General features: G+C 40.8%; 47 protein-coding genes and 3 pseudogenes. 20 read left to right on the forward strand and 30 right to left on the reverse strand.

The window, feature by feature from the left end:
* Together A4S05_RS11105 and A4S05_RS38800 are read right to left on the reverse strand one after the other, a co-directional pair.
* A pseudogene (locus tag A4S05_RS11105) lies at positions 1-132 on the reverse strand (cytochrome); the annotation flags it as partial.
* 124 nt (positions 133-256) lie between these two features.
* Positions 257-532: a UBP-type zinc finger domain-containing protein gene (locus tag A4S05_RS38800; RefSeq protein ID WP_084227073.1), complete on the reverse strand. Its 276-nt coding sequence runs from the start codon at positions 530-532 to the stop codon at positions 257-259.
* 352 nt (positions 533-884) lie between these two features.
* Here A4S05_RS38800 and A4S05_RS11110 point away from each other — a divergent pair, with 352 nt between their 5' ends.
* Complete coding sequence (locus A4S05_RS11110; RefSeq protein WP_256090930.1) at positions 885-1,133, forward strand: hypothetical protein; 249 nt, start codon at positions 885-887, stop codon at positions 1,131-1,133.
* 15 nt (positions 1,134-1,148) lie between these two features.
* Here A4S05_RS11110 and A4S05_RS11115 read toward each other — a convergent pair whose 3' ends face one another.
* From A4S05_RS11115 to A4S05_RS11155, 12 genes and pseudogenes are all read right to left on the reverse strand, one after another.
* Positions 1,149-1,481, reverse strand: coding sequence for a hypothetical protein (locus tag A4S05_RS11115; protein WP_069069892.1), 333 nt, complete (start codon positions 1,479-1,481; stop codon positions 1,149-1,151).
* A gap of 203 nt (positions 1,482-1,684) precedes the next feature.
* Positions 1,685-1,789 (reverse strand): annotated as a pseudogene (locus A4S05_RS38805) (HU family DNA-binding protein); the annotation flags it as partial.
* A 63-nt stretch (positions 1,790-1,852) separates the two neighbouring features.
* Positions 1,853-2,350, reverse strand: coding sequence for a GNAT family N-acetyltransferase (locus tag A4S05_RS11120; protein ID WP_069069893.1), 498 nt, complete (start codon positions 2,348-2,350; stop codon positions 1,853-1,855).
* A 156-nt stretch (positions 2,351-2,506) separates the two neighbouring features.
* Positions 2,507-7,921 (reverse strand): trifunctional serine/threonine-protein kinase/ATP-binding protein/sensor histidine kinase, encoded by a 5,415-nt coding sequence (locus A4S05_RS11125; protein ID WP_069069894.1) that lies wholly within the window; start codon positions 7,919-7,921, stop codon positions 2,507-2,509.
* Between the two features lie 216 nt (positions 7,922-8,137).
* Positions 8,138-8,317: a hypothetical protein gene (locus A4S05_RS11130; protein WP_069069895.1), complete on the reverse strand. Its 180-nt coding sequence runs from the start codon at positions 8,315-8,317 to the stop codon at positions 8,138-8,140.
* 163 nt (positions 8,318-8,480) lie between these two features.
* Entirely contained in the window at positions 8,481-8,756 is a 276-nt protein-coding gene (locus A4S05_RS38810) for a UBP-type zinc finger domain-containing protein (RefSeq protein WP_084227073.1), read from the reverse strand.
* Positions 8,757-9,090: 334 nt separating this feature from the next.
* Positions 9,091-9,555, reverse strand: a complete 465-nt coding sequence (locus A4S05_RS11135) for a lipocalin-like domain-containing protein (RefSeq protein ID WP_069069896.1) — start codon at positions 9,553-9,555, stop codon at positions 9,091-9,093.
* Between the two features lie 17 nt (positions 9,556-9,572).
* Entirely contained in the window at positions 9,573-9,806 is a 234-nt protein-coding gene (locus A4S05_RS11140; RefSeq protein WP_069069897.1) for a hypothetical protein, read from the reverse strand.
* Positions 9,807-10,163: 357 nt separating this feature from the next.
* Complete coding sequence (locus A4S05_RS11145; protein ID WP_069069898.1) at positions 10,164-11,630, reverse strand: hypothetical protein; 1,467 nt, start codon at positions 11,628-11,630, stop codon at positions 10,164-10,166.
* A 418-nt stretch (positions 11,631-12,048) separates the two neighbouring features.
* Positions 12,049-12,807 carry a hypothetical protein gene (locus tag A4S05_RS43175; RefSeq protein ID WP_256090931.1) on the reverse strand — a complete coding sequence of 253 codons (759 nt, stop codon included), beginning with the start codon at positions 12,805-12,807 and terminating at the stop codon, positions 12,049-12,051.
* On the reverse strand, positions 12,777-13,370 hold the full coding sequence (locus A4S05_RS43180) for a hypothetical protein (protein ID WP_256090932.1): 594 nt from the start codon (positions 13,368-13,370) through the stop codon (positions 12,777-12,779). Before A4S05_RS43180 ends, A4S05_RS43175 begins: the two co-directional genes overlap by 31 nt.
* A gap of 1 nt (position 13,371) precedes the next feature.
* Positions 13,372-13,617, reverse strand: a complete 246-nt coding sequence (locus A4S05_RS11155) for a hypothetical protein (protein WP_069069899.1) — start codon at positions 13,615-13,617, stop codon at positions 13,372-13,374.
* 190 nt (positions 13,618-13,807) lie between these two features.
* Here A4S05_RS11155 and A4S05_RS38815 point away from each other — a divergent pair.
* Together A4S05_RS38815 and A4S05_RS43185 are read left to right on the forward strand one after the other, a co-directional pair.
* A pseudogene (locus A4S05_RS38815) lies at positions 13,808-13,921 on the forward strand (anthranilate phosphoribosyltransferase); the annotation flags it as partial.
* Between the two features lie 142 nt (positions 13,922-14,063).
* Positions 14,064-14,558, forward strand: a complete 495-nt coding sequence (locus A4S05_RS43185) for a hypothetical protein (RefSeq protein WP_223270135.1) — start codon at positions 14,064-14,066, stop codon at positions 14,556-14,558.
* Here the strand turns inward: A4S05_RS43185 and A4S05_RS41500 are convergent.
* A complete protein-coding gene (locus A4S05_RS41500; protein WP_176726976.1) occupies positions 14,538-14,717 on the reverse strand; it encodes a hypothetical protein in 180 nt (59 codons plus the stop codon). The two genes, A4S05_RS43185 and A4S05_RS41500, sit on opposite strands and share 21 nt — an antisense overlap.
* A gap of 85 nt (positions 14,718-14,802) precedes the next feature.
* Between A4S05_RS41500 and A4S05_RS11170 the strand changes: the two genes are divergently transcribed.
* A complete protein-coding gene (locus A4S05_RS11170) occupies positions 14,803-16,074 on the forward strand; it encodes an IS1096 element passenger TnpR family protein (protein ID WP_069069901.1) in 1,272 nt (423 codons plus the stop codon).
* Between the two features lie 107 nt (positions 16,075-16,181).
* On the opposite strand, the gene A4S05_RS11175 is transcribed toward A4S05_RS11170, so the two are convergent.
* From A4S05_RS11175 to A4S05_RS11185, 4 genes are all read right to left on the reverse strand, one after another.
* The gene (locus A4S05_RS11175) at positions 16,182-20,636 is read right to left on the reverse strand and encodes a WD40 domain-containing protein (protein WP_069069902.1); all 4,455 of its coding nucleotides are present in this window, start codon (positions 20,634-20,636) and stop codon (positions 16,182-16,184) included.
* A 178-nt stretch (positions 20,637-20,814) separates the two neighbouring features.
* On the reverse strand, positions 20,815-20,985 hold the full coding sequence (locus A4S05_RS43190) for a hypothetical protein (protein WP_256090933.1): 171 nt from the start codon (positions 20,983-20,985) through the stop codon (positions 20,815-20,817).
* 123 nt (positions 20,986-21,108) lie between these two features.
* Positions 21,109-21,312: a hypothetical protein gene (locus A4S05_RS11180; protein WP_084227074.1), complete on the reverse strand. Its 204-nt coding sequence runs from the start codon at positions 21,310-21,312 to the stop codon at positions 21,109-21,111.
* 17 nt (positions 21,313-21,329) lie between these two features.
* Positions 21,330-22,001, reverse strand: coding sequence for a Coq4 family protein (locus tag A4S05_RS11185; protein WP_069069904.1), 672 nt, complete (start codon positions 21,999-22,001; stop codon positions 21,330-21,332).
* Positions 22,002-22,099: 98 nt separating this feature from the next.
* Here A4S05_RS11185 and A4S05_RS11190 point away from each other — a divergent pair, with 98 nt between their 5' ends.
* On the forward strand, positions 22,100-22,732 hold the full coding sequence (locus A4S05_RS11190; RefSeq protein WP_069069905.1) for a TetR/AcrR family transcriptional regulator: 633 nt from the start codon (positions 22,100-22,102) through the stop codon (positions 22,730-22,732).
* On the opposite strand, the gene A4S05_RS43195 is transcribed toward A4S05_RS11190, so the two are convergent.
* From A4S05_RS43195 to A4S05_RS44225, 3 genes are all read right to left on the reverse strand, one after another.
* On the reverse strand, positions 22,729-22,860 hold the full coding sequence (locus tag A4S05_RS43195; RefSeq protein ID WP_256090934.1) for a hypothetical protein: 132 nt from the start codon (positions 22,858-22,860) through the stop codon (positions 22,729-22,731). The two genes, A4S05_RS11190 and A4S05_RS43195, sit on opposite strands and share 4 nt — an antisense overlap.
* Before the next feature lie 123 nt (positions 22,861-22,983).
* Positions 22,984-23,922, reverse strand: a complete 939-nt coding sequence (locus tag A4S05_RS11200) for a hypothetical protein (protein ID WP_069069906.1) — start codon at positions 23,920-23,922, stop codon at positions 22,984-22,986.
* A 171-nt stretch (positions 23,923-24,093) separates the two neighbouring features.
* Positions 24,094-24,297, reverse strand: coding sequence for a hypothetical protein (locus tag A4S05_RS44225; protein WP_370684425.1), 204 nt, complete (start codon positions 24,295-24,297; stop codon positions 24,094-24,096).
* On the opposite strand from A4S05_RS44225, the gene A4S05_RS43200 reads away from it, so the two are divergent.
* The 10 genes from A4S05_RS43200 to A4S05_RS11245 all read left to right on the forward strand — a co-directional run bounded on the left by A4S05_RS43200 (position 24,197) and on the right by A4S05_RS11245 (position 31,776).
* Positions 24,197-24,427, forward strand: coding sequence for a hypothetical protein (locus tag A4S05_RS43200; protein ID WP_256090935.1), 231 nt, complete (start codon positions 24,197-24,199; stop codon positions 24,425-24,427). The genes A4S05_RS44225 and A4S05_RS43200 overlap by 101 nt on opposite strands.
* A gap of 99 nt (positions 24,428-24,526) precedes the next feature.
* The gene (locus A4S05_RS11210; protein WP_069069908.1) at positions 24,527-24,853 is read left to right on the forward strand and encodes a hypothetical protein; all 327 of its coding nucleotides are present in this window, start codon (positions 24,527-24,529) and stop codon (positions 24,851-24,853) included.
* Positions 24,854-25,218: 365 nt separating this feature from the next.
* A complete protein-coding gene (locus A4S05_RS11215; protein WP_069069909.1) occupies positions 25,219-26,148 on the forward strand; it encodes a hypothetical protein in 930 nt (309 codons plus the stop codon).
* Positions 26,148-26,501: a hypothetical protein gene (locus A4S05_RS11220; protein WP_069069910.1), complete on the forward strand. Its 354-nt coding sequence runs from the start codon at positions 26,148-26,150 to the stop codon at positions 26,499-26,501. The genes A4S05_RS11215 and A4S05_RS11220 overlap by 1 nt, the downstream gene beginning before the upstream one ends.
* 63 nt (positions 26,502-26,564) lie before the next feature.
* Positions 26,565-27,026, forward strand: coding sequence for a hypothetical protein (locus A4S05_RS11225; RefSeq protein ID WP_069069911.1), 462 nt, complete (start codon positions 26,565-26,567; stop codon positions 27,024-27,026).
* Positions 27,023-27,145 carry a hypothetical protein gene (locus A4S05_RS43205; RefSeq protein WP_256090936.1) on the forward strand — a complete coding sequence of 41 codons (123 nt, stop codon included), beginning with the start codon at positions 27,023-27,025 and terminating at the stop codon, positions 27,143-27,145. Before A4S05_RS11225 ends, A4S05_RS43205 begins: the two co-directional genes overlap by 4 nt.
* A 189-nt stretch (positions 27,146-27,334) precedes the next feature.
* On the forward strand, positions 27,335-28,021 hold the full coding sequence (locus A4S05_RS42575) for an HNH endonuclease (RefSeq protein ID WP_069069912.1): 687 nt from the start codon (positions 27,335-27,337) through the stop codon (positions 28,019-28,021).
* Positions 28,014-28,820, forward strand: coding sequence for a DUF5131 family protein (locus A4S05_RS11235; protein ID WP_069069913.1), 807 nt, complete (start codon positions 28,014-28,016; stop codon positions 28,818-28,820). The genes A4S05_RS42575 and A4S05_RS11235 overlap by 8 nt, the downstream gene beginning before the upstream one ends.
* 119 nt (positions 28,821-28,939) lie before the next feature.
* Entirely contained in the window at positions 28,940-30,424 is a 1,485-nt protein-coding gene (locus A4S05_RS43210; protein ID WP_069069914.1) for a hypothetical protein, read from the forward strand.
* 2 nt (positions 30,425-30,426) lie between these two features.
* Positions 30,427-31,776 carry a replicative DNA helicase gene (locus tag A4S05_RS11245; protein WP_069069915.1) on the forward strand — a complete coding sequence of 450 codons (1,350 nt, stop codon included), beginning with the start codon at positions 30,427-30,429 and terminating at the stop codon, positions 31,774-31,776.
* Between the two features lie 15 nt (positions 31,777-31,791).
* On the opposite strand, the gene A4S05_RS11250 is transcribed toward A4S05_RS11245, so the two are convergent.
* Positions 31,792-32,112, reverse strand: coding sequence for a hypothetical protein (locus A4S05_RS11250; RefSeq protein WP_069069916.1), 321 nt, complete (start codon positions 32,110-32,112; stop codon positions 31,792-31,794).
* Between the two features lie 67 nt (positions 32,113-32,179).
* On the opposite strand from A4S05_RS11250, the gene A4S05_RS11255 reads away from it, so the two are divergent.
* The 3 genes from A4S05_RS11255 to A4S05_RS11265 all read left to right on the forward strand — a co-directional run bounded on the left by A4S05_RS11255 (position 32,180) and on the right by A4S05_RS11265 (position 38,679).
* Entirely contained in the window at positions 32,180-32,572 is a 393-nt protein-coding gene (locus A4S05_RS11255) for an ASCH domain-containing protein (RefSeq protein WP_069069917.1), read from the forward strand.
* Positions 32,569-33,051 carry a DNA cytosine methyltransferase gene (locus tag A4S05_RS11260; protein ID WP_069069918.1) on the forward strand — a complete coding sequence of 161 codons (483 nt, stop codon included), beginning with the start codon at positions 32,569-32,571 and terminating at the stop codon, positions 33,049-33,051. Before A4S05_RS11255 ends, A4S05_RS11260 begins: the two co-directional genes overlap by 4 nt.
* 186 nt (positions 33,052-33,237) lie before the next feature.
* Positions 33,238-38,679, forward strand: coding sequence for a trifunctional serine/threonine-protein kinase/ATP-binding protein/sensor histidine kinase (locus A4S05_RS11265; protein ID WP_084227077.1), 5,442 nt, complete (start codon positions 33,238-33,240; stop codon positions 38,677-38,679).
* On the opposite strand, the gene A4S05_RS43215 is transcribed toward A4S05_RS11265, so the two are convergent.
* From A4S05_RS43215 to A4S05_RS40205, 6 genes are all read right to left on the reverse strand, one after another.
* On the reverse strand, positions 38,651-39,034 hold the full coding sequence (locus A4S05_RS43215) for a DinB/UmuC family translesion DNA polymerase (protein ID WP_069069919.1): 384 nt from the start codon (positions 39,032-39,034) through the stop codon (positions 38,651-38,653). The two genes, A4S05_RS11265 and A4S05_RS43215, sit on opposite strands and share 29 nt — an antisense overlap.
* 205 nt (positions 39,035-39,239) lie before the next feature.
* Positions 39,240-41,453 carry a DUF4114 domain-containing protein gene (locus tag A4S05_RS11275; protein WP_069069920.1) on the reverse strand — a complete coding sequence of 738 codons (2,214 nt, stop codon included), beginning with the start codon at positions 41,451-41,453 and terminating at the stop codon, positions 39,240-39,242.
* 122 nt (positions 41,454-41,575) lie between these two features.
* The gene (locus A4S05_RS11280) at positions 41,576-43,441 is read right to left on the reverse strand and encodes an alkaline phosphatase (RefSeq protein WP_069069921.1); all 1,866 of its coding nucleotides are present in this window, start codon (positions 43,439-43,441) and stop codon (positions 41,576-41,578) included.
* A gap of 89 nt (positions 43,442-43,530) precedes the next feature.
* Positions 43,531-43,719, reverse strand: a complete 189-nt coding sequence (locus tag A4S05_RS11285; RefSeq protein WP_069069922.1) for a hypothetical protein — start codon at positions 43,717-43,719, stop codon at positions 43,531-43,533.
* A 73-nt stretch (positions 43,720-43,792) separates the two neighbouring features.
* Complete coding sequence (locus tag A4S05_RS11290) at positions 43,793-44,782, reverse strand: cation diffusion facilitator family transporter (protein ID WP_069069923.1); 990 nt, start codon at positions 44,780-44,782, stop codon at positions 43,793-43,795.
* A 331-nt stretch (positions 44,783-45,113) separates the two neighbouring features.
* Positions 45,114-45,284, reverse strand: a complete 171-nt coding sequence (locus A4S05_RS40205; protein ID WP_176726975.1) for a hypothetical protein — start codon at positions 45,282-45,284, stop codon at positions 45,114-45,116.
* 406 nt (positions 45,285-45,690) lie between these two features.
* Here A4S05_RS40205 and A4S05_RS11295 point away from each other — a divergent pair, with 406 nt between their 5' ends.
* The gene (locus tag A4S05_RS11295; RefSeq protein WP_069069927.1) at positions 45,691-45,978 is read left to right on the forward strand and encodes a hypothetical protein; all 288 of its coding nucleotides are present in this window, start codon (positions 45,691-45,693) and stop codon (positions 45,976-45,978) included.
* Between the two features lie 909 nt (positions 45,979-46,887).
* The gene (locus tag A4S05_RS11300; protein WP_069069924.1) at positions 46,888-47,103 is read left to right on the forward strand and encodes a hypothetical protein; all 216 of its coding nucleotides are present in this window, start codon (positions 46,888-46,890) and stop codon (positions 47,101-47,103) included.
* A gap of 53 nt (positions 47,104-47,156) precedes the next feature.
* Here the strand turns inward: A4S05_RS11300 and A4S05_RS11305 are convergent.
* Positions 47,157-47,551: SDR family NAD(P)-dependent oxidoreductase (locus tag A4S05_RS11305; RefSeq protein ID WP_141699694.1), on the reverse strand; the 395-nt coding region annotated here is incomplete at its 5' end.

Below are 47,551 nucleotides of genomic sequence, written 5' to 3' on the forward strand. Positions count from 1 at the left end.
TCTGCCACCTGAATCCTTACGTAAAACCCATCCTTGTTTGGCAATAAGTTGACCTAATATATAAGCATTTTGTAAATCATTTGCTGTCGCATTTTCTCCATGACCCATAACACCAATAATAATTCTTCGCATAAAATTTCAGATGATACTGGTTTTGGGCGACAAGTCAAAGCTTTCTCCATAAAAGGGCAATTGGCTGAGGCGTTAGGAAGATAGCAATCGCCCTCTTTTGGCAGTGAAGGGCGTTTGCCTCGCTTTAATAATTCTTTGCCTGCTCATCCAAAAAACACCATAACCACTGTTCTCCTAATTCAGCCGAGCTAATTACTGAATGTCCAGTTTCCTCGTAATGCCGTCGGGCATGTTGATGAACAGAAGAATCACAGCACAGCATCTTGCCGCAACTTTGACAAATACGGAGATGCACCCAACGACTGTTTATTAGGATACACTCTTCACAACGAAATACTGGGTAGTTTGCTTTAGAAATCAGAGTTTCCGTGGTCAGATTGTCTAAATGTTCGCAGCTCATAAGGATTTGAATTACATGTTAATCAAAGTATAGATTAGTGCAGGAAAACTTCTATTTAATACAGCGATAGCTGCGCCACCGCCTGCCGCAGGATACCCGAATGCGAACAGTGCCTCAATTCTAGAGAAGGGCTGTAAGGCTTCTGCAAAGCTTTGCAATACAACCAAAATTTTAATTAGATATCAATATTTATACAACCATACAGAGTTGAACCAACAAGCGATCGCTTGGAACAGGCAATATACTGGTACTATGCCGAAACTAAAGAGAGTGCGATTGCTGTCTATTATACTCGCATAATCCTCACCTTGTCTGTACCGTTCACTCTAATGGATCAGTTGCTGACAGATGCTTGGACTTTCGAGAAAACCCCAACGCCGAACCAGTAGAACTATGGGAACCAGAAGGAGCCACTTATTACAACGGCGAGTTAATTGTGCAACCACAACAGCGGTGGACGCAACAGCAAAAGCTGGAGTTACTTGATTGGCATCCAATGTTTACTGGTAAGTGTCCCCAGTGCGGTGCATCAAATGACCGAGACTACACCTCAAGAGTGCATTGGGATTGTGAATGCGGTTGGATGGATGATTCAATTTAAGATGTTCGTATTTTCTTACTTCTTTGCGCTTAATGCCTGCTTGCTCAGTTGCATCACAATATTTTGGGGTAATGGGTCTATGACTGCATCAGTCGGCAGAGATTTAATAAAAGCTGTTACCTCTTCCCCAGTTTTGTATTTCCCCTCACTCCAAGCCGAAGCCATCTGTTTCGCTACCCGGTCAGCATCATCAGGGTTCGCATGGGCGGTAATACATTGAATATCATTACCTGTAAATGATATCCATGTCTGCCAAAGTCCAGTAACTGGATGCTGAACAATCCCTGTGGTCAGTTCATTGTCCTCAAGTACCGATTTTTTCTGACGGCGACCAAATCCTTTAAACATGATTTTCTTCAGTAAACGTTATCTTTTCAGAATGCCCAAAATAAATGCAGCGATCGCAAGAAGGCGGGCGGTTACGCCATCCCGCTTGTGTAACATCTGCAATTCAACACTCACGTTCCCTCTAACGTTGCCCCACCCTGTCTTGAGAAAAGCGAGAGTTACAGCTTTACAGTGATTGGATAGCTAGTGGCAAAGCAATTCATCTATGGCGCTACTTTTTCTCTAAACTGTTTCCCAGCAGAAAACGCAGGCACTTTGGTCGCTGGAATAGTCATTGGCTCATTGGTTTAGGGATTACGCTCTTCGCGTTAGTAGCGATGCCGAAGGCGGCAAGCTACGCATCGCTCGAATCACCCACACCCATTAAGTAGTTAGCCATTATAGGCGAATACCAAAAATTCAGTGCCTTCATAGATGAACTCTGCCATCTTGCACATACCCATCTTTTGATGTGCCTGAAGTGATGCTTTGTTGTTTGCCTTGATGAACAGTATTCCCTCCCGGTTTGGTAAAAAATCTTTCAATTTAGCAAACATTTTCGCAGCAATACCTTGCCCACGCATAGTTTCATCAACACAGATGGGGCCATATAAGTAAGCATCTTTTGTACCAGCATAGGCTTGTAACATCACCTTTATTATTGGTAAATTAGCAGTTGCCTTTGACCAACTGAGTAAGAATCCTACAACTTGCCCATCTTTGTGGGCTACAACGCTCGGCATTTTAGATATGGTCATCATCACTGCCTCTGGCTCAAGATGACCTAACAACATACCACCATGTTCTGGGTCATTGGCTTGGGATAACTTGACAATTCCAGCAACATCGCTGAGGCTGGCACGAGCAATCACGACATCATTGAGACACATACTTGATTGAAATAAGTTAGTTGGAGAAACCTCACAACCAAAGAATTTTCTTTAATTTTATAACCTCATCATTTCAATTTTTATTTTCCTGACTCACCCTGATTTCTATCTTTCCTCTGCCTAAAGTGACAAAACAGGGTTAATTTGAATTAAATATTACACTTTAATTGGCAGTGTAATTACGAACTCCGTTTTCTCGTGCGGAATGACATCTACTTCAATTATGCCGCCATGAGCTTCCACTACAATTTGACGGGCAATAGCCAATCCTAATCCCGTTCCTTTGCCCACAGCCTTGGTAGTGAACAAATGGTCAAAGATTTTCTGTTTAACTTTTTGAGGCATTCCTACACCATTGTCAGCAATCCGAATCACAACATGCTGATCTGATTGGGCTACACAGGTTTGGATAGTAATACAATTAGGTTTAGCAGCGATCTCTGCCATACTTTTCCCTAAATTAGATTCGTCTAGAGCATCAATTGCATTTGCTAACAAATTCATAAAGACTTGATTGAGTTGTCCAGCGAAGCACTCCACTAAAGGTAGTACACCATAATTTTTTTTCACTTCAATTGCTGGACGCAATTCATTAGCTTTCAAACGGTGTCTGAGAATTAAAATTGTGCTTTCAATGCCTTCATGAATGTTGAAAGGTACTTTGTAATCTCGATCGGTTCTGGAAAAAGTTCGCAAACTGTTGCTGATACTACGAATACGATTAGCACCCAAGTTCATGGAGTCGAGCAACTGCGGTAAATCTTCGCGCAGGTATTTTAAGTCAATCGCTTCAATTTCATCTTCTATTTCTGGACCAGGATCGGGAAACTTTTCTTGGTAGAGGTTGATTAACCCGAATAAATCTTGAACATAATCTTTTGCTGGTTCAATATTGCCAGCAATAAAGCCAACGGGATTGTTGATTTCATGTGCAACACCAGCCACGAGATTCCCCAAAGCTGACATTTTTTCACTTTGCACTAATTGCAACTGCATCTGCTGTAAGTCTTGCAGCGATCGCTGTAATTGTTGACTATTTTGCAATGATTTTTGATACAAACGGGCATTTTCTAGAGAAATAGCCGCTTGAGTACAAAGAAGGTTTAATATATCAACACGATCGTCAGTAAATGCACCACTAGAGTGATTATTTTCTAGATATAAAATGCCCAATAACTTCCCTTGATGCAAAATTGGACTACACAAAATACTCCTTGGCTGGTGCTGCTGAATATATGGATCATGCGTAAATCTAGGATGCACAGTTGCATCAACAATCACTAATGGTTGCAAACTCCGCTTCACAATATTGATTAAGCTCAAGGGTACTTCTTGGCTTTCTTCTATTGCTTGTGGATGGAGTAGTGTTAGAGAATTATCTATATTGGCGATCGCTTGCACTATCAAACTACCGTTTTCAGATAGTAGTAATGCACACTTATCAGCTCCAGCATTTTCTAAAGTAACGTGTAGTAAGCTAGAGACAAGTTTTTCTAATTTAATTTCACTCGAAAGAGTTTGAGAGGCTTTGAGAATTAATGCTAAATCTAAAGCAACAGAGGCACTAATATTATCTGAAGAAGAGGAATTGTGAGAACTTCCCCGACCAGAGACAATGATTGTTTCATTCCTAGAGATAGGGCAAGATCCTTTTTCGAGGATAGGGGATAAAAGTTGAGGATAACGAGTTTCTAAATCAGTAACTTTGGCTTTAGCTCCCCAACGGGTATAGCAGTAATAAGCTTCAATCATGTAGTTTTGTGCGAGTTGGTGTTTGCCCCAGTTAAGATAGAATTTGGCGGCGAGTTCATTCGCGATCGCTTCTGGTTGAATGTAGCCCTGCTGTTTAGCATTTTCTATAGCTTGGTCATACAATTCGATGGCAGAAGCTTTGTTACCTAGCACCCGGTTTCTTTCTGCTTCCACCAAATACCACAGATGTTGATAATTCATTGGCGCATGAGTTGCCCAATACTGCATCTGTGCTTGATTTTCAGCTACCTGTTGCAGATATTGCTGCTGTTCGCTGGCTGATACATCTGAGTAATGCGCCAAGAGTGATAGAGACGAATACAGGTTGAATTCTACAAAATGAACTGTATTTCTAGTACCATTTTGATGTGGTTGGGCTAGTCGCAGATTTTCTATCGCATCAGTATAAGCTCCAAAGAAATAGGCAAGAATTAATTTGTATAAATATACAAAAAACAAGATGAAGCCTACCTGATATTTAATCCAGATTGGCAACATTTCTGTTTCATTGCAACTCTCACCCACCAAACGCAACTTATCAATTGCACGACCACTTAAATTTAAGAGAAATTGTCTACTGATTTGACTTTGAATTTGCTGATACTCTTGTTTTAAATTTTGAATAATTTCAGTATACAGAGTTTGCTTGCCAAGGACTGTTTCTAGCTCTAACTCAGCATGAAAAGAAAAATCGCAATATGTCGTAGCATTGTAGCAAGCAAATTCTAAATCTCCAGTTTCCAACCCAAGCTGAAATCCTTCCTGTAAAGGTTCCAATGTGGCTTGAAAATGTTCTTTCCAGTGGCGAATGCTGCTATTAAACATCATGTAAACTTTAGATTTTAGCTTCCTGCTATCAAAGCGATCTAACAACTTGATTGCCATCTGACCAAATTTGTAACCAGACTCAATATCCCCGCCACTACAGAGTAATAATCCATAGGTGACATAGGCATAAGCAGCAAGGGTAGAATTACCATATCTGATGCACAGATTGACCATCGTAAAGACAATTGATGGGTACGTCTGAGGATTAGCTAGAAACACCGCAGGAGCAACGGTCATCAATATTCGCTGTGCAGCTAGTTTATCCAGAACTGTCATTTCTGGCAGGTCGATTAATGCTTCAATATCTAAGGTAGCGATCGCTTCTTGCTCTAAACTGATACCTAACATCTGCAAAACTTCTAATGCTATGTCTACTGCTGACTGCATCTGAGATTGCGAAATTAAAGATTGAATTTTGATTTCGTAAACTCTGGCTTTTTGTAGTGCATCCTTGACATTTTTGAGAAGTGTTTGTATCAACAGATTGGCTTGTTCATAGTTCGTATTTAGGTATTCTGCTTCTGCTGCTACTGAATATAAAGAGAGCGTTAAATTGTACTGAGTCTGCCATCTCTGCGGTTCTAGGTACATCATACCTGTATTAAAATATCTCAGTGCTGCTTCGTAGGCTGTTGCGGCCTTTGCCTGATGACCCGCTATGAGATTCAGATTCGCTAATTTTTCTCGTTCGCCAGGATGATCAATTAGTTCAGCAGCTAAGTTGAGATGGTTCAAAATATTAAAAATCTTTTCATGCTGGTCTGCTGCTGATGTATTGTCTAACAACCGTCGCCCAATTTTGAGGTGAGTTGCTTGCTTGTGGTCTAAAGGAATCAATGAATAAGCTGCTTGCTGGACGCGATCGTGCAAAAATTTATAGTTGGTGGTTATTTTTTCTGGTTGACTGTTTGCCAATGACTCGCGATCGCTCAAAAATACTTCTTGTTGGAAAAACTTATAAACATCATTCTGCGGTAAAATTAACCCGTCTTTTAGCGCTAGCCACAAATCTTTGGCGGTTTGGGTTGGGGATTGTTCGTAAACGATAGCTAGTGTTTCTAAATCAAAAGTGTTACCAATGCAAGCCGCTAACTGCAACACCTCTTGAGTAGCTTGGGGGAACTTCTGGAGTTGAACTGCCATGAACTCTACTACATTATCGGTAAGAGTAAGCGATCGCACCTGTGCAATGTCACATTCCCAGTAACCGCCGTGAAAATTGAATGCAATCAGTCCATCTTCATATAATGCTTTGAGAAACTGAATTGTGAAGAAGGGATTACCTTGAGTTTTGCTAAATATCAACTCTGTCAATGGCAAAGCTAACTCTAGGGAACAACTGAATGTATCAGCTACCAACTGATTCACTGCCGAAATATCTAACGGGGCGAGAGTAATAGTATTAACTGTAGCCTGTGACTTCTCAATTTCTTGCAGAGTCAGCATCAGTGGATGAGTTGTAGAGACTTCGTTATCTCGGTAAGCCCCAATTAGCAACAGATATCGGCTATCTATCTCGCTCGTTAACAGTTGTATAAACTTGAGAGAAGCAGAATCCGCCCACTGCAAGTCATCGATAAAGATTACCAGAGGATGATCTTTTGTCGCAAACACCTGGATAAATTTTTGGAATAGGATATTGAAGCGGTGTTGAGCAGCACTTCCAGAGAGTTCGGGGACAACAGGTTGTTTGCCAATAATCTGCTCTAGTTCTGGAATGACTTCAATAATAACTTGAGCGTTTTCTCCTAAAGCAGCGAGAATTTTGTTCTTCCATCGATCTAATTGCGTATCATTTTCACTGAGCAGTTGCCCAATCAAATCACGAAATGATTGTAAAAAAGCAGACAGGGGAATGTTACGCTGAAACTGGTCAAATTTACCTTTAATAAAATAGCCCCGTTGCCGGACAATTGGTTTGTGGACTTCGTTGACCACAGCAGTTTTGCCGATACCAGAGAAACCAGCCACTAGCATGAGTTCGCTACGTGCTTGAGAAATTCGCTCAAAAGCTGCTAGTAAACTTGCTACTTCGTTATAGCGACCATAAAGCTTTTCTGAGATGATAAAGCGATCGCACACATCTCGTTGTCCAATCTCAAATAGCTCGATCTGTCCCGTTGTTTGCAGTTGCTTGAGACACCTTTCTAAATCATGTTTCAGCCCTAACGCACTCTGATAGCGGTCTTCAGCATTTTTCGCCATCAGTTTCATCACTATATTTGCAATCACCTGCGGAATCTGTTCCCTGTTCCCTAAAATTGGCGGTTGTTTAGCGATATGGCAGTGAACTACTTCCATCGGGTCGTGAGATTGAAAAGGTAATTTTCCGGTAAGTAGTTCAAAGAAAGTTACCCCTAAAGAGTAGAAATCACTACGATAATCAATACCTCGGTTCATCCGTCCAGTTTGTTCTGGGGATATGTAGGCGAGTGTACCTTCCAAAATATTCGGACTATAAATTTCCTGAGTTTCTCTAGACAGTAGGGAAGCAAGGCTGAAATCAATCAACTTCAACTGCTGGCTATCTGGATTAATTAATATATTGGCAGGTTTAATGTCTTTGTGGATGACCCGGTGGCGATAAAGTTCATCAAGAATTGCTGCTAGAGCGATCGCAATTTCTAAAAAAGCTTTCAGGCGATGCGGCCAAAAGGAGTCGCTATTGCTGTTAATTTCTTTATATATCCACTCTCGTAAAGAAATACCACCAAAATCCTCCATTACCAATGCATAGCTGTTGTGGTAATGTTCCAAGCTGTAAAGACGGACAATACCCCCAAAGTCAAGATTTTTAGCAATGGCGTACTGATTGCGAAATTGCAACAATTCATTAAATGATGGATACTCTTGTTTAAGTATTTTGATGACTACTGGCAGTTGATCCTCCGTGCGACTTGCTCGGTAAACTAGGGTTCTAGAGCCTTCATAAAGTCGCTCACTAATTCGATAACCCGGAATCTTGTTAAGTGGCTCAACTACTGTAGTCATTTTGAGTAATTTTGGCAAAGAAACTAATTGATTTACAGTATTTTTCCCAAATCATAGTGATTTCTAACTCACTTGTTAGAAACGCTATAATCTCTCAAAGCCTAAAAGACCATTTATAAAGTAAATCTTTAGAGCTGATTCGTAAACAAAATCTTAGTGCTAATTTCGTAATGTACTCCAAACGTGGTTTTCGCCCACGCTTCTGATAAGCATGAATCAACGCAACGCATTCACTTCGTTGAGTGTTGGAGTAGCGTTGTTATTAGGAATAGCATAATTAAGAAAGGGGTTGACCTTCCACCAACGATTGAACGTTGCAAGAAACGAACCGATCTGCTCGGTTTCACGTTGCCCAGAAGCTGCCAAGCGCAAGTATGATTGAATGCGAGAATCCATGAATGGTTAGCTCGATTTTGTACAGTTGCTCAGATAGAAAACTCAACACAATCCTATGCTTTGGGTTATTGCATTCTCTCAATGGCAAAACAAAGTGAGTTGGTTAGTTGGTTAGTTGTAACCAAAAATAATTTAGATGCATTTGCCATGAAATCGCCTCACTTTAATAGTTTTTTGCCTGCTCATCCAAAAAACACCATAACCACTGTTCTCCTAACTCAGCCGAGCTAATTACTGAATGTCCAGTTTCCTCATAATGCCGTCGGGCATGTTGATGGACAGAAGAATCACAGCACAGCATCTTGCCGCAACTTTGACAAATACGCAGATGCACCCAGCGACTGTTTATTAGGATACACTCTTCACAACGGAATACTGGGTAGTTTGCTTTAGAAATCAGAGTTTCCGTAGTCAGATTGTCTAAATGTTCGCAACTCATAGGAATTTGAATGACACATTAATCAGAGTATAGATTGGTGTGGGATAACACAACTAAATTTGTGTACAGTGACAAATTAAATGGCGTTGATACAAATTCCTGTCATCGAGTTAAGCCTTGCTTAATTTAGCCTTGCAACAAAGCCGTGTTGATCTAGCTTGTAAGTTTCCGTTTTTCTTTTAAGCTTAACGCTCTTTGAATGCAAGTATTACAGACTTAATTACAGTAATTTGGCACAGCAACAAATAATTTGTCACTGTACACCAAATTTTCTCATGTTTTCACTACTTATTATTGGATTGATAAACAGATGTTCAGTTAAATAACAAAACAATTAAATGCGCTCCCACACCAACTCGAAAACTTTCTCTACACCATCACTCAAAACTGGCGGTGTCAAGAGCTTCACTTGATTATCATTCAGAGTAAAGGTGCGAACTAACGTTGTACCAATTCGATTAGGAATCGATGCAATTTCGATCTGGTGAGTCACTGTGTTCCCACTCAACGTATAAGTTCCGGCGTAAGCATTGAATGTCGTGAATGCTTGAGCAAGCTCTTCAACGGGTAGAGATTGCATTTCGGAACTCAGCGGCGATTTAACTTCTTGACTCAGCGGTGGGCGATTGTTCCTGGAAAACATCACTATTATGTGACCATCTGATGTGTAAGTGATGTAGCCAACAGGACAAGTTCCGTACACGCCTGGAGTCACCGTTCCATCAGCATGAATAGCAGTTGCAGAAATTAACTTCCAAATGCCAATTAGCGGATTGTTCTGGGGTGATGGTATAGACATAACGTGCAGCCGTTGCTTTATGATTCTCCACTAGAGAGAGTAACGGGTTTTAACACAAAATCAAATTCCGTTGTGCAAAACGGTTTACTTTGATTTTGTGCCTTAAGTTCGTCTGGTGCTTCATGCTTTTGCAATTGAACGATCGCTGATCGAACTGCAAAGGTTGTATCTGAATCCAGGTGAGGATCGTCAGCGAAATCTTCGCGCCAGATTTCCCACCAACACCTCACGCCATCACTCCAATAGCCCACATCAGCAAAACTTTCGGCAGTAAGAGAGAAAATCGATTGGCTATGCTTTGCTTTAAGAGCGATGTCTACTTTAAGGGGCTGTCCGGTGTCGCTACGTCGCTACTTCCGGGAGCAATGCGGTTTTGTCAGATCCAGTAAACAAGGTGCGATCGCAAAAATCAAATCTAGGTAAGAAGTAATTTTATTTACTAAATATACGCTGATATCCACGTGAATTCGTCTTGATGAGATATCTCAAAAAGATTACTAGCAAGGTATTTGACGATTGTTAACAAAAATATCTACAATTATTCTTTTATACTTAGTGTTAATTCAACCAAATAATAAGTTGAGAGTAGAAGTAAAGTATAAAATTTATCAAGCAGTTTCTGGTTTGATAAAGGAATTAAAAATGGAAGCACAAAAATTATCCCAACTTTTAGCTATCCATTGACAACGCAGATGTAACATAATTTCTGCATTTTCTTTCAACCAGAATTTACTGTTTCCTTTGATTCTTAAATTTACAACTTGGCGGATTAAACTCTCAATTGCACCACTGCCAATAGGTAGTTTTTTATTTATTGCTTTATCGTAATTTAAACGCCCTTTACGATAAGCATCTAAAATATAATTTCGTTTAGTTACCATAATCTTACACCGCTCTCCAGTAGCTACAGCAATCAACTCATCCATCTGGCTAATTAAGGATTTAGCTTTACCTTTTTTTAAACTTTTTCTAACTTTTATAAACCAGTCTTTAGACTGTACTTCTTCATTAAAAGCCGCGTCTGCAAATACTTTTATATTTTCCGTAACATGATAGAAATCGAATAGCTGATAAGTTTCGGCTGGGCATCCTAATCTTGTCAAAAGTGGTGGGATATGTATCCAGATCCACTCCGCTCCATCCCCGATTAATAAGACTTGTTTTGCTTGACTAATTCCCAAGTCAACTAAATACGCTTCTAAAATCTCCAAAAGCGCTTTATATCCTTCATAAGTGCCATCATTCGTAATAGGAATTTCAGAACTATTTATTTTTTTACCTTGCTCATCAACAACATAAATTGTAAATAACTTTGGCTCAACCCATTTGCCGATAAACCCGTGTCGCTTGGTTTTGGAGCTTTTTCTTCCCTTTTTATTAATTCTGATTCTACTCCGACCACCATCTACAGCGATGACAACTCTTTGACCTTTAAGAATATTACCTTCAGCTAAATTCCCTAATTGGCGATTTAAGATTTTAGATTGACGTAAGTTGATCCCAATCTGACCAAATTTATATGTTAAACGTTCAATTCGTTTTAAACTAAGGTTAATTCCCCAACCCGTCAAAGTTGTACAGGCTGCTTCAAATGAGCTAGTAATTGCACCGTATTGGGCAACTGTTGACCATACTAATGGGGTTAAGCCGTCTGACATTCCCAACCACTTTAATAATGGGCAGAATCCCTGAGTAGGGATTTTATTTTTGGTCGTAGGTGTTGACTTTCTTTTTACCATATATGGCAATTTTAAAGTAACTAAAACATTCCCAACTGTTAATATTTGCCGTTTTCGATAACCGTGTTTTTGCATATTGCTATCCCACCAGCCTTTTGTTTTATTCATAGCTGTTTGATTGGCTGACTGAGATTGAGAGAGGTTATACAACAAAATAGCAATACATTGACCAGCTAAAATAAGTGCAATTTCTCTAATTTGTCTTTCTCTTTCTTCAAGAATTTTCCCATTCCACTCTGTGATATTCGTCAATTCTAAACATTTTGTCGCCTCGGAAGAAAAGTTTGATAATGATTTGCTCAAATCTAGAGTTGCACATACAGCGCTTCCCGCTATTATGCAATACAGTTTTTATCCTTGCCCCCTCCTAGAATAGCTTTCAGTTTTGAGGATGTACCTCATAGCTGCCGGAAGTGCTGTATACTTTTTTCCATTAAGGTAGATAATCCCTGTCTCAAAATTATTGCTCAAAGGGAATCCTAGCTAGCCTTTTTTAGGTCAAAAAACAGAGTCTTGCAACTTGTGACTCAAACTCATCTGTCCTTTTTAAGTGTTAATGCGGTTTAATAAGTATAATTTTATTTGTGTTACGGAGAAAATAATTTAGCGATCGCACCTTGTTTACTGGATCTGACAAAACCGCATTGCTCCCGCTACTTCCTCTATTCCCAGATTCCCGCTCATCAGCAGCTCATCCCAGCAACCATGCTCTGTGTTAGGGTGTTGATTTTGTGAGAAATTAGTCTGAAATTTTTCATGCAATTTCTGTGTCGTCACTTGAGGAAGAAAATACGGTTCTCCTCTTTGAGAGCATAGACTGACCAAAAACTTCAAGAGACCAAGCTTCAAGATCAAGATACCGGACTGTTTCTAAGGCTTGCAATACATTCGATGCTGTCAAATTCATAGTAGATAAAGAAATGCTCAAAATCATTTGACCTATCTGTTTAAAAGGAGATCGAGAAGAAAACTGCTTATATTTCCCAAAAAGAGATTCAATCACATCAGAAGTAGCTAAAAAAGTCTGTTCTGCCTGAATTTGAGAACTTTCACTTTTCAAATAATCTAGAATTTTTATTTGGAAATTAACTAGAGAATTGGTTTTTATTGTTAACTGATGTGACTGAAATATAGTGCTTGATTCCTGATTAAGCCCACAAATTTTAAGTTGAGTCTCTATAGTTCGAGTCATCTTAACCATTTGACTCCAATTACTAAGTGAATCTTGGTAATTGATTAACCATCCCAATTTGGATTTTAATTTCTGCTTTAAAATGTTATGCTCAATATTTGGTAACAATTCTACTATTGTGTCTAATGGAGATTCTAAAAGTTTAATCGCCCAATTAATCAATCTTTCAATATTAAAATAACGGCATTGAGAACGTTGAGATGGGGGAGATAAAAAAGATAATTCTGTTTGTTGCAGTTGTTGTCGGCATCGATGACATTGCTGGATAAAACACTGATATTTTTCATCATCTACCAACTCATGTTTGAGCAGTAAAGCCATTCATGAGTCACATCATAGGTGTAAATTACTTCGGGATATTCTTGCTGATACAGTTTGATTCCTCTTTGGATATCACTACCGTGGTCAGCTATTATTTGTACTGGACGACCAACTTTTTTCGTAAGCTCGGAGAGTTTCTGCTCGATGTACTCTCCTTTAGTCGAGTACATAATTTCTAATGCCAGAAGTTCTACATCTTGATGTCCTAATCCTCGCTTTAAAGGGAAAACTTGTTCTTCAAGGAGTTGTTGTGAAACTCCCAACACTACTAAAGCTTTCTCTGTTCCAAGTTCTACAGTCAAATCAACGATAAAGATCCAATCGCTTCGATATTCTTTTTCTCTGTTGAGTTCGTATAGCCCAATTCGTCCTAACCATTTTCTAATACTACTAAAGCTTGGAGTCCCATGTTCGGAAAAATCAACATACAACTCAAAAGTTTTCTCAACTCCTCGCAAACTAGTGCCACAGTTAATAACTTGTTGTACTGATATTTGAATTGTTTCAACTGAATAATGATGTCCCTTCGCTATCTGAGCAAGAGCCTGCCCACTTGTTTCCAAATTAGCTAGAGCGCTTGTAACTATCTCTTTTTTTTTCGTCCTCTATCTCAATATTCTGTTTGAGTAGCTTTGATTCCGCATTTTTTGCTCTGCTTTTCCAATAGTCTCGTGAGGCTGATAAATCTCTGACTTTTATTTCTAATGCTCTGAGTTTTTTCTGTTTTTCCAAAGCTCTCTCTTTCCAATTGTCTCGACCATTGCGAAACAATCTTGCTAATCGGCTGGTTGGGCTTTTAAACTCTTGCATTAACTTTTATGCAGCTACGTACTTCTTGCATGAAAATTTACCACCTTAAAACCCTCAGAGTCAACACCCTAGTTCTGCACTGGGTTAAGTGCAATAGAAGGTAATCCCCACATCGTCATCAATTGTTCTGGCAGAGGTTACAAAGATGTGCAAACCGTCGCCAAAGTCCTGATTCCTTCGATTAATTGCGTCTCCCCTAATTGACACCTGTGCAACTGGTGGAGATGGTGCTTCAACCTTTAATATCTCCACTGCTGTTGCCTTTGTTGCCGCCGCCAGGGTAAAAGTTGCCAAACATGGCAATGGGTATTTTAGCAGGTTCTGTCAAAGGTATTGTCCTTGCTAAGAAAATTCTCCAAAGCGGTGCTGCTTGGATAAAACTAGAACAACTTGCTGAATTTTTGCGCTAATTGCCCTGGCGAATGGAATTTAAGGAGGTACTCAATTTGCTGAAATCGCAAATGCCTACTATATGCCCATTACGAACAGGTATGACAGTTAAAGCTAGTCTGACGGCCTCAGAAACTACCAGACCAGCATCACAAAACCTATTTAATAAGGAACTTACAATGGTTAAAACTAACCCTGCACAATCTAATAATACTCTTGCCCGATTACTGGTAAGCGTAAAGCTAAATATCATTATTCCAGCAGGAGTAATGCTTAGTTTTTTAGTCTATAGTTTTCAAGCTGCTTTTCATCCTCAGCAGCTTGAACAATCTGCCCAAGTTCAACTTCGCCCCTTTGGTCGTGCAGAGTATGAACAGTTGAAAATAGGAATGTCATTAACGGATGTGCGGTCAATCTTATATCAAGGTACTGAGGTTAACAGCTCTGCAACAATAGCAACCTTTGTCTGGGAAAATCCTGATAGCTCTAAAATCACCATCATTTTTGAGCATGACAAGCTCAAAGATAAATCACAGTCTGGATTGAAGTAACAAACCAGAGGTAGGCGATCTAGTTGGACTGCGATCGCTTGACTTAAACAGAAAGGCAATCGCACCCCCCATCGACATTGGCGTTGGCGCTGGCGTAGCCTCTCGTACTCTTTTGATGAGCGATCGCAACTCGCTATGAAAAAAGCTATTGAAAGACACCGCCGTTTAGTAGAATCTATTAGCATTTGGCAAAATGGCCAAGTTGTGAGATTAACCACCATACAAATTCCTCCTCTCAACTCAGATGAGTAACCTATTTTCCCTCATTCCAGATCAAATCCGAGATAAACTACCACTGACGGAAGATAAAAAAGAACTACTTCAACAACAAACCATTACTCAAGATATCCCAGGAACAATTCTGCGGGATTTTCAAACTATTTTAGAATTTCTCCAACCTAACGGCGTTGAAGTTAGTAACACTTATCACCAATTATCGCTTAAGTATCTACAACAACTTAACTCACAATTGAGTTATCCCATAGATATTAACCTCAAACGTCCTGTACAAAAATCCTATCCTTATATTCACGGTCTTTATTTCCTTCTCCGCGCCTCTGGACTGTCTCAAGTTATTACCGTAGGTAAAAAGAGCAAGTTAGTTTTAGACCCAAAAATTCTGCAAATTTGGCAAGGATTAAACCACACAGAACAATATTTCACACTGTTAGAATCTTGGTTAGTTTGGGGAGAAAGCGAACTTTTAGGCGACCAAAGAGATATGTTTGACCAAGCATATCGCTGTTTATTATTTTGGAACAATCTCCCATCATCAGGATTAAAAATTAATAATTACTCAGAACAAGATAAATTAGTTTATTATCCTGGTTTCCACAATCTTGCTCTCTTACATTTATTTGGATTAATTGAACTGACATCAGTCAAACCACAAGCCGCTAAAGGCTGGCGTTTTACTCATGTAAACCCCAAGGCTTGGGGTAATGCTCTCATGGCTGTATTAACAGAAAGTCGCTCAAATATCCAAGTAGAAGATTACGCCACTTTTCGGTTAGATTTTCGCATAGCTTTTGACAATTTAAAACCTTATCTCCAACCCTATTTCCCGGAATGGTCACAAACTTTAGTGATTGCTGAAGGCGGTTTTACTGATGGGGTTTATATATTTAAAGCTAATTTACAGGATGCTTGGCGACGGATTGCTATTCCTAGTTATTTCAATTTAGATGAAGTTGCTGCCGCGATTGTGCAAGCATTTGATTTTGATCCAGAACACCTCTACAGATTTATTCACAAAGACCGTTTAGGAAGAACTTTGGAATTTAATCATCCTGTTGTCGAAATTCCCCCTGATACCTGCGATTTTCGTTTAGGCGATTTATCCTTAGAGGTAGGCAGTCATTTACAATTTATCTTTGATTTACTGCAAGAGTGGGAATTTGATTTATATGTGGAGAAAATTGAACCAGCCAATGACAAAATGAAAAAGCCCAAGATTCTTGAATCTCATGGTGAACCGCCAGCGCAATATGGCGAAGAGGGAGAAGGCTGGCAATAGATTTGCTACTGCGATGGGCTACGTCCCTCTGTAGGCGATCCCACAAGAAAAACGTGTCATAATTGGCAGTGCGATCGACTAAACATAGCTTGCATATCATTCCTGATTTATTCTCCATCTTCCACCGCACCTAATGCTTTAAGTGTGCCTTTTTCAGCTTCAGTTAAGCCTTTAACGCCTGTAATGTTCATGCGTTCATAAGGGCGATCGCTTCTCAGAGTTTTTAAACACTCGCCCGTATTGATGTTCCAAATTTTGATTAGCCCATCTTCGGCACAACTGCTAAAAACTTCACCATTTGGACTAAAACTAATTGATGATATTGTTCTAGTATGTCCCAGCAATGTGATTAAGCTTTTACCTGTGTGTACATTCCAAAGCTTGATAGTTAAATCATCGCTTCCAGTAGCAAGAACCTGACCATCACAACTAAAAGCAAATGCCTTGATTTGCCCAGTATGTTCCTCCAAAGTCATTAAGCATTGACCAGTATAAATATTCCAAAGCCTTGCTATATAGTCATCACTACAGGTAGCAATAATTGTTGTGTCAGCACTAAAAGCACCCGATCTTGACCAATTTTTCTTTCCTGTTAAAGTTTTAAAGCATTTACCCGTTGTAACATCCCAAAGTTTTACAGTGTCATCATAGCTAAGACTAGCAATAATTTGACCATCACAACTAAAAGCAAGTTTGGTTATAGAGCCTTTATGCGCTATTATTTCATAAATATTTTGTTCTATATCAAAATCCCAAAGCTGTATTGTCTGACCAGAAGCAATTGCTAGTTTAAGCCCATCAGGACTAAATGCTATTGAAGATAATTTTCCAGTATCTCCTCGTAAAATTTTGCTACATTCTCCTGTTTGAATATTCCATAACCTAACTGTAAAGTCATTACTTCCACTGGCGAGAATTCGACCATCAGGGCTAAAGGCTAGACATCGTATCCAATCAGTATGTCCCTGTAACTCTTTTGTACATTTACCTGTATTGGTATCCCACAATCTAACTATATGGTCTTGTCCACCACTAGCAACGAGTTGTCCACTAGGATTAAACACAATTGCCTTTAACCAGTTAGCATATCCTTGAAAACTGTAAAGGCATTCACCTGTGTTTACATCCCAAAGCTTTGCAGAATGGTCTTGACTTCCACTAGCTAGAGTTTGACCATCAGGGCTAAAAGCAACAGATTGTATCCAATTATCATGCCCTTGTAGAGTTTTAAGGCATTCACCAGTGTTTGTATCCCATAGCTTGATTGTACGGTCAGTACTACCACTAACGATAATTTTTCCATCAGAATCACAAGCAATTGAGTTAACTACGTCTGTGTGTCCATGCAAAGTTTTGAGACATTCACCAGTGTTTGTATCCCATAGCTTGATTGTACAGTCGTGACTACTACTGGCAATAATTTTTCCATTAGGGCTAAAAATAATCGCTCTTACATAGCTGATATGTCCTTGTAAAATCTTTTGGCTCTGAGATGTACGTATATTACACAAATTAATAGTATAGTTGCTACTGCTAAAAGCAAATATTTCACCATCGGAGCTAAATGCAATTGCCCTTACAAGGCTATTTTGGGCTGAAAAGGTCATCAAACATTCACCAGTTTTTACATCCCACAATTTTGCTGTTTTGTCTTCGCTCCCACTGGCAATAACTTGATTATCTGGGCTAAACGCTATTGTTCTAACTGTAGCAGTATGGCCAAGTAACGTTTGTATACATCTTCCCGATTTAACATCCCAAAGCTTTAGTGTACAGTCAGTACTTGCACTAGCAAGCACTTGATCATCAGAACTAAAAATTACTGAATATACTAAGTTTTGATGCCCGTAAAAAGTCAGAATTTGTTGTTTATCAGTAATTCGCCACAAGCGAATATTTGCAGCATCACCCATCGCCAAAAGTTGCCCATCAGAGTTAAACGCTACCGAAAAAATTTGACTTAAAGTATTTGCAAAAACTGAATCAGCTAGATTTGCCTCTCTAAAATTGACATTTCGCAAAATCACACTAGTAAAATCTGCGCTCTTAATCACCGCACTACTAAAATCTCTCCCTTCCAATGAACCCTTATCAACTTTGACTGCTAACGTTGCTGCATTTCCGCCAACATAACCAACCACATCCTCATTTCTAAAGCGCGTTGCTTCAATAACTTTAATCAGGTGATCATTATTACCCAACATCGGTAAAAGTAAATCCATCACTGCTTTTGTCAAAGGCGCTTTACCAAAAGTCTGCCTTAACTTCTCCAAAGGCTCACTACTAAATTCTCTAAGGGGTGCATTACTCAAAGGGGTTGCCGCAGGCATCGCCTCACTACTCCCTTGACGCGAAAAATAACCAGACCAAGTATAATCAACAGGCGCAGCACTGCTATCAAAACCTGACTGTGTTTGGGCTAATTCCCTAAAATCGCTAGCTAACGCACCCAACTCTGCTGCAAATTTATACGCCACAAAAAACTCTAATAACGACCTATGCGCTGGAGTATAGTCACCATCAGCATTGCGGACAAGCATCGTCTGCGCCATCATGTCATAATGCCAGTGATCTAAATCCTTCTCTTCTTGAACAATAGAACCAAATAAGCGACGAATGCGTTCTGGGAACAGCCGATAATTCAGGCTCATTTGGTTACTAGATAGCATTTCCCAAGAAAGTTCGCACAAAAAGTACAGTTTATCAGCCAAAGAAGTAAAAGTACGCTCCGCTTTAATATCCCGTTCCATCTTGCGCCGTACTGCATAAAGATAAACCCGTGACATATCCACAGGTTTACCCGCTTCAATATCTGGCAAGGCTTCTAAGATTAAGTCAGTCATTACTGGACGACGGGCTAAGTCTAATAATTGCGGATTGCCGATTACCTGCTCAACTGTTGCTGGTTCAGCTTGGTATGAAAGCACCTGCCGAATTTGCTCATCATTGAATTTCTCCAATTCCAAGACTTCAAATTGCGGTGTTTCACCAGTTAATTTTTTAGTTGATGCTTGCAGTTCTGCATTTAGTAAAGCACGTCCTTCCTTCGCCTCTGGAAAATGCTCAGTACGACAGGTGAGGATGACTTTAGCACCGGGAACTACCACCTTCGCCAGTTCCCAAAAGTTGTTAATCATCTGTTGACGGTCAACTTTTGCTGCCATTTCGTCAAAGCCATCGAAAATGAGCAGCAACTTACCCATACGATTAAGTTGGTCAAAGACTTCGCTGTTGATGCGGATATTGTGTTGGGTAAAAAAGAAACCTGCCAAAACATTCTCAACATTTAGTGCCTTGGCAAAGTCACGCAGGGTAATTACCAAAGGCAGACGGGGACGTTCAACGCCACGTTTTTGGGCATCGCGGTAACGTTGCAATGCAGTCCAAGCATAGTGAAATACAAACCAAGTTTTACCTGTACCAAATTCTCCCAGAATTGAAATATGCTCTTTGGCTGGGTCATCAAGCCAAAGATCGATATATCCATCAATCCAGCCGTCTTCTTCCTCATAACGACTCATGCCAATCCGCCGCTTGGTAATTGGGTCAATTTCTTCTTTTGTACAAGCAAGCGGTACATACTTGGTATCAATTTTTCGGCGTTTGATTTCTGCTTCTAACCAGTCAATATAACCATTAAAGTCAGCATCTAAGTCAATCAGTTCGTCAAATGTAAAGCAGTCAAGGTGACGATTTTCTTCTTTCTTGACTTCATCCCGTGCGGCACGCGAAATCCGACGGGTAGTCACCAGCCATCCTTCATCAGTTTTTTGTTCTTCAACTGAGGAACGCAACGCCATGACATCACTCAGTCCCACCTCTCCTGCAACGCCACGTATAAGAATACGGTCATAACTGCGACGTACTGGGATGTGAATTATCCATTCAAAATATTCCTCTACCCAGATTTCATATTTTTCAAAGTCATAGCCCAAGGTTTCAAACCATCCTCGCATCTGCTGGGCTAGTGCGATCGCTCTACATTGATTTTCAGTTGCAGTTCCTGGTAGTGCGGGATAATTCTCTACTGCCAACCTTGCTATTTCTGTACGAATTCCCTCCAGCGTCGGCAATCTTTCCAGTTGTTCTTGGATACAAGCAATCCTTTTATGTAGAGAACCAATTTTCTGGTTTAGCAATACATCAGAGGGAGTGCGAGTGCGTTTAGCAACTTCAATAAATACAGTCGCAAATTCAGCCACTTCTCGCCTGACCTCAAGTTCCAAACTTTTGATGTCATCACCCAAGGTATAGGTATCTAAAAAAGCATCAACCTCAGAAAGCAGAATTGAGGGGTTATTATGGTCTAATGCTGTGCGAAAAGCTTGTTTAATTGCTTGTTGTCGGAACAATTCGAGCAATGGCTTAGGTTTGCCTACGCCATATTCTACTAGGGCGTAAGCGTAAACACCACTAAAATCAGCAGGTGGATGCTCTGGATCGAGGTGAAATTGCTGGAGTAACTTAATTACAGTCTCCGAACGCAGAATTTTTTCTTTAATCAAAGGGTTGGCGATGCTAGTAATTGCGTTGAAGACCAGATCCAGGTTAATCAAGCTCATTAAAATACTCCAAAAACACAGAGCTATCTTGCTAACTAAGGGGTAATTACTGTTACAAATAATATACTGCCAAAAACAGTTTTATGAATAGTTGACAGTACAGTTAGCTATTAGCCTTTAACTTCGGACTCTAGAAGGCTCAAAAGTTTTTCTTCCAACTCAGTTAGATAAGGCCGATTTACCTTTCCAACGACTGCAACAGACTTTTGACTGTCTCCTCCAGCGGATCGGAATACACCTGATTAATGCGATCGCAAATCACCCGCATCTGCTCACACTCGGCAGGCAGATAATTGAACGATTTCAGATGCTTCAGACCAACCGTCAATTCTGCATCCCAGGTTCTCACGGTACAGATGAAGTCATTAAGTGCGCTAACAATCGCCCAGCAACCGCTCTTGCCTCTGAGTTCGAGATTGTCAAGAGCTAGGATTTGGCAAATCTCACCAATTTAGTAGATGTTTGAGACTTGTCAAGCCCAGAATTCAGGTTGAATTAGGTCGCCCACGAGTGCTATTAAACTAGCAAAATCAATCCGGCTCAAGAGTATCCAAAATCGAACTTGGGCGCGGCAACGGTCGATACCTGTTAATCTAATGATGTGCCACACAGTTATAAGTAGCGGCAACCAAGGATAGGTGTAACGAATCAGACGCCAAAAAAGCTTGCTCCCCATCTCTATTCAACTTGCAATCAAACCGATTTCAAGGCAAATTCACAGGCGTTAATTGGTTGCACATTTAATTCTGCACGCAATAGTGCTACAGGCTTTTCCCAGAACTGCTCCCATTTCTGAGCAATCAGAGGTTTAGCATTATTGCCCATTTCCCATCCTTGTGAGATCGCCATCAGCAGAGGACACAGAGATTGCGGTTGCCATAGCGTCACAGCAATTAGTGCGTTAGCAATCAACAAGCTTGCTAAAGGTAGTTGAAGTTGTGCCAAATAAAAAGCTTGCAAGCCAATTTCTCCAATTTCACTTGTATCAAATCCGGTAATTATGTGCCAAATATCATGGGTCTGCTGCCAGCGATTTTCTACGTAACTGCTATCAGAATCGATCTTTATTTCTGGCTCTAGCGTTTTAAATCCTAACTGTTTCATGTGGCTGGCATAAATATAGCCCAAGGAATCTGGAGGATATTGTAGTAAAGCTTCTAAATCATGTGTAGGAGCAATATAGCGTTGTGCCAAGATATCTGCGACTTCTGGCATTGTTTTCATACCTGCAACCGCTAGTTGAAAAGCACGACTATCGAGTAGGCTATTGCTCAATTCCCAAACAGGTTTGAGATTACCGTTTTCATCTAACAAAAGCATGACGAAAGCTTTTATCCCTTTGAGTGTCTGAACAATGGATGCCATGATATGACCTATTAAATACAGAATTCACCACAAACATGAACAATGTTCATTTTCAATATATGAACATTGTTCATGTTTGTCAATGATAATCTTGAAGGATGACAAAAAAATTTCACAAAGCCTCAACCATGCGACGGCAACCCAAGCAGGCACGTAGCCAAGAACGAGTTCATCACATTTTGGATGTGGCAGAGCAGCTTTTTATTGAATTTGGTTATGAGCAAACCACTACAAGAGCTATCGCCACACGTGCAGCCATTCCAGTTGGCTCGTTATACCAATTTTTTCCAGACAAAGAGGCACTTGTCCAGGCGCTTGCCAATCGCTACTTTGAACAGGAATATCAAATTTTTGTACAACTTCATACAGAGCTGGCAAAGGCTGACATTGCTACTTACGTTGAGCGCATGGTAAATGCGTTTGAAGATTTTGCACAGCAGCATCCTGGTTATCGAGCAGTATTAGAACAGTTAATCGACTTGATGACAGTTACTGATGCTAGTAAGTTTAACGAATATGACCAACAAATATTAGTTGAACTCGCTAATTTCTTTTCACGGCGAAATCCTTTACTTGATGCCACTCAATCTCGACTGATTGCCACAACCGTAGTCAAAGTCTCTAATGAACTGCTGTGGCTTTCATTCACGCGTGAGCCACTTGAAGGCAAACAACTGGTGAAGGAAACCAAAACCTTAATTACTGCCTATTTGCAAACATATCAAATTTAACTATCTTGAATATCTTCAATACTTGCTCCCGCCTTTGTGATAAACGTTTTTGCCTCTATGAAGCCCAAAAGTTCTTCTTCAAACGCAGTCAAATACGCCCGCTTCAACTCCCCCAAGTACTTCAACATAGCACTTGGGGCATCTTCCAAGTTACCCTTTTAACCTAATCTACTGATGCGAATTCTGACAGTGTACTCCCCATACTAAAAAAAAACAAAAGATTAACTGGTAGTATTTATGTAACAGTTACATTAATCTCTAATTTCTGACTCCAGAACCTTCAACACTTTCTCTTCCAAATCCGTCAGATAAGCACGATTAAGCTTCCCCAGCGACTCCAAAAACCTCTGCACTGACTCCTCCAGCCCACTCGAATACACCCGATTGATGCGATCACAAATCACCCGCATCTGCTCACACTCGGCAGGCAAGTATTCGTAAGATTTCAGGTGCTGTAACCCAATGGTGTACTCACCATCCCACATTCTCACGGTGCAACTAAACTCATTTGCTTGGCTGACAATCCCCCAACAGCCACCCTTGCCTCTCAGTTCAGAATTGTCTTTAACAAGGATTTGGCACACTTCGCTGATTTGGTAGGTATTGGGTACTTTCGTGCGTTCCATTATGCGCTGCACCGCATCTTTGACGATTCTACCAGTCGGCACTTTCCCACCAGCAAGTTCTACTGCCCTTAGCCACACTTCTTGCTGTTCCTGGGGTTCAAGCTTTGTCATGGGTCGGACTTGGCGCTCACTCGTGGGTAGAATTTGTGATCCATTGGTTGTCAAATTCTCATTTGCCACATTTTGACAACCAATGGTTGTCAAATTTTCGTAAACACCAGCTGCTGCAATCAAATAATTTGATTGTTGCCGACTATGCCCAAAGCGATCGCGGCAATATTCTTCAAAGGTTTTATGCGTGGAGCGATAAAGCCGTCTGTCCCTCAATTCTGTCAGCGCTTTCCCTGCCTCAAAAAACGCTCTTTCCACACGGCGCTCTAGGTGAAGGCGATCGCGCTGTTCTTCTTCTGTCAACTCTGGAACTTCGACAGCAGTAACGGTGATTGTTGCTGTAGCAGGATCTACTTGCTGGGAGATATCCTCATTTGTAGAGCTAGCTGGTGGTTCTGAGCCACTGGATGCGCCAGAGGTGGCTTTTTTGCGTTTACGAGGTGGTTTGTTCATCATTCCACCTTTAATTTGCCAGTGTTTAAGCAGGAATTGAGTTCTGCCATTATGTAACTGTATTAGCTAAGATCACCTCTGTTGAACCAGCAGTTACTTTGTCCTAGTCAATGAACTGTACAGTAGTTAATGGATTGACAATTATTTTTTAAAAAAATTTCTATTTAGTCTTCATGCTGACCTTTTTTCAAATGGCAACACTATACTACCGACAGATTTTTTTGCTTTCTTGTTGCTTTGAGATTTAGACTCATCTACAGGACTATTTTGCTCCGTGGCTGGAGTAATTGTACTTATGGGTAGTTGTGAGTTTTCCTCATCATCCGGCACACGAACTAGTAACTCACCAACTTCGCATTGTAAAATTTTGCACAACTTATCTAGCGTATCTAAAGGTATTGACTTAGCTATTTTTGATGAATATTTTTTAGATCAGCCGTTAGAACAGCTAACTGGCGATAAATTGCAACGGCTGCTGGAGAGAGCGGAGTTAGTCACAGCGTAATTCAAACAGTAAACAGTTAACAGTTATCAAAATTCAACACTGTTAACTGATAACTGGTAACTGCTCACTGATTATTTTCCTTCATTCACCTATTCATCTATGCAACCCACAATCTCGATCCCTCAACACTGGCCCTACCCTCGCTTTAACTTGGAACAGCGTACACAACAGGGCATCATCCTGGGACTTTATTACTATCCTTTGGGTACAGAGTTGGCTGAACAATTTGATGATGGTTGGCGCTATGTGCTGATGCCTAACAAAAACTCTAACGAAACATCGTACTTGCAAGAGGAGCAAATCCAACCGCTCACACCAGAAGAATTATTCCACCAAATCACTGCTGAAATTGACTTTTACCAACAGCAGATAAATATTCTTAACCGTCAGTTAAGCGTATTAACTAAGGATGCAAACAATGGCTAAGGAAGTAAGGAGTTAGACCGTGAATAATAGGGAAAAAAGAGAAGGGTTAAAGGAGAATGGAAACATCCATATTTAAAAATACTTGCTCTGTACTGTATTGAGAAAAGTCTTTTCTCCTCCTTCCTTTGCCCCTTACCCTTTCCCCTTTCCCCCTCCAATTCACACCTTTCTGATTAATACAAAAGCGTTCATCTAAAGGAATGCCATTACTTTAGATGAACGCACGGAAGTTTTTCTCCCGCTACAGATTTCTAATTATCGCACACAAAGCATTAATCAATGAAACTTTCGCTGAGGTGAAATATGACTTAAGAAGTGGTGTTGAAATCAATATCTAAAATTTGGAAATTTAGTTAGGAGTCAATATGAATTTACCTTTGAATCAAAATGTTTTTATCGAGTCTCCCTCATTGAGAACTTCTGCACTTTCTAACCTTGATGATTCACGCGCAGAAATGGTTCTAAGCAAAGCCAAAGCAATAGTGTTCGCTGTCTGGGAGGGTAATGGTTGGGCGACTACTGGAATGATTGCAGAATATTTTTCAGTCACAGAATCCGCAGTCAAAGAAATCTACAGAGTCAATCACTCAGAATTCCAAGCCACAGAAACTAAAACCCTTACAGGTAAAGAGCTAAGGGATGCTCGACAGATGCTCTGTCTACCATCAAAAACATCCCAGGCGAGAGTTTTTTCGGCTCTTGGGGCGTTAAGAATCGCAATGATGTTACAGCAATCCACAATCGCAGCACAAGTTAGAACCATCATTTTAGACTTAGTTGCAGCCATTAAAAGTGTTCCCTCTCAAACTCATTCACCTATCCCAGCCCTCCCTCCAGTCGAGCAACGGCTACATACTTTCGTACAGGCCATGAAGACTTTAGCCGAACTCACCGGTGGCAGACTCAACCCATACATGGAACAAAATTGCAAAGACTTCGCCGCCAATCTGATAGCTGACTACAACAGACAGTCCTTAACCGGCACACAAGAAAAGTGGATGGGCGTGGTGAATTTTGCTGAGAGCGAACTTGGTAAAAAAGTCCCCCTGAGCGGCGCTCACTATCGGGGACACTTGGGCACATGGGTGAGAACATTTTACTCACACTTAGGCGATCGCCAAGAAACACGATTAGTCAATGGCGTTCAACAGCACATCTATGTCTACGCTTGTCACGATCCGGCTGTTGCGGCTGGGTTGACCAAAGCTATAGAAGAGTTCTTTGCTCACCCTAGCCCTGGTGCAGCGCTAAGGCAGGCGGGGGCTTTCTCAAAGAAAGCTGTAGTTACTGCTTGATGGTCATTGGTCATCGGTCAAGCAGAGCGATCGCCGAATCAGAGAAAATTAAGACTTTTACAACAAAGGCAAATTCTACCTTGAGGGGAAAGGATATGGAACTTGGAATTTTTCAAAAAGACGCACTCATTGAAAAACTAGCTAAGAAATTCTATGCGCTTCTTGGCTATGTAGTCCCCGAAGACTATCGGATGCAATCAGCTACACATCCAGCAGAAAGAGCGTGTGTGGCTATGGCTATTTTCGCAGTCGAAGAATTTGAATCCATCAAAGATGAGTGTTCAGATGAGGATGATGACGAATATGAAACCGATTGTTTATTCCCTGAAGAACGTTTGTTGCCAGGGGTTTAATTGAAGCGCGGGTAATGCACCAAGGAAATACTTTCTTACAAAATACAAGATGGGTAAGTGGATATGAAAGCCATAGTCACAGTAGTTGAAAAAATCTCATCTGAAGCTCACATTGATATTCCTGAAGGTTTAGCAGAATTAGGCATTAGACAGCATGTTGTAGACCATTACAACAGTGGACAAATGCTTGCCTTACTGAATATCTTCCACGTTGATTTTGAATCTATCAGCGTTCACATTGGTAAAAAACCCCAAATTACTTGGCAAACCGGAAAGTCTTGGAGTTCAAAGCGTCTCTATTACTTTTGTAAACTTGGAAGATTTACTTTGACTCTGTTAACTGACACAGAGCAGAACTTAACTCGTACAGAAGTTTACTTTGGGCATCACGAGCAACTTATTTATACGTCAGAAAAAGAGATATCCAAAGAATTGGCAACAGTTGAACTCCAAAAGTTCTTAAGTGGATTGGCTGTTGAACTTCAGACTTTAAGCCACATTGAATTTAGTGAGGATGAAGTATGACTGTTACACCATTATTAGCGCCAGAAATCACCGTCATCGAAACTGTCACCCGACATCCTCTAAACTTTTACGAATCTCCATCGTGGTTCACAACGGAACTACTACGGCGCAACAGATAACATCACGATTTCGTGTTTTGTTTGGGACAAACGCACTACACAACAACGAATTATTACACGCCCTGCTAATAGAATTGCTGGCTTTTACAAAACCCCAGATAAAGCGATTAGTCCTCAATCCGCTTTATCGATTGTGAGCGAAATCGCCAACAGTGAAATTAGTACCTACTATCAAAGATATCTTTAATTATGGGAAGTTTAATTGGGACACTTAAAAAGCACGCACGCCGAATAGGAATATCTTTAGAAGAGTATCAATCCCTGGTAAATTCGGGTCAAAAATGGTGCTACAAATGCAGACAATGGAAAAATAAAACTAATTATAGCCAAGATAAAAGCAGGTGGGATGCTTTAAAAGCAATCTGTAAAAATTGTGACTACCCTAAAAAAGACAACTCTCCAAGTAAGCCCGAAAGAATTGAAAAAGCAAAAACTGGCTTTGCGTGGTGTCGTGGATGCAAGGAATGGATTCAAAAAGTTACTAATAGCAAATGGCGAGGGGCTTGTACATCCTGTCTTGCAAGGGAACAGAAGAAAATATACCACGAAAATGAAGAAACTAGATTTAAAATTGTGCAGCGTGTAAGAGATAGGCGAAAAAAAATAGATCCTATTTCTCTGCATTTAAAAAATGAATTGATGAATATATCTAAGGGTTTGTGTGTTTATTGTTGTAAAAGCCAAGCTACTGGATTGGATCACGTCATTCCTGTTGTCAAAGGCGGTAAATCAAAAAAAGGAAATCTTGTACCGTGCTGTCGTCACTGCAACAGTTCAAAAAATCACTCCAATTTAAATGAATGGCTAGCTAAAAACAACATAATCCCTCATGAAGTGTTTTGGATTTTATTTACAGAGGAGCAAACAAATGAGTAGTATTACACAAATATCTTGGACTGACCAAACAGATAATATCATCCGTGCAAAAGTTGGCGGTTGGTGGTGTCATAAGAAAAGCGAGGGTTGTGCAAACTGTTATGCAGAGAAATTAAATCAAAATTCTTTCTTTGGCGGAAACAAGCAACCCTACTCTGGGCAACCACCAGAGCTAGTGTTAGATACAGAAGCTATTCGGAAATGGGGATTCCAAAGAAAACCTAAGAAGCATTTCGTTTCTTCAATGACTGATGTTTTTGGTGAGTGGGTTCCGCGTTTTTGGCAACATGAAATGCTGGACGGAATGTTCGTTGCACCCAATCAAATATTTCAGATTCTCACTAAACGCCCAGAAATCATGCTGTCATCTATGGATGAATGGCTTTCTTGTCATGGACTAGACAAGCTACCTTTAAATATTTGGCCAGGAACTTCGATTGAGAATCGCCGCACTTTAGAAGAACGTAGTCAATTTCTTGCTCAAATTCCGGCTTTAATTCGGTTCTGGTCAGTTGAACCATTACTAGAAGATTTGGGTGATATTACTCACTATTTGAATGATGCTCAGTTAGTCATTGTTGGTGGTGAATCTGGCCCAAATTCCAGACCATGCCACATTGAATGGATTAATTCAATTGTCCAACAATGTCACGCAGTTAAAACACCTGTGTTTGTGAAGCAGTTGGGGGCGAATGCAATATTTGGGGGACAGCGATTCAAAACCCGTGACAAAAAAGGGGGAAAAATTGAAGAGTTTCCTCTTCATCTGCAAGTTAGACAATTTCCGTTTGATGCGTGAATAAAGCAAAACCCCCGCCTGTAGCGCAGTGCGGGGGAAGAATAAACTCACAATTTTTGAGGAATGGAGAATATAACCATGATTCTAGCAGAAAACATGATGAAAGGAGGTCTAGAAAGATGAATTGGCTCTCTGACCAAAACAGTTTTCTAGCCTGGGAATCGCGTTCTAGGGACACGATAGAAGTCAAACGTTGTTATGTAGACGTGGCTGGCGGTGACTTAATCGCTGGAATTTTACTTAGTCAGATCATTTACTGGCATTTACCGGATCATGAAGGGCAACCCCGACTCAGAATTGAACGTGAGGGGCACAAGTGGCTGGCTAAAAAGCGTGATGATTGGTGGAAAGAGTGCAGAATTACACCCAAGCAATTTGATACAGCTATCAAGTTATTAGAGTCCAAAAATCTAATTGTGACTGCGCTTTACAAATTTGCTAATAGTCCAACTAAACATATCCGAATCGACTGGGAGAATTTTCTTGAACTACTAAATCTTGTAGTTCAAACTCCATCATTAGCTCCTGAACATATCAAAACACAAGTAGCTTCTGGTTCTGACGAAAAAGTGAATTTCCGAAAAGGTGAAAATGGAATTGCCGAAAAGGTGAAAATGGAATTTCCGAAAAGGTTAAATTCCAATTGCCGAAAAGGTGAAAATGATCTAATAGATACAGAGATTACTTCAAAGATTACTTCAGAGATTACACACAATGCGCCCCTGGCTTCGCCACCCGCGCCCCCCACCCAAGAGAGTGTGTGTGAAAAAGAAGAACTTGATTTAACAACGGAAGAAATTGAACTTGAAAAACCAATTCCAGAAAAACCAAGTTTAGAAGAATCAACCCCACAACAACGCGCTTCGTTGTCAAAAAATTCCGAGTCTTTGCAACAAACCGATAACCCCTCAAGTGGATCAACTATTGCGGCAGGGTCATTCGAGAAACGCGAACAAGCGAATAAGCCGCAACTAACCTTTCCCTACAAGACAGCGCAGAACGTAAAAGAACTGATTGATGCTTGGCTAACAGACCCGACTGCTATGAGTGATGATTCTCTACCACTGCTTGTCAGAGAAACAATCAAGTGGAATTGCTGGGTTTTACCTTGGCGCAATGGAGAACGAAAGCTGAATAACCTCTACCAGAACTTCAACCCGATAGTCGTGGACTTCTTGGCTGCTGAGTTAGCCACGAAATCGAAACGCTCCGCACAACAGGAAATAGATCATGCGATCGCAGTCATGAATACCTGGGAGAAAACCAAGGGTGGTTGGACGAACCTGATGCAGCGCTATCAGCAAGCATTGCAAACACACAAACAGCCCATTGCTGGCACGCAAATCAACGCTTCAACTCAGACACCGGACAATACCACCGCTACCACGCTCGAAGATGCGTTGGCACAAGACCATAAGCGCCGTCAGCAAGAACAATCCATTCGGGTTCCATCCAATGGCTATCAAAACAGCCCACAAATGCTGGAGCTAAAGGCAAAACTTCAAGCCGCAGCTTCTTCTGCAAAAGTTCCGAGCAACAACAGACAATCTTCCACAAATTTGCGAGAAGTTGAAGCGCAGTTAAAATTAGCACTAAGAGCATAATTATGCACTCTAATCAAGACAACGTAATTCCTTTTGGCTCTAACTATCCAGTTTCAGGTCTGCCTCCACAAAACATTGAGGCTGAAGAAGCTATTTTAGGCGGAATTATGCTTGACCCAGAAGCGATGACTAGAATCAGCGATCGCTTAGTGACCCAAGCCTTTTACATCAGCGCCCACAAAGATATTTATCAAGCCGCAGTCCAACTTCATGCTACATACCAACCCACAGATTTACTTTCTGTCACCGCATGGTTGGCTGACCACAATTTGCTCAATCGCATTGGTGGCAGAAATAAGCTAGCGACTTTGGTAGACCGCACTGTGTCCGCCGTTAACATCGATGCTTTGGCTGATTTGGTAATGGAGAAATATCGACGGCGGCAGCTAATCAAAGTGGGCAATGAAATTGTCCATCTCGGTTACGAAACAGAAACTGAACTACCACTTGTCCTTGGGCAAGCTGAGGCGAAAGTTTTCACCGTTACCCAAAATCAAAGCGATGAACGCTGCAAGGTTTTCTCAGCGCAAGATATGGGCATTGAACTTTTTCAAAAGCTGGAGATGGGGAATATGGCAGGCGACAAAGTTGGTTGGTACGACCTCGAAAATATCACTGGGGGGATTTATCCCAGCAGCTTGGTAGTAGTAGCAGCTGAATCCCACATGGGTAAAACCCACTTCATGATTTCTTACGCTTACGAAATCATGACCAAACTTGGAAAACCAGTTCTGTACGTAACTCCAGAAATGGACAAGAATCAACTTAATGCCCGAATGCTAGCCCGAATCACAGGCGTAGACGCTTCTATGATTCAAACCAATACTCAATGTTACTGGGAGCAAATAGCACAAGGCATAGGACAGATGGTGGAGTTGCCTTGGAAAGTTTACGAGCATTCTTCCCCTACAACCACAATGATTGCTTCTGCTGTGCGCCGTGCTATTGCCGAATTTGGTGGTTCTATTGGTGCTGTGTTTATTGACTACTTGCAGCAGATTCCTCTGGAATCCGGCGGAAACATGGCTTTTGAAGTCGGCAAGATTACCCGTCAGATTCGGGATATTGCCAAGTCTCATAAAATCCCTGTTTTCTTGGGCTGTCAAATCAATCGGGGCAATCAAACAACGGCTGATAAACGCCCCAATCGTCATTTACTCCGCAACTCTGGTGAAATCTTTGAGGTTTGTGACCAGTTAATTATGCTTTACCGCGATGCTGTCTACACAAAAGACCCAAGCGATCGCACTATCGAGTTAATTGTTGAGAAAAACCGCCTTTACGGTAAGCTCGGCACTGCGACGATGTTGTGCGATTTATCTACATCGAAATTTTTGAACTTGGCGAGGTGAAGGCGATGGAGTTAATTAATTGGGTGTACTGCTGCCGCCGTTGCGATCGCGTAAATACTCCCAAATTCTGCGGATTTCCTCTTGAAAGACTTGGCGATCGCGTTCGGCATCACGTTGGGCAACACGTAGTCCTTCTTGATGTAAACGGGCTATCTCACTTAATTCTCTCACTGTACGCTCTAGTCGGGCGACAGTTTGTGAGTTACCCCGTGTCTCCCTTCGATTGGCATCTTGTATTGTACGGAGTAAATCTAGCTGGTCGCCCACTTCTTCTAAGCGAGTGTCAATATCGTCTAGTCTGACGTTGATATCTTCTGGTTCAAGAGAAGAAGTCATGATGGGATTCACCTCTGTTTACTTTCCATAATGCCACAAAGATCATTTCCCCAACTTTTTAGAACCCATGAAAGCGCTATCTGTTCGTCAGCCTTGGGCATGGGCAATTATTTATGCTCTCAAGGATATTGAAAACCGTGGCTGGCCTATTCATTATCGCGGTGACATTCTGATTCACGCTGCAAAAACCTGCACCAAAAAAGAGTACCAGGTAGCGAGAGAATTTTGTCAAAGCATGGGGGTAGTAATCCCAGAGTTAATCTCTCTACGTCGCGGTCAAGTTATTGGCATTGTCACAATAGTTGACTGCAAGTTTTCACAAGTTGCGTCTGGTTGGGGGATGGCTGGGCAATACCATTGGAAGCTGGAGAATCCGCGAGAAATCACACCAATTCCTTACATTGGTCAACTGGGGATTTTTGAAGTACCGGATGATTTGGTCATGGAGGTGGCTGCATGACTAAAACAGTTCCCATGATTCGCACACTACAACACCTTGGGGCAACCAGGGAAGATATTATCGCCTTTATCAAAAAAGCGAAAACCAAAAAGACATCGCCAAAATTAGATGTCTGCAAAAATTTTGATAACACAAAATTAAAACCAGTTCTTCCAGATGATGCACTGATCGCTGTAATACTTTTCGCGGGTGGCGGCGGGATTGAAGCTGGAATGGTTGAAGCTGGTATTCGCCCAGTTATTGCAGTAGAGTTTGACCCAACTAAACCAGAACTAAGTCGGGCGATAGCCTTTACCCATCACCACAACTTCAGCGAATACGGCTGTAGAATAATCCAACTAACAGTTCAAGAAGTAGCACAGTCAGGATTTCTAGGTTTTCCACGAAGACCCGATTACCTCCATGCCTCCCCGGTGTGCGCCAACGTAAGCCTTGCCCATACAGCTAAAGCGGGCAAGGGTATTGAAACAGCTGATTAGACTATTACGTAGAAAAGCGAGCTGCACACGCTGTATGAAAAAGTTTATAGCCATTGCGTACTGATAAAGATTAATGAGGCTAATTTTTCCTTAATTAGCATTTGAAGAGTTAACTTGGCTTCAATTCTGGGAACTATCATAGGAGCTACCAAAATCTATTAGAAAACAACATTCAGACAAGTATTAATGTTTAAATTAATTGCTCATATTCCTGACTATAGTATTACAAGTTTAATTTATGAAGCTGCTACCACAGTAATTTATCGAGCATACTCCAAGGCTAAGGGACACTCAGTTGTTATTAAACTGCTCAAAGCAGAGTATCCCAGTATCAAAGAGATTGCCCAACTCAAGCACGAATACGAAATCATCCAAAATCTGAATATTGCAGGTGTAATTAAAGTCCATGAATTAATCAGTTATGACAACGGCTACAATAATGGTCTAGCACTGGTTTTAGAAGACTTTGGTGGAGAAACCTTAAAACATCAGATATTTACTACAGGGATTGAACTGACAAAATTTCTGAATATTGCCGAACAAATTACTGAAACTTTGGGAGAGTTACATACCCACCACATTATCCATAAGGATCTTAAGCCCGAAAACATTCTTTATAACCCCAATACCGAAAAAGTAAAACTGATTGATTTCAGTATCGCTTCGCTGTTATCAAAAGAAAGCCCAGAAATTACTAGCCTCAACCTTCTAGAAGGAACACTGGCTTATATGTCGCCTGAGCAAACTGGACGCATCAACCGAACCTTAGATTATCGTACAGATTTTTACTCATTAGGTGTCATTTTCTATGAAATGCTGACAGGTCACCTCCCGTTCCAAAATGCCCAAGACCCAATGGAGTTGGTGCATTGTCACATTGCGAAAATGCCAGTAGCTCCGCACGAGATTAATCCTAAAGTACCACTGGCAATCTCTGCGATCACGATGAAACTTCTAAGCAAAACTGCTGAAGACCGCTACCAAAGTGCTTACGGGTTAAAGGCTGACCTAGAGCAAGCAGCGATACAACTGCAAATAAAAGGTAGCATTGAGCTTTTTACCTTAGGCCAACAGGATTTTTCGCATCAATTCCAAATAGCTCAAAAACTTTATGGTCGGGAAGTAGAAGTGGCGGCTTTAATGGCTGCCTTTGAAAAAGTTAGTCTTGGTTCTAGCGAAGTTGTGTTGGTAGGGGGATATTCTGGTATCGGCAAATCTTCACTAGTTAACGAAGTTCACAAACCGATTGTCCGGCAACGAGGTTACTTTATCAGTGGCAAATTTGACCAACTCAAGCGAGATATTCCTTATGCTTCTTTGATTCAAGCATTTCGAGAATTGATGCGACAACTGTTAGCTGAAAGCCAAGCCAGAGTTGAGCTTTGGAAAAATAAATTACTACGAGCATTAGGAGTTAATGGTCAAGTTATTATTGATGTCATCCCGGAAGTAGAACTGATTATTGGGCAGCAAGCGCCTGTACCGCAGTTGGGGGTTGCTGAGTCTCAAAACCGTTTTAATCGGGTGTTTAAGCAATTTATCCATGCCTTTACTGCTGCTGGACATCCCTTAGTATTGTTTTTAGATGACCTCCAATGGGCAGATGCTGCCTCTGTAAACCTGGTCGAAAATCTGATGACTGACCCAGAAAGTCAGTATCTCTTGCTGATTGGGGCTTACCGAGATAACGAAGTTAGTCCCACCCATCCACTGATGCTAATGCTAGAGACAATTCAAGCATTTGGGGCAACCGTTGAAGAGTTACTTTTGAAGCCATTAGCAGCACCTCATATTACTCAACTGGTTACTGACACGTTCAATTGCGAATCATCTCAGGCAGAACCTTTAGCTGATTTGCTATTTCAAAAAACCCAAGGTAATCCCTTTTTCTTGACTCAGTTACTAAAAGTACTGCATCAAGATAATCTTTTGACATTTGATTATCGTTCGGGTTTCTGGAAGTGGGATCTCAACAAAATTCAGGAACAAGCCATTACCGATAATGTTGTCGATTTAATGGTGAATAAAATTCAGAGACTGTCAGAACCCACACAGCAAGTTTTACAATTAGCTGCTTGTGTCGGCAACCGATTTAATTTAGAAATTCTAGCTGTAGTAAATGAAAAATCTCCATCAGCAACAGCAGTTGATTTATGGTCAGCTTTGCGAGCAGGATTAATTCTTCCCTTAAGCGATACTTACAAAATTCCCCAGTTGTTGAATCAGTCAGAATTAGCAACATACTGCGATACTGCGGTACAAGTTGAATATAAGTTTTTGCACGATCGCGTTCAGCAAGCTGCCTATTCTTTAATTCCAACCGAGCAGCAACAAGAAGTACATCTAAAAATTGGAAAACTACTATTACACAATACTGAAAAAGCCCAGTTAGAAGAACATCTTTTTGATATCGTCAACCATCTCAATGCTGGTAGTTCATTGATTGTGGAACCAGCAGAAAGATATGAACTAGCAGAATTAAATCTGAAAGCAGGCCAGCGAGCAAAATCATCTTCGGCGTTTGTAACTGCATTAAAACTTCTGAAAACAGGGATGAGTTATCTACCTAAAATTAGCTGGCAAGATAAATATTTACTCACATTAAGTTTACACTTACAATCTGGAGAAGCAGAATTTTTAAATGGTGAATATGAGCAAGCCTTGCTGATTTTTGAACATACTTTCAGCAAAGTTAAAACTACTCTTGATATGTGCCGAGTAAATGAATATCGGATTATGTGTTATCGCATGGAGAATGATTTAAACTCCGCCTATAAAATTGGGTTAAATACCTTAGAACTTTTAGGCTTGGAGTTTACAGCTTATCCTGATGATGCATATTTGTTAGAAAAACTTAATCATACTAAAAAAGTTATTGGCGATCGCTCAACTTTTAGTCTCGCAGAACTCCCGCCAATGCAAGACGAAGAGAAGTTAATGGCTCAACGCATCTTAAAAGAAGTCTGGCCTATTGCCTACTTTTTAGGATCTAAAGCATTGCATATCACATCAATGAACATAACTCAACTTTCAGTTCAGTATGGCAACTCACCAATTTCTGTATTTGGTTACATGCTGTATTCATTCAACTTAGTATTTCAATATGGTGAGGTAGATTCAGGTTATGAGTTTGGTGAGCTATCTCTGCGTTTGCATGAAATTTTAAGAACTAAAGAACTAGAAGCAAATATTTTGAATATGTGGGGAGGTTTAATCTGTCATTACAAAGACCATATTAGCCAAGCAAAACCTTATTTATTGAAGGGATTTAATAGTGGTTTAGAAACAGGTTCTTATCAATGGTCTGGTTATTGTTCAGTTAATTATTTATGGCAATGCTTATTTGGAAATGAATCTTTAGAAAAAACCGCAGAAGTAGCCGAAGATTTTATTCCTAGCCTCCGCAAGATTGATAGAAATATGTTGAACTACCATCTGCTGGCTATGGAAGCGATCGCTAACCTGATTAAGCCAGCAGAAAAGATTGACGAGCTTGTTGGAACTTGGGCAGATGAACGGCAAGTGCTAGAATTTGCATTGGCATCTTCGGATATGTTGAGTGCATTTGTAGTTTACATCTATAAACTTGCGCTCTGTAACTGGTATGGAGAATTTATCAAAGCTGTTGAGTATGCAGACAATGCCGAAAAATATGTAGGGGGAGCGCGAGGAATTTTTATTAATCCTGTTTTTTACTTTCACCAAAGTATTGCCTTAGCAGGGGCTTATGCAGAGGTAGATACAGAAACTCAAGTTACTTATCTGCATACACTAAATGCCAACTTAGAAAAATTCCAGCAATGGGCAATGCACTGTCCAACTAATTATCAACACAAGTTCTTGCTGATTCAAGCTGAAGTGGCTCGGATTGATAAACAAGATTATCAGGCAATGGAGCTGTATGACAAGGCGATCGCTTCTGCTGCTGAAAACGGTTATTTACAGAATGAAGCCTTAGCAAACGAACTCGCATTTCGATTTTACTTGGCAAAGGATAGAAAAAACTTTGCCAAAGTTTATTTTAAAGAAGCCCGCTATTGCTATCTCAAGTGGGAAGCTACGGCTAAAGTCCAGCAACTCGATGAACAATATTCCCAACTTTTTGCAGATACAGCCGGGGAGGTAAATGGGCGAGGTCCAGCTACAAAGCAGATTCGGGATATTTCTGAAGCTAAAATCCAAACTCTAGATTTAAGCACAGCGATTAAAGCGTCCCAAGCACTCTCAAGCGAGATGGAGTTAAATCCTCTGCTGGAGAAAATGATGACGATCGCGATCGAGAATGCTGGTGCCCAAATGGGTTATCTACTTATAAAACGGGAGAACCAGTGGGTAATTGAAGCCGAAGGAAGCATTGAGCGAGATCGAGTGACAGTGCGATCGTCGAGTCTGTTTCAAGTAAGGCATAAGCTACCAGTTTTGCTGATTAACTATGTTGAAAGAACAAAAGAAAATTTGGTTTTAGACGATGCTAGCCACACAGAGCGTTTTGTGAGTGACAACTATATTGTTGCCAATCAACCCAAATCAATTTTGTGTTTGCCTTTCTCTCATCAGGGTAAGCTAACTGGAGTTCTTTACCTGGAAAATAACCTCACTACCGGAGTCTTTACCGCAGAGCGATTAGAAGTACTGAACTTATTAACTTCGCAAGTTTCCATCTCTATAGAAAATGCTCGCCTCTACACAAACTTACACATATACTCCCAAGAGTTAGAAATTTCGGAAACACAAGCGCGTGAGAAAGCAAAGCAGCTAGAACACACGCTCGATGAATTGAAGCTCACCCAGTCCCAGATGGTGCAAAGCGAAAAAATGTCTAGCTTGGGGCAGTTGGTGGCAGGCGTTGCTCACGAAATCAATAACCCAGTTAGCTTTATCTACGGCAACCTTATTTACGTAAATAATTATGTCAAAGACTTGATGAGTGTAGTACAACTTTATCAGCAGCAAAACCAGAATTTACCACCTAAAGTTCAGAATGAAATAGATGCAGTTGACTTAGATTTTTTGATGGAAGACTTACCTAAGCTGTTGGCTTCAATGAAAGTGGGAACTGATCGCATTCGACAAATTGTATTATCTTTACGAAACTTTTCCCGCTTAGACGAAGCTGAAGTCAAAGCCGTTAATATCCATGAAGGCATTGATAGTACCCTAATGATTTTGCAAAATCGGCTTAAACCCCAGCCAGATCATCCGGGAATTCAGGTAATACAGGAGTACGGCAACCTGCCACCTGTAGAGTGCTACCCTGGCCAACTGAATCAGGTATTTATGAATTTAATCGCCAATGCCATCGACTCTTTAGAGGAATTTAATGAATACCGGACCTATGCTGATATCGCATGTCAGCCCAGTATCATTACAATTCGTACTACTATTGAAGGCAATATTGCCGTCATTCGCATTGCTGACAACGGTTCTGGTATCGATGAAAATGTGCGGACGCAACTTTTCACGCCCTTTTTTACCACAAAACCTATTGGGAAAGGCACTGGTTTAGGGTTATCTATTAGTTACCAGATTGTGACTAATAAGCATCGAGGGCAGTTGGAATGTGTATCAGTTTTAGGACAAGGGGCTGAATTTATTGTTTCTATCCCCCTTCAGGCAAGACTAGTGTAGAGCGACGAATTATTTTGACTAGGGCAGTTACTTTTCCTAATTGTTCATCTACCACTTGAAACAATTTAATTACATCCTCTTCCAAAGCAACATCAGCCGCAACTGCAATCAGTCTACCTCCCATCTTTGCAATAGAACTAACAATTGCCTGTGCCGCTTGTTGATTATGAAGATAATTAATACAGATAGCATAACCCGTAGAGAGTTTACTGATGGGAGCAAGCATTGTTTTTCTGCGGGTTATCTGATGATAGTCAGATAACTTGACTTTCAGAGTTAATGTGTGTCCTCGCGTTTCGTATTGTTCTAACCGTTGCTCGACAATTTGGGCAATTTGTTCGAGTTCTTGTAACATTTGACCGACATCGCTTAAGTCCTGTGCAAATGAGGTTCTGCACCAATGGACTTGCGAACCTGATTCGCCTCAACATAACAATTCGCAATTTGCAATTATTCACCACACCCAAAGGTAAGGGCTTGAATATAGTTTCTCCTCTACCCCCCATCCCCTCTAACCCTCTGCCTTTTCTTGCCCTGACAAAATCACATTGCTTCCGATGTCATCTGAAATTAACTCGCACAATTATATCGTTGAAATCTCGATCGCCACCATTTGGTAAATCCTCAAAGCCAAAGGTGTTATTGCCTAATAAGCGGATGTGATCTACTTGCCGATCGCTAGTCGGATTAGCACCCAAAAATGAGAAATAAACAGGATTTCCTCGGCTTATATATGTGTTGGGATCGCCATTAGCAATAATAAATGGTGCAAAAATACTATCAGAACTGAATTGTTCATTAGATGTGATTGTTGCTTGGTTCGTTCCTGTTAATCCGACAATCCTACTATTAATTGCTGCCTCAGTATACCCTGAGTCTCCAGGTTTATAAATCGTACCATTGACATTAATAGTACCAGTCTCATCAGTCACCTGATAAAAGCCAATAAAGTTGTTATAAGCCGCTTCTCGGTTAACAGTAAAGGTAGCGTTCACATTATCACCGATATAAAGCAGTTCTCCTTGAGTTGAACCTTGCTGACCAAATTCGTTACTCAAGCCGGAATCTAATGATTGATTTGTTGCCTGAATATTCACCGTTAGATTAGTAAAATTCAGGGAGAAACCATTGTTACCCAAGTCTTGAATATTTTGGGTTGAGGAAAACACTATGTCAGTATAACTAGCTTTACTGATTACAGTTTGAGTTGTAGTGCCTTGAACTAAATAAAATCTGAAGTTAGAACCAGAGTCTAATTGCAGTGAGCGAATAACATCGCTGTTACTGAACCCATTTGGCAAATTGGCAATGGTGGAGAAAAGTACCTTGGCTCGTGCTAAAGCTGCTTTGTTATAACCGTCTGCACCTGGAAGAAGTGATTTACCAGTATCATCTTTAACGCTACCCGCAGCATCATCAACATTAAATACACCTAGTTCATTCAACCGATTAGGATTAGGAGTACTGCTAGCGATCGTGATTTTGAGTATTGCTTGATCATTAGTACCTTTAATGTTAAAAACGTCCTCAAAACCCTTTGTTAATTCAGGAGAGATAACGATATTGTTATTGTTAACACCAATATTCAACGCTTTCTCAAAGGATAGTCCACTTTGGTCTGTTGTTTTTACCCGAATTTTGTAACTAGATTTGACATCAAAGTTTGGAGCATTATTAATTTGTAACTTATCCCCATTGATAGTAAAAACAGCATTGTCGGTATCATCAATACCAGCAACTAAGCTGTAGGCAAAAGTATTATTCGCGTCTGGGTCAGTGCTGCTAAATGTGCCAATGATTGTATTAACTGAAACATTTTCGTCAACAGTTGTAACATCCAATGATAAATCTGTAGGTGCTTCGTTGAGGTCGTTGACTGCGATCGCCAATGCTTTTTCAACGAAAAGTCCATCATTATCGGTAGTGCGAACGCGGATATTGTAACTAGATTTAGCCTCAAAATTTGGAGAACTATTAATTTTTAGATTACCGCCATCAATGGTGAAAGCAGCATTATCAGTATCACCATCCCCAGCAACTAAAGTGTAGGTAAAAGTGTCATTGGTGTCTGGATCGGTGCTGCTAAATGTGCCAGCGATTATATTAGCTGAGACATTCTCATCAAGATTTGTAACATCCAATGATAAATCTGTAGGTGCTTCGTTGAGGTCGTTGACTGCGATCGCCAATGCTTTTTCAACGAAAAGTCCATCATTATCGGTAGTGCGAACACGGATATTGTAACTAGATTTAGCCTCAAAGTTTGGAGAACTATTAATTTTTAGATTACCGCCATCAATGGTGAAAGCAGCATTATCTGTGTCACCATCCCCAGCAACTAAAGTGTAGATGAAAGTGCTATTGGCATCTGGGTCGGTGCTGCTAAATGTGCCAACGATTGTATTAGCTGAGACATTCTCATCAACAGTTGTAACACCCAATAATAAATCTGTTGGCGCGTAAATAGGGGTATAAGTAATGCTATTGTCTCTCTCGGCATCAAAAAAAATGTCAGCGTTGACTGTAAAAACACCAGAAATGACAAATTGCAATCCCAATCCTTGATCTGCAATTTCTCCTGATTGGTTGGTTAATAATACTGCTTGAGAATCATCAGTTTGCGTGAAAATATATCCATCGTAGGTAGCAGAAATATTTAAGCCTTCCTCAAGTGTTACTTGTTGATCGTCAGCAGCAGCTTGATTGAAGAAGAAGTTGCCTGTGAGACTTTGGTCAGTGTTAGAAAATTTATAATAAAGGATTGAGTCAGCCATTTTTTTACCTAGATAAAGAACAGGTGGAAAAAGATAGAAATAGCTTTTTATTAAGCAGAGACATGTATAGTCACATCTCTGCTAAAGCCAGTCTTCTGGTCAGTGTTCAAGAAAGCGGTGTGTTAATGTGGCGGAGTTCCTCCACTCGTGAGCGCAGTATTCATAGCTTGAAATATCTGGGTCTGATCAACTACTCCCCGAACACCAGGCACGCTGTAAGTAGTACCAGAGCTATCTGTCATCTGGAAGCGTTGACCCAAGAATTTAGTCAAAATTGATGAATTAGCACCTTGGTAGTAAACAGGCACAATCCGTCGGCTGTGGCTACCCCAAAGATATTTTTTACTTGGGTCAGATCCCCAGAAGTGACCGGCATTTGCTGGAAGGTGCTGGTTAAAAGTGATGTCCTTGGCGTTAAACTTCAAATCTCTAGACACATTTGGATCTTGAGCAGTTAACTTGGAGAGGAAGTTGGAATTTAAGGTGAGATAGTGGTCATGGTCAGCCGTAACAATTAGCAAGTTTTTGCTCCAACCGCCATTGTTGTTGATCCAATTAATGGTTGTTTGCACGGCTTTATCGAAGTCATTCATCGTACCAATCAGGTTATCCATGTTGTTATCATGGGCAGCCCAGTCGATATCACCGCCTTCAACCATCAGCCAGAAACCATCTTGGTCTTTACCCAGAACTGTTAAAGCTGCTTGAGTCATGTCAGCTAAAGTGGGATTTTCGTTAATCTCTCTGGCAATGAAGCTAGCGTCAGTTTCACCAGGAGACAGAGGACGAACAGTATCAGGGTTAGGAGTTTGATTTGTAGAAGTTGTGGTGCTATAGAGTGTAAATTGACCTAAACCTGTTGTGCTGTAGTCCCCTTTGGAAGAACTCGTAGGAATGTTGCCATCTTGACCGCGAGCGCCATACAGACCAAATAACTTGCCGCCAGTGTTTGGGTCAATTGATGCTGCTGTGTTCAATAGTGTCTGAGTTGCATTCGGGCCACGCTCCAAAAAGGTGTAGCCGTAGCGATTGTTAGGATTTGATGAAGCAGGAGCTGAACAAGCGGCTGCATCGCTCAAGGCTGTTTTACCAGTCAACTCTTTGTAAGTAGATGCCTTGATGTAGGTGTAGCTAGTGGCATTACAGAGTGGGCCGGAACTGGTAGTGTTCTGGTGATCTAATGGATGACCGCCGCCCAAAATAACATTAGGCTGAAAGTTCAGTAATGCCTGTTGCAAAATACTGTCTTGATTAGTCTTGTTGGGATCGTAGTCACTATCATACTTATTACGACGATTTACGAAGGAGACGGCAGCGCCGGGAGTTGCATGGCTGACTGGTACTGAAGTAACGACTCCCGTGGACTTACCCTGTTGTTTGGCAATTTCGACGATGGTTGTCAGCTTCTGCTCGTAAATGTCTACGCCCATCGCGTTGTTATAGCTCTTTACACCTGTATAAAGAGTTGTGGCGGTGTTAGCAGAGTCGGGATAGCTGTACTTGATGTACTCTTTGTCATAATTACCGGGGTTGGCAGGGGATAGGGGAATCCAAGGAGTAGGGCCTCCCTTGGTTACGTCATAGCCTGCTAAGTTACCTGGTAGTGAGGTGTCGCCATTGATTGTATTACCAGGATTAAATGGGGTGGGCTGGAATGAAAAGCCTGGACGAACAGGACTTGCACCTGTAAGTGAATTACTTCCATCCAGGGCAGAGTTGCCTGTTGATTTAACTGAGTTACTTCCCTCAATTGTTGTGCCGTAGGTTGTTACTAGCCCATATCCAGTAAGAGTTTGGAAGCTCAAACCGGAACCTTTCCCGGCTGTGTAAAAAGCCCCACCTTTGGCGATCGCCGCAGCCCGAGCCATATTCCAACCCATACCATCGCCAATCATCAGAATCACGTTAATCCCATTACCAGCAGCTAAGGCAGGTCGAATCACAGGATTACCAAATATCAGCATCATGGCAGACAAAAAACTGGCCATAAAAAAGGCCAGAGGTCTCCGGCACTTTCCAAAAAGTGAAATCATTGCAATATCTCTTACAAGTTAATTGAACAAGTCTTAGCAGTTAATTATTGATAAAAATTCGGTTCTAGATGAGTAGTAGCGAAGTCAGAAATCGTCACAGACTCAGTAGAATTCGGTTGAGATGCTATAACTGGTTGTTGGTGTGATATTCCTAAGGAAAGTAGCATTGCAAAAACCAGACCAGATATGAACCAAACTAATGAACGTTTGTACTTTTGCAGTAATGAAATCATTACGAAATCTCCTTGTAAATAAAAGTTTTGGTTGACATTAGTCCCGCTGTGCCGAATTCAAAATTATGATCGGCTAAAGGTTTGAGCGGGATTGATTGGCAGATAACATTAAAGCTAAATCCTGATTTAATAAAGGATTAATAGAAGTTTCTGAGAGGGATTTATAGCTACTGAGTTGCAAAGTCATTTCTGTAATTCCAAAAGTTTTTTGCAGATGAATTTGCAATTTTTGCAAAAGGCGATCGCGCTCATGAATAGTTGCACATTCCACGGTTAAATTCGCGCATAACATCACACTATTGGAATTAATTTTCCAAATATGTAGTTTCTCTACTTGCAATACATTAGGAAAAGATTTGATAAAGATTTCTACTTGATCTGGAGGAATGGATTCTGGCGCATACTCCAAAAATATGTTCAGGCTTTCTTTGACTAAAGGTAAAGCACTTAAACCAATAAAAACAGCAACTACTAAACTAATAGCAGCATCCGCCCACCACCAATGGTAAATATGAATTAATAAGGCAGCAATAATTACACCCACAGAACTTACAGTATCAGCAATTACATGCAGAAATACTCCTTGTAGATTTAAATCATTATGAGTGTGGGGATGAAGCCATTTAATGCTAAATATATTAACGATTAAACCCAAAACTGCAATGAATAACATTGGTAAACCCAAAATTGGTTCTGGATTTTGCCAACGATGAATCGCTTCCCAGATAATAAAGTTGGCGATCGCTATTAAACTAAACCCATTAATTAAAGCTGCAAAAACTTCCAGGCGCTGGTTCCCAAATGTTGCCCTACTTTTAACAGGTTGTTGGGCAAAAATAGTAGCAAGCAACGATATCAATAAAGCTGCCACATCAGCAAGAATATGTCCTGCATCTGCCTGCAAGGATAAACTCCTGCTCCACAAACCTACACTCCATTCTGCAACCAAAAAACCCACCAGTACATACACTGCTATCCACAAAAATTTAGACTTTTGCTGGCACGAAATCATTTTAGGAGAATCATCTGCACAAGAACATTCACACCATTTAAGTGATAGCATTAGGAAAAAATCTTATAGCGTTTCAAAGTAATCTCAATTAGAAAATACATCTTTTTATTTTGAGTATATAGAACTCCTATTTGATTGCATTAAAAAGTTCACTAAATATAAGAGAAATATTAGCTTGAGGCAGTCAGCACTGCTTTAACAGATTTGTCTCTGTCCACCAGACTTTAACAAGCACAGTTTAAATCTAGCAACTTAGTGTCCAGTATAGTATTTTTACTGAAAATTAAAAATTGTATAGCACTAGTACCTGATTTTTTATGTTGCTTTATAGTTGTTTTAAATTATACATAAAAATTTATACAGTATTATCTCGTAGTCTTTTTCAAAAATCAAATCGGATTGCTATAGCTGTAACTACGCTGTAGCCAATCATTTCTAGACGCGTTTGTAAAATCCGGCGGATGCTGGCTTCGTCATCTACTACTAAGATTGTGCCTTTCTCACCTGATAAGTTTCTCAACGCTGTTCCTTTCCAGCGAGAACTTTTAACCATCCATTATCTGCTCATTAGGGAGATCCAATAAATAAATCAGCCCAGCCGTATCAATAATATTTTTGGCAAAACCGAGAGATTTAGGCGCTTTCGCCCTCAAGGCGAAAGCGACGGCTGGGCTGATTTATTCTTGGCAAGTGCCTTAGGAGTCAAAAACGCAAAACAGTATTGACATACAGTCATGAGGAAAGAAGCAATCGCTTAATACTTGCATCTGTGCAACAGATTATGCTGGGGCATCTACCCGAAAACAGATTTGTACACAGTTAATAAATTCTTACAATTTGGGACTCGTATTTCTCATACATTTGGTGTACCTTGTTAATTCTGTGCAAATTATTTATACCTAACTTCTCCCAAATTTACTCATCCAAATTTTGAGCCAATGCCTTTGAAGGAACAGCCAATGAAAACTTCTAATGATACAGATACTAAGAAAATCATCAAAAAATCTGATAAGCTTAGCCTGAGACAGATGAAGCTAATCGAGGAGGCAGAAGACCAACTTCTTCAAGCTAATACTGTCAATTCTACTGCCCCTGTGATTGAGGAAAAGCTAGTAGCGATTCAAGAGCCAAAAGAACCGAACTACATTCCACTACGGGATAATCCCATAGTCCAATCCGTGGGGAAATCAGGTTGGCAGATTTCCGATATTTGGCGGGATATCCGCGTGGATGATTTCTGTAATTGATGGTTGCGAAAAGCAAGCGCCCAGCGTAGCCGAGCGCTTCTGAAATCAAGCTCAAGATTGATGTTCATTCTGATACACACCATGCCAGAATGCGATATTCTAGCGTCTTACAGTTTGAGATACATCTAAATTACCGTTTCAATTGCGAACTTTACCCGCAATTACTCTAGCTGGCAATCGTAGGCTGTGGAGGACGATTGTTGCTTGGCTAGGAGGGGAGGCGATAGCTATAGCAGGGTATATAAGGGTGCAATGCAATCGCAGACGCGCAAATTATCGTAGCTTTTAGCACTTCCCATTATGTTATCTTTTTAACCTTTTTCAACCCCGACTGAGCAAAGAAATTTCACGGTTGAGGATGCTGAGAATAGTTATAAATGTTAGTAAGGTAATATCTTTAAAGCTAAAACAAAGAAGGCGAAATTTCAAATGAACAAAAATGTCTCATTGACCTCTTTTCCAAGGTTAGAGACAGAGCGTCTGTTTTTGCGTCAAGAAACCCCAGAAGATGCTCCTGCTGTTTTTACAGTGTTTTCAGCTCGAAATTGAGAGCAGTGTAGGCTAACTAATACAACCAGATAGATTAACATAGAGCCGAGATGCCACAATGCTAAAGGTGCAACAGCCCAAACCATCGTCCTGACAACGGAACAACTTACAGTTAAATCGGGTACTCACAATGAGAGTACCCTTGGCTGAGTCATATCTACTACGGAACACCTGACCATTCTTGAACTACTTGGTGGGATCAAAAGCTACGACTATCTTCCTCCAGGTGGGAAAATAGTCATATTTTGACAACAAATTGTTGTCAAAAGCTGGGCAAGCGTTGCCCCCCGAAGTAGCAATCGTTGGTTGTGGAGGCGCGGTTGTAACAAGGGCAGAGATGAGGCGGGGACGGCGATAGAGATGCTTAAGCCAAAGGCGATCGCAGATGTCACTCCAGTACAAGTCCATAACCTTACTTCCCGGCAATGGCAACCGGGAGTAGTGAAAGACTACTCTTCGCTAGCGGGGTTTGGTGTCGGTGCGCTGTGGGAGGCGAGGGCTTTTATGCTTTCAGTGGGGAGTATGTCGTGGTGGAGAGTGGGCAAGAAGAGAGCTGCATCAAGCTCTACTGTGTAGTACTAAAAATTACAGAAAATCATATACTCTCAACGCAGTTTCTAAAGTTCTGGTTACTTCTGGTTAGCAGTTGGCTTGCGAACAGTCGCAGCAGTTATACGATCAACCAATCCTGGCATAATTAGCTTTACCCAAGGGAGTACTTTACCTTTCAACGTCATGATGTGTTCTCTTTTACGCCGCTCCATCGCCCAGATAATTTGATGTACACACTCATCTACTGACATATTGCCTTGCGTTTCATCACGCGGACTTTTGCCTAATGGTTTTCCATCTGCTCCTAACGCTCGTTGCCGAATATCTGTGGCGACAAACCCTGGTGAAACAACCAATACATCTACTCCTGTTGAGTGCAATTCTATCCGTAATGTATCAAAGAAGCCTTGCATGGCGTGTTTACTGGCAACGTAACCTGTACGAGTCGGTACACCTGTTTTGCCACAAATGG

The organism is Nostoc sp. KVJ20, assembly GCF_001712795.1.
In the GTDB taxonomy this organism is placed as follows: Bacteria; Cyanobacteriota; Cyanobacteriia; order Cyanobacteriales; family Nostocaceae; genus Nostoc.

What these genes read in the sequence shown, in the direction of transcription:
- A4S05_RS38800 (WP_084227073.1), bottom strand. Translation starts at nt 532, where the DNA reads ATGAGCTGCGAACATTTAGACAATCTGACCACGGAAACTCTGATTTCT.
- A4S05_RS11115 (WP_069069892.1), bottom strand. Translation starts at nt 1,481, where the DNA reads ATGTTTAAAGGATTTGGTCGCCGTCAGAAAAAATCGGTACTTGAGGAC.
- A4S05_RS11120 (WP_069069893.1), bottom strand. Translation starts at nt 2,350, where the DNA reads ATGTGTCTCAATGATGTCGTGATTGCTCGTGCCAGCCTCAGCGATGTT.
- A4S05_RS11125 (WP_069069894.1), bottom strand. Translation starts at nt 7,921, where the DNA reads ATGACTACAGTAGTTGAGCCACTTAACAAGATTCCGGGTTATCGAATT.
- A4S05_RS11130 (WP_069069895.1), bottom strand. Translation starts at nt 8,317, where the DNA reads ATGGATTCTCGCATTCAATCATACTTGCGCTTGGCAGCTTCTGGGCAA.
- A4S05_RS38810 (WP_084227073.1), bottom strand. Translation starts at nt 8,756, where the DNA reads ATGAGTTGCGAACATTTAGACAATCTGACTACGGAAACTCTGATTTCT.
- A4S05_RS11135 (WP_069069896.1), bottom strand. Translation starts at nt 9,555, where the DNA reads ATGTCTATACCATCACCCCAGAACAATCCGCTAATTGGCATTTGGAAG.
- A4S05_RS43175 (WP_256090931.1), bottom strand. Translation starts at nt 12,807, where the DNA reads ATGGCTTTACTGCTCAAACATGAGTTGGTAGATGATGAAAAATATCAG.
- A4S05_RS11155 (WP_069069899.1), bottom strand. Translation starts at nt 13,617, where the DNA reads ATGCAAGAGTTTAAAAGCCCAACCAGCCGATTAGCAAGATTGTTTCGC.
- A4S05_RS11170 (WP_069069901.1), top strand. Translation starts at nt 14,803, where the DNA reads ATGAGTAACCTATTTTCCCTCATTCCAGATCAAATCCGAGATAAACTA.
- A4S05_RS11175 (WP_069069902.1), bottom strand. Translation starts at nt 20,636, where the DNA reads ATGAGCTTGATTAACCTGGATCTGGTCTTCAACGCAATTACTAGCATC.
- A4S05_RS11180 (WP_084227074.1), bottom strand. Translation starts at nt 21,312, where the DNA reads ATGGGGAGCAAGCTTTTTTGGCGTCTGATTCGTTACACCTATCCTTGG.
- A4S05_RS11185 (WP_069069904.1), bottom strand. Translation starts at nt 22,001, where the DNA reads ATGGCATCCATTGTTCAGACACTCAAAGGGATAAAAGCTTTCGTCATG.
- A4S05_RS11190 (WP_069069905.1), top strand. Translation starts at nt 22,100, where the DNA reads ATGACAAAAAAATTTCACAAAGCCTCAACCATGCGACGGCAACCCAAG.
- A4S05_RS43195 (WP_256090934.1), bottom strand. Translation starts at nt 22,860, where the DNA reads ATGTTGAAGTACTTGGGGGAGTTGAAGCGGGCGTATTTGACTGCGTTT.
- A4S05_RS11200 (WP_069069906.1), bottom strand. Translation starts at nt 23,922, where the DNA reads ATGAACAAACCACCTCGTAAACGCAAAAAAGCCACCTCTGGCGCATCC.
- A4S05_RS11210 (WP_069069908.1), top strand. Translation starts at nt 24,527, where the DNA reads ATGCAACCCACAATCTCGATCCCTCAACACTGGCCCTACCCTCGCTTT.
- A4S05_RS11215 (WP_069069909.1), top strand. Translation starts at nt 25,219, where the DNA reads ATGAATTTACCTTTGAATCAAAATGTTTTTATCGAGTCTCCCTCATTG.
- A4S05_RS11220 (WP_069069910.1), top strand. Translation starts at nt 26,148, where the DNA reads ATGGTCATTGGTCATCGGTCAAGCAGAGCGATCGCCGAATCAGAGAAA.
- A4S05_RS11225 (WP_069069911.1), top strand. Translation starts at nt 26,565, where the DNA reads ATGAAAGCCATAGTCACAGTAGTTGAAAAAATCTCATCTGAAGCTCAC.
- A4S05_RS43205 (WP_256090936.1), top strand. Translation starts at nt 27,023, where the DNA reads ATGACTGTTACACCATTATTAGCGCCAGAAATCACCGTCATCGAAACT.
- A4S05_RS42575 (WP_069069912.1), top strand. Translation starts at nt 27,335, where the DNA reads ATGGGAAGTTTAATTGGGACACTTAAAAAGCACGCACGCCGAATAGGA.
- A4S05_RS11235 (WP_069069913.1), top strand. Translation starts at nt 28,014, where the DNA reads ATGAGTAGTATTACACAAATATCTTGGACTGACCAAACAGATAATATC.
- A4S05_RS43210 (WP_069069914.1), top strand. Translation starts at nt 28,940, where the DNA reads ATGAATTGGCTCTCTGACCAAAACAGTTTTCTAGCCTGGGAATCGCGT.
- A4S05_RS11245 (WP_069069915.1), top strand. Translation starts at nt 30,427, where the DNA reads ATGCACTCTAATCAAGACAACGTAATTCCTTTTGGCTCTAACTATCCA.
- A4S05_RS11250 (WP_069069916.1), bottom strand. Translation starts at nt 32,112, where the DNA reads ATGACTTCTTCTCTTGAACCAGAAGATATCAACGTCAGACTAGACGAT.
- A4S05_RS11255 (WP_069069917.1), top strand. Translation starts at nt 32,180, where the DNA reads ATGAAAGCGCTATCTGTTCGTCAGCCTTGGGCATGGGCAATTATTTAT.
- A4S05_RS11260 (WP_069069918.1), top strand. Translation starts at nt 32,569, where the DNA reads ATGACTAAAACAGTTCCCATGATTCGCACACTACAACACCTTGGGGCA.
- A4S05_RS11265 (WP_084227077.1), top strand. Translation starts at nt 33,238, where the DNA reads ATGTTTAAATTAATTGCTCATATTCCTGACTATAGTATTACAAGTTTA.
- A4S05_RS43215 (WP_069069919.1), bottom strand. Translation starts at nt 39,034, where the DNA reads ATGTTACAAGAACTCGAACAAATTGCCCAAATTGTCGAGCAACGGTTA.
- A4S05_RS11275 (WP_069069920.1), bottom strand. Translation starts at nt 41,453, where the DNA reads ATGGCTGACTCAATCCTTTATTATAAATTTTCTAACACTGACCAAAGT.
- A4S05_RS11280 (WP_069069921.1), bottom strand. Translation starts at nt 43,441, where the DNA reads ATGGCCAGTTTTTTGTCTGCCATGATGCTGATATTTGGTAATCCTGTG.
- A4S05_RS11285 (WP_069069922.1), bottom strand. Translation starts at nt 43,719, where the DNA reads ATGATTTCATTACTGCAAAAGTACAAACGTTCATTAGTTTGGTTCATA.
- A4S05_RS11290 (WP_069069923.1), bottom strand. Translation starts at nt 44,782, where the DNA reads ATGCTATCACTTAAATGGTGTGAATGTTCTTGTGCAGATGATTCTCCT.
- A4S05_RS40205 (WP_176726975.1), bottom strand. Translation starts at nt 45,284, where the DNA reads ATGGTTAAAAGTTCTCGCTGGAAAGGAACAGCGTTGAGAAACTTATCA.
- A4S05_RS11295 (WP_069069927.1), top strand. Translation starts at nt 45,691, where the DNA reads ATGAAAACTTCTAATGATACAGATACTAAGAAAATCATCAAAAAATCT.
- A4S05_RS11300 (WP_069069924.1), top strand. Translation starts at nt 46,888, where the DNA reads ATGCTTAAGCCAAAGGCGATCGCAGATGTCACTCCAGTACAAGTCCAT.